Annotated in this window: 49 protein-coding genes, 1 pseudogene and 1 riboswitch (2 of these 51 only partly in view); of the genes and pseudogenes, 17 read left to right on the top strand and 33 right to left on the bottom strand. The window is 64.1% G+C overall.

Annotated features, from left to right (window positions below; all coding sequences use genetic code 11):
* The 13 genes from CUJ90_RS11910 to uvrA form a co-directional block, all read right to left on the bottom strand.
* On the bottom strand, nt 1-440 hold the 5' portion of the coding sequence (locus CUJ90_RS11910; RefSeq protein WP_114162817.1) for a GNAT family N-acetyltransferase. The gene continues 124 nt to the left of window position 1, outside the view; the window shows 440 of its 564 coding nt (coding positions 1-440); the start codon lies at nt 438-440; the stop codon falls past the left edge of the window.
* Between the two features lie 4 nt (nt 441-444).
* Entirely contained in the window at nt 445-1,035 is a 591-nt protein-coding gene (locus CUJ90_RS11915; RefSeq protein WP_073430095.1) for a GNAT family N-acetyltransferase, read from the bottom strand.
* Nucleotides 1,036-1,039: 4 nt separating this feature from the next.
* Nucleotides 1,040-2,401, bottom strand: coding sequence for a TldD/PmbA family protein (locus tag CUJ90_RS11920; protein WP_114162819.1), 1,362 nt, complete (start codon nt 2,399-2,401; stop codon nt 1,040-1,042).
* The gene (locus CUJ90_RS11925) at nt 2,401-3,837 is read right to left on the bottom strand and encodes a TldD/PmbA family protein (RefSeq protein WP_114162820.1); all 1,437 of its coding nucleotides are present in this window, start codon (nt 3,835-3,837) and stop codon (nt 2,401-2,403) included. The genes CUJ90_RS11920 and CUJ90_RS11925 overlap by 1 nt, the downstream gene beginning before the upstream one ends.
* Entirely contained in the window at nt 3,830-5,491 is a 1,662-nt protein-coding gene (locus CUJ90_RS11930) for an ABC transporter ATP-binding protein (RefSeq protein ID WP_114162821.1), read from the bottom strand. The genes CUJ90_RS11925 and CUJ90_RS11930 overlap by 8 nt, the downstream gene beginning before the upstream one ends.
* Nucleotides 5,488-6,603, bottom strand: coding sequence for an ABC transporter permease (locus CUJ90_RS11935; protein ID WP_083084057.1), 1,116 nt, complete (start codon nt 6,601-6,603; stop codon nt 5,488-5,490). The genes CUJ90_RS11930 and CUJ90_RS11935 overlap by 4 nt, the downstream gene beginning before the upstream one ends.
* Nucleotides 6,557-7,609, bottom strand: a complete 1,053-nt coding sequence (locus CUJ90_RS11940) for a microcin C ABC transporter permease YejB (RefSeq protein ID WP_073430100.1) — start codon at nt 7,607-7,609, stop codon at nt 6,557-6,559. Before CUJ90_RS11940 ends, CUJ90_RS11935 begins: the two co-directional genes overlap by 47 nt.
* A 16-nt stretch (nt 7,610-7,625) precedes the next feature.
* Nucleotides 7,626-9,545, bottom strand: a complete 1,920-nt coding sequence (locus tag CUJ90_RS11945) for an extracellular solute-binding protein (RefSeq protein WP_114162823.1) — start codon at nt 9,543-9,545, stop codon at nt 7,626-7,628.
* 170 nt (nt 9,546-9,715) lie between these two features.
* Nucleotides 9,716-10,393 carry an energy transducer TonB gene (locus CUJ90_RS11950; RefSeq protein WP_244219918.1) on the bottom strand — a complete coding sequence of 226 codons (678 nt, stop codon included), beginning with the start codon at nt 10,391-10,393 and terminating at the stop codon, nt 9,716-9,718.
* An 86-nt stretch (nt 10,394-10,479) separates the two neighbouring features.
* The gene (locus CUJ90_RS11955) at nt 10,480-10,899 is read right to left on the bottom strand and encodes an ExbD/TolR family protein (RefSeq protein ID WP_114162826.1); all 420 of its coding nucleotides are present in this window, start codon (nt 10,897-10,899) and stop codon (nt 10,480-10,482) included.
* A 22-nt stretch (nt 10,900-10,921) separates the two neighbouring features.
* On the bottom strand, nt 10,922-11,533 hold the full coding sequence (locus tag CUJ90_RS11960) for a MotA/TolQ/ExbB proton channel family protein (RefSeq protein ID WP_073430104.1): 612 nt from the start codon (nt 11,531-11,533) through the stop codon (nt 10,922-10,924).
* 95 nt (nt 11,534-11,628) lie between these two features.
* Nucleotides 11,629-14,331, bottom strand: coding sequence for a TonB-dependent receptor plug domain-containing protein (locus CUJ90_RS11965; protein ID WP_114162827.1), 2,703 nt, complete (start codon nt 14,329-14,331; stop codon nt 11,629-11,631).
* A 1,079-nt stretch (nt 14,332-15,410) separates the two neighbouring features.
* Entirely contained in the window at nt 15,411-21,323 is a 5,913-nt protein-coding gene (gene uvrA / locus CUJ90_RS11970; protein WP_422879688.1) for an excinuclease ABC subunit UvrA, read from the bottom strand.
* A 353-nt stretch (nt 21,324-21,676) separates the two neighbouring features.
* On the opposite strand from uvrA, the gene CUJ90_RS11975 reads away from it, so the two are divergent.
* Nucleotides 21,677-21,940 (top strand): PepSY domain-containing protein, encoded by a 264-nt coding sequence (locus CUJ90_RS11975; RefSeq protein WP_083084065.1) that lies wholly within the window; start codon nt 21,677-21,679, stop codon nt 21,938-21,940.
* Between the two features lie 19 nt (nt 21,941-21,959).
* Nucleotides 21,960-22,481: pseudogene (locus tag CUJ90_RS11980) on the top strand (cytochrome b/b6 domain-containing protein); the annotation flags it as partial.
* Here CUJ90_RS11980 and cuyB read toward each other — a convergent pair.
* From cuyB to CUJ90_RS11995, 3 genes are all read right to left on the bottom strand, one after another.
* Nucleotides 22,368-23,930 (bottom strand): cysteate racemase, encoded by a 1,563-nt coding sequence (gene cuyB / locus CUJ90_RS11985; RefSeq protein WP_114163539.1) that lies wholly within the window; start codon nt 23,928-23,930, stop codon nt 22,368-22,370. The pseudogene CUJ90_RS11980 and the gene cuyB overlap by 114 nt on opposite strands.
* A 158-nt stretch (nt 23,931-24,088) precedes the next feature.
* Nucleotides 24,089-24,406 (bottom strand): single-stranded DNA-binding protein, encoded by a 318-nt coding sequence (locus CUJ90_RS11990; protein ID WP_073430490.1) that lies wholly within the window; start codon nt 24,404-24,406, stop codon nt 24,089-24,091.
* 123 nt (nt 24,407-24,529) lie between these two features.
* Entirely contained in the window at nt 24,530-25,453 is a 924-nt protein-coding gene (locus CUJ90_RS11995) for a LysR family transcriptional regulator (protein WP_114162830.1), read from the bottom strand.
* 233 nt (nt 25,454-25,686) lie between these two features.
* Between CUJ90_RS11995 and CUJ90_RS12000 the strand changes: the two genes are divergently transcribed.
* On the top strand, nt 25,687-26,136 hold the full coding sequence (locus CUJ90_RS12000) for a VOC family protein (RefSeq protein ID WP_114162831.1): 450 nt from the start codon (nt 25,687-25,689) through the stop codon (nt 26,134-26,136).
* Nucleotides 26,137-26,145: 9 nt separating this feature from the next.
* Here the strand turns inward: CUJ90_RS12000 and CUJ90_RS12005 are convergent, their stop codons facing one another.
* Nucleotides 26,146-27,057: a LysR family transcriptional regulator gene (locus CUJ90_RS12005; protein WP_114162832.1), complete on the bottom strand. Its 912-nt coding sequence runs from the start codon at nt 27,055-27,057 to the stop codon at nt 26,146-26,148.
* 140 nt (nt 27,058-27,197) lie between these two features.
* Here CUJ90_RS12005 and CUJ90_RS12010 point away from each other — a divergent pair, with 140 nt between their 5' ends.
* The gene (locus CUJ90_RS12010) at nt 27,198-27,941 is read left to right on the top strand and encodes an SDR family oxidoreductase (RefSeq protein WP_114162833.1); all 744 of its coding nucleotides are present in this window, start codon (nt 27,198-27,200) and stop codon (nt 27,939-27,941) included.
* Between the two features lie 113 nt (nt 27,942-28,054).
* On the opposite strand, the gene CUJ90_RS12015 is transcribed toward CUJ90_RS12010, so the two are convergent.
* Complete coding sequence (locus tag CUJ90_RS12015) at nt 28,055-29,080, bottom strand: aldo/keto reductase (RefSeq protein ID WP_114162835.1); 1,026 nt, start codon at nt 29,078-29,080, stop codon at nt 28,055-28,057.
* 185 nt (nt 29,081-29,265) lie between these two features.
* The gene (locus CUJ90_RS12020) at nt 29,266-29,856 is read right to left on the bottom strand and encodes a DUF4142 domain-containing protein (RefSeq protein WP_114162837.1); all 591 of its coding nucleotides are present in this window, start codon (nt 29,854-29,856) and stop codon (nt 29,266-29,268) included.
* Between the two features lie 398 nt (nt 29,857-30,254).
* On the opposite strand from CUJ90_RS12020, the gene CUJ90_RS12025 reads away from it, so the two are divergent.
* Nucleotides 30,255-31,235, top strand: a complete 981-nt coding sequence (locus tag CUJ90_RS12025; protein ID WP_073430497.1) for a chemotaxis protein CheV — start codon at nt 30,255-30,257, stop codon at nt 31,233-31,235.
* Between the two features lie 63 nt (nt 31,236-31,298).
* On the opposite strand, the gene CUJ90_RS12030 is transcribed toward CUJ90_RS12025, so the two are convergent.
* From CUJ90_RS12030 to CUJ90_RS12050, 5 genes are all read right to left on the bottom strand, one after another.
* Nucleotides 31,299-31,724, bottom strand: coding sequence for a response regulator (locus CUJ90_RS12030; RefSeq protein ID WP_114162838.1), 426 nt, complete (start codon nt 31,722-31,724; stop codon nt 31,299-31,301).
* 20 nt (nt 31,725-31,744) lie between these two features.
* Nucleotides 31,745-32,377 (bottom strand): response regulator, encoded by a 633-nt coding sequence (locus tag CUJ90_RS12035; RefSeq protein ID WP_083084075.1) that lies wholly within the window; start codon nt 32,375-32,377, stop codon nt 31,745-31,747.
* A 153-nt stretch (nt 32,378-32,530) separates the two neighbouring features.
* Nucleotides 32,531-33,103: a ferritin-like domain-containing protein gene (locus CUJ90_RS12040; protein ID WP_073430500.1), complete on the bottom strand. Its 573-nt coding sequence runs from the start codon at nt 33,101-33,103 to the stop codon at nt 32,531-32,533.
* Between the two features lie 85 nt (nt 33,104-33,188).
* Nucleotides 33,189-33,350: a DUF1328 domain-containing protein gene (locus CUJ90_RS12045; protein WP_073430501.1), complete on the bottom strand. Its 162-nt coding sequence runs from the start codon at nt 33,348-33,350 to the stop codon at nt 33,189-33,191.
* 89 nt (nt 33,351-33,439) lie between these two features.
* Nucleotides 33,440-33,616, bottom strand: coding sequence for a DUF1328 domain-containing protein (locus CUJ90_RS12050; RefSeq protein ID WP_073430502.1), 177 nt, complete (start codon nt 33,614-33,616; stop codon nt 33,440-33,442).
* Nucleotides 33,617-33,808: 192 nt separating this feature from the next.
* Between CUJ90_RS12050 and CUJ90_RS12055 the strand changes: the two genes are divergently transcribed.
* Together CUJ90_RS12055 and CUJ90_RS12060 are read left to right on the top strand one after the other, a co-directional pair.
* Entirely contained in the window at nt 33,809-35,242 is a 1,434-nt protein-coding gene (locus tag CUJ90_RS12055) for a sensor histidine kinase (RefSeq protein ID WP_114162840.1), read from the top strand.
* Nucleotides 35,243-35,441: 199 nt separating this feature from the next.
* Nucleotides 35,442-35,576, top strand: a complete 135-nt coding sequence (locus tag CUJ90_RS12060; RefSeq protein WP_073430504.1) for an entericidin A/B family lipoprotein — start codon at nt 35,442-35,444, stop codon at nt 35,574-35,576.
* Between the two features lie 269 nt (nt 35,577-35,845).
* Here CUJ90_RS12060 and CUJ90_RS12065 read toward each other — a convergent pair whose 3' ends face one another.
* Nucleotides 35,846-36,640 carry a DUF4397 domain-containing protein gene (locus CUJ90_RS12065; RefSeq protein ID WP_083084078.1) on the bottom strand — a complete coding sequence of 265 codons (795 nt, stop codon included), beginning with the start codon at nt 36,638-36,640 and terminating at the stop codon, nt 35,846-35,848.
* A gap of 362 nt (nt 36,641-37,002) precedes the next feature.
* On the opposite strand from CUJ90_RS12065, the gene CUJ90_RS12070 reads away from it, so the two are divergent.
* Entirely contained in the window at nt 37,003-39,063 is a 2,061-nt protein-coding gene (locus CUJ90_RS12070) for an NADPH-dependent 2,4-dienoyl-CoA reductase (RefSeq protein ID WP_114162842.1), read from the top strand.
* 103 nt (nt 39,064-39,166) lie between these two features.
* Here CUJ90_RS12070 and CUJ90_RS12075 read toward each other — a convergent pair whose 3' ends face one another.
* The 4 genes from CUJ90_RS12075 to CUJ90_RS12090 all read right to left on the bottom strand — a co-directional run bounded on the left by CUJ90_RS12075 (nt 39,167) and on the right by CUJ90_RS12090 (nt 42,292).
* Nucleotides 39,167-40,108, bottom strand: a complete 942-nt coding sequence (locus CUJ90_RS12075; RefSeq protein WP_114162843.1) for an EamA family transporter — start codon at nt 40,106-40,108, stop codon at nt 39,167-39,169.
* Between the two features lie 365 nt (nt 40,109-40,473).
* On the bottom strand, nt 40,474-40,710 hold the full coding sequence (locus CUJ90_RS12080; protein WP_114162845.1) for a pentapeptide MXKDX repeat protein: 237 nt from the start codon (nt 40,708-40,710) through the stop codon (nt 40,474-40,476).
* 119 nt (nt 40,711-40,829) lie between these two features.
* Nucleotides 40,830-41,621: a molybdopterin-dependent oxidoreductase gene (locus CUJ90_RS12085; RefSeq protein ID WP_083084082.1), complete on the bottom strand. Its 792-nt coding sequence runs from the start codon at nt 41,619-41,621 to the stop codon at nt 40,830-40,832.
* A 32-nt stretch (nt 41,622-41,653) separates the two neighbouring features.
* On the bottom strand, nt 41,654-42,292 hold the full coding sequence (locus CUJ90_RS12090) for a cytochrome b/b6 domain-containing protein (RefSeq protein WP_073430561.1): 639 nt from the start codon (nt 42,290-42,292) through the stop codon (nt 41,654-41,656).
* A gap of 543 nt (nt 42,293-42,835) precedes the next feature.
* On the opposite strand from CUJ90_RS12090, the gene CUJ90_RS12095 reads away from it, so the two are divergent.
* The 5 genes from CUJ90_RS12095 (at nt 42,836) to CUJ90_RS12115 (ending at nt 47,965) form a co-directional block, all read left to right on the top strand.
* Nucleotides 42,836-43,246, top strand: a complete 411-nt coding sequence (locus CUJ90_RS12095) for a GreA/GreB family elongation factor (RefSeq protein ID WP_073430510.1) — start codon at nt 42,836-42,838, stop codon at nt 43,244-43,246.
* A gap of 153 nt (nt 43,247-43,399) precedes the next feature.
* A riboswitch (TPP riboswitch) is annotated at nt 43,400-43,518 on the top strand.
* A gap of 116 nt (nt 43,519-43,634) precedes the next feature.
* Entirely contained in the window at nt 43,635-45,566 is a 1,932-nt protein-coding gene (thiC, locus tag CUJ90_RS12100) for a phosphomethylpyrimidine synthase ThiC (protein ID WP_073430511.1), read from the top strand.
* A gap of 289 nt (nt 45,567-45,855) precedes the next feature.
* Nucleotides 45,856-46,068: a glycine zipper 2TM domain-containing protein gene (locus tag CUJ90_RS12105; RefSeq protein WP_073430512.1), complete on the top strand. Its 213-nt coding sequence runs from the start codon at nt 45,856-45,858 to the stop codon at nt 46,066-46,068.
* Nucleotides 46,069-46,317: 249 nt separating this feature from the next.
* Nucleotides 46,318-46,800, top strand: coding sequence for a hypothetical protein (locus tag CUJ90_RS12110; protein WP_073430513.1), 483 nt, complete (start codon nt 46,318-46,320; stop codon nt 46,798-46,800).
* A gap of 238 nt (nt 46,801-47,038) precedes the next feature.
* A complete protein-coding gene (locus tag CUJ90_RS12115) occupies nt 47,039-47,965 on the top strand; it encodes a DMT family transporter (protein WP_114162846.1) in 927 nt (308 codons plus the stop codon).
* Between the two features lie 463 nt (nt 47,966-48,428).
* Here the strand turns inward: CUJ90_RS12115 and bamC are convergent, their stop codons facing one another.
* Nucleotides 48,429-49,661 carry an outer membrane protein assembly factor BamC gene (gene bamC / locus CUJ90_RS12120; protein ID WP_073430515.1) on the bottom strand — a complete coding sequence of 411 codons (1,233 nt, stop codon included), beginning with the start codon at nt 49,659-49,661 and terminating at the stop codon, nt 48,429-48,431.
* Nucleotides 49,662-50,118: 457 nt separating this feature from the next.
* Here bamC and CUJ90_RS12125 point away from each other — a divergent pair, with 457 nt between their 5' ends.
* The 3 genes from CUJ90_RS12125 (at nt 50,119) to CUJ90_RS12135 (ending at nt 53,916) form a co-directional block, all read left to right on the top strand.
* Complete coding sequence (locus tag CUJ90_RS12125) at nt 50,119-50,583, top strand: DUF2844 domain-containing protein (RefSeq protein WP_114162848.1); 465 nt, start codon at nt 50,119-50,121, stop codon at nt 50,581-50,583.
* A 50-nt stretch (nt 50,584-50,633) separates the two neighbouring features.
* The gene (locus CUJ90_RS12130) at nt 50,634-51,896 is read left to right on the top strand and encodes a DUF3443 domain-containing protein (protein WP_114162849.1); all 1,263 of its coding nucleotides are present in this window, start codon (nt 50,634-50,636) and stop codon (nt 51,894-51,896) included.
* A gap of 139 nt (nt 51,897-52,035) precedes the next feature.
* Nucleotides 52,036-53,916 (top strand): glycosyl transferase family 1, encoded by a 1,881-nt coding sequence (locus CUJ90_RS12135; RefSeq protein ID WP_114162851.1) that lies wholly within the window; start codon nt 52,036-52,038, stop codon nt 53,914-53,916.
* A gap of 123 nt (nt 53,917-54,039) precedes the next feature.
* Here the strand turns inward: CUJ90_RS12135 and CUJ90_RS12140 are convergent, their stop codons facing one another.
* On the bottom strand, nt 54,040-54,510 hold the full coding sequence (locus CUJ90_RS12140) for a hypothetical protein (protein ID WP_114162852.1): 471 nt from the start codon (nt 54,508-54,510) through the stop codon (nt 54,040-54,042).
* Nucleotides 54,511-54,842: 332 nt separating this feature from the next.
* On the opposite strand from CUJ90_RS12140, the gene leuA reads away from it, so the two are divergent.
* Nucleotides 54,843-56,558 carry a 2-isopropylmalate synthase gene (gene leuA / locus CUJ90_RS12145; RefSeq protein ID WP_114163540.1) on the top strand — a complete coding sequence of 572 codons (1,716 nt, stop codon included), beginning with the start codon at nt 54,843-54,845 and terminating at the stop codon, nt 56,556-56,558.
* A gap of 107 nt (nt 56,559-56,665) precedes the next feature.
* Here the strand turns inward: leuA and CUJ90_RS12150 are convergent, their stop codons facing one another.
* Nucleotides 56,666-57,433: an amino acid ABC transporter ATP-binding protein gene (locus CUJ90_RS12150; protein ID WP_073430520.1), complete on the bottom strand. Its 768-nt coding sequence runs from the start codon at nt 57,431-57,433 to the stop codon at nt 56,666-56,668.
* On the bottom strand, nt 57,433-57,671 hold the final stretch of the coding sequence (locus tag CUJ90_RS12155; protein WP_083084094.1) for an amino acid ABC transporter permease. 439 nt of this gene lie beyond the right edge of the window; only the last 239 of its 678 coding nucleotides appear in the window; the start codon falls outside the window, past its right edge; its stop codon occupies nt 57,433-57,435. Before CUJ90_RS12155 ends, CUJ90_RS12150 begins: the two co-directional genes overlap by 1 nt.

Below are 57,671 nucleotides of genomic sequence, written 5' to 3' on the forward strand. Positions count from 1 at the left end.
AACTTGCGATACAGCGCGATCGCCGGTGCGTTGTCGACGAACACCCTCAGTTCGATGCGCCGCAATCCGAACGAGCCGTCGGCGGCTTCCGTCAGCGCCCGCAGCAGCGCGGTGCCGACGCCGCGCCCGTGGAACGCATCGTGCACGACGAGACCCAGTTCAGCGCTGTGCGCTCGGCTCGGCCTGTAAATGTGGAGTCCCGCTTGCCCGACCATGCGGCCGTCCAGCCACGCGCCGACATTCAGCGTGTCTTTCAGCCGGCGCTCGTGCCAGGCGCGCAGGTTTTCAGCGCTGCGATAGCCGATGGTCAAAGTGCCGCGCCGCACCTCGGGTTGACTCATGACCTCGGCAAATTCGTCGATATCGGACGGTTCGAGCGCTCGCACCGTGATGCGGTTCTCCACCGCTGCATGAGTGGCTTGCAACGTTTCTTCTTGCATGGCTTTATTCCGCTGCGATGGGGGTCGCCGATTGCGTCGCCCTGTGCATCGACATCAGCGGCGCGGCGTCGCGCAACCGCGCCATGAAATAGCAGTCGATCAGCACGCCGCGGCGCAACACCGCGCCGCGCTGCCGCGCCTCGATCTCGAAGCCGAACTTGCGGTACAGCGCGAGCGCCGCGTGGTTGTCGGCGAATACGTGCAACTCGACGCGGCGCAGGCCGAGCCAGTTGTCAGCCAGATCGAGCAGTTCAGTCATCAGCGCATTGCCGATGCCGCGCCGATGCCATGCGTCGTGCACGCCGATGCCGATCGAACCGGCATGCGAGCGGCGTCCCTTCAAAGGCGTCAATTCCGCTTCACCAACCAGCGTGTCGCCGATGATCGCCGCGATCGCGATCTCCGTGGGCTCCAGTTTTTCGAGGTACTCGCGGGTACTGGCGAGCGTTCGAAATGGCGCGTGCGGATTGCCGTTGACCACCGCCGGCAACTGCTGCATGGCGTGGAACTGCTCGGCGTCGGCGGGGCGCAGTGCGCGCAGCGTCAAGCCCTCGGGTGTGCTCTCGGGTTTTTCTGTTTCGAGGTGTTGATCCATACGCTCACAACGTCAATTCAAACGATCTCACCAGAATGCCGGGCAATTGCATGCCGCCCGTGGCGCGCTCGCCCCAGGTCGAATCGCTCAGCAGCAATTCCGCTTGCGCGCCGAGTTGTTCGAGTTCGCTGCCGAGCAAACGGTACAGGCTGTCGTCGAAGCGCATCGCCTCGAGCGGCGCGACGATCTCGCCGTCCTCCACCCAGAACGTCGCGAAGCGCGTCATGCCGGTGAGGCGGCAATTCATCCGGTCGGAGAAATTCACGTACCACAGGTTGCCGATATAAAGACCGGTGCCGAGTTTCGCCAGCACGTCGTCTTCCGGCAAATCGCCGCCTTGCATCGAGAGCGCCGCCGGCGACTCGCTCGCCAAGGCGCCGTTCGGCGTCAAACCGTATTCGCGCGCGCTGCGTGGGTTGGTCAGGCATTCGGCGCTGCGGCCGGCCTCGATCAACGGCACGGTGTCGCGCAGATAGCCGTCGTCGTTGAAGCCGGGTGTGATGCCGAGCGTCAGATCCTCGCTGATCGTCACGCGCGGGTCGAGCGCGATTTCTCCCACATGCAGCTTGTACAACTCGCTGCGCGAGCTTGCCTGGGCGCGCGCGGAAAAGCCGCTCCATGCAGCCGTGCCGAGCAATTCCGCGAGCGCCGCGGGTGCCAGATACGCGCGGTAACGTCCCGGCGGCAAGGCGCGCGGCGTGCGCGCGAGCACGCCGAGACGGCTTGCCGCCTGTTCGAGCTTGTGCGCGAACACGGCATCGCTCCAGTCGTCGCCGGCGTAAGCGGTCTTGATCGCGCGGCCGCTCGGATCGTAGAGCGACCAGCTGAAATTGAAGTTGTCCACTTCGTACCAGCCGCGGCTGCCGCTCGTGGACGCGAAGCCGCGCACGATGGTGCCGCCCGCGTAGAAGCCGACGAAATCGAGCCCCCGCGCGCATTCGGCAACCGTGCGCAACAAGCCGTCCGGGTCCGGCAGCTTGCCGGAGCGCTGCGTGCTTCGCTGCCATGCCGATGCGTCGAACAGCAGATGCGGATCGTCCGCCGCGCCGCGCAAGCCTTCACGCAAGGCGGCGAGCGCCGCGCTGATTTCGTCGAGGTCCTGTTGCGGATCGCCGCATACGGTCAGCGTCGAATAAGCCTGGCGCGCGCCGTCGATCAGGCGCAAGGTCAGCTTGCCTTGCGACACGCTGCCCGTCTGCCGCACCTTGCCGCCATTGAAGCGGATGAAGTCCGACTGTTCTCCCGCGAACGAACTGAGCGTGGTTTCCGCGCCTTGCCGCAGGCGCTCGATCGCATCGGCGAGCAAGGTGAAGTGCCGCTGCCAATCCACCGACGTGGCGGCGCGCGAGGACATGAACTGGCTCATCAGGCGCCTCCGAACACGTCGACGTTGCTGAACACGCAAGCCGGCGACGCATGGCCCACGCGAATGATCTGCGCGGGTTCGCCCTTGCCGCACATCGACGTGCCGTACACCTCGCGCGTGGCCGCATTGCCCACCGCGCTCAGGCTGCGCCAGAAATTCGCCGAGATGCCGCGATAGTTCGGCTGCTTCACCACTTGCGTGAGCTTGCCGTTCTCGATCAACTGGCCGAATTCGCAGCCGAACTGGAATTTGTTGCGATGGTCGTCGATCGACCAGGACGTGTTCGTGCGCATCAGAATGCCGTGCTCGATGTTGCCGATCATCTCGTCCAGCGAACTCGCGCCGGGCTCGATGTTCAGATTCGCCATCCGGTCGATCGGCGGCCGGTTCCAGTTCGACGCGCGCGAATTGGCGACGCCCGGCATGCGCGCGCGTTGTTGCGACAGCGCGCCGCCGAGCGGACGTTCGAGCACGCCGTTGCGGATCAGATACTGCTTGTGCGCTTCGCTGCCGTCGTCGTCGAATGCGTAGGACGCGGCTTCCTCGCGCAGTTCGGGATCGAACGTGACGTTCAGCAATTCCGAGCCATAGCGATACGAGCCGAACATCTCCTGCTTCACGAAGCTCCAGCCCGCGAAGTTGCGCTCGTCGCCGAGAATCCGGTCGAGTTCGAGCGGATGCCCGATCGACTCGTGAATCTGCAACATCATCTGATCGGGCATCAGCAGCAGATCGCGCTGGCCCGAAGGGCAATTCGGCGCGGCCAGCAATTGCAGCGCCTCGCTGGCGACGCGCACACCCGCGCCGTCGAAGCCGAAGCGCGCCAGCACTTCCACGCCGCCCTGCGCGAGCGTGCCGTAGTTGCCGCCGAGCGTGCGCACCTGGGTATCGCCGTTCGCGTGCGCGGCCACGCTCAGTTGCGGCATCAGGAAGCGGAACTGCTGGTCGATGCGTACGCCGTCACCGGTCATGTAAAGCTGGTCGGTATGGATGATCTGCACGGACGCTACGCGCTCGACGATCCGTGCATCGAGATTCGCGCTCGCGCATTCGGCGCCCAAACGGTCGAGCCATTCGGCGCGGCCCGGCAGCGCACGTTGCGCGTTCGGCGACAGGTAGTGCCCGCTCGCCGTGGGCCGCGCCACCTCGCGATGATCGATCAGCGACACCGCCGCGCTCGCCTCGGCGCGCGCGGTGGCGATGTCGAGCGCGGCCTGCAGGCCGGCTGCGGAAAGATTCGCGGTGGCCGCGTAGCCCGCTCCCGCGCCCACCCACGCGATCAGCATCGCGCCGCGGTCGCGCACCGAGCGCAGCGGCTGCGCGACGTCGTTGCGAATCTCGTGGTCGTCGATCTGTTCGTCGACAATGCGCAGCGACCAGAAGGCCGCGCGGCTCTTCAGCGTGCGGGCGGCGTGCGCCCAACGTTCGTCAATCATTGGCGGTTTCCGTATGAGTCGCCATCACGCCCGGCTGCGCGACGGTCAGCGAGGACGCCAGCAAAGACCGCGTATAAGGATGCGACGGCGCGTGCAGTACGTCGAGCGTGTCGCCGGCTTCGACAATGCGCCCCGACTTCATCACGATCACGCGATGCGCCATGGCTCGCATCACGGCGAGATCGTGCGTGATGAACAAAAAGCTTAGCTTGTACTTTTTCTGCAGATTTGTCAGCAGGTTCAGCACCTGTTTCTGGATCGATACGTCGAGCGCGCTGGTCGGTTCATCGAGCACGATGAGTTCGAGCTGCACCGCGAGCGCGCGCGCGATCGCAATGCGCTGACGCTGCCCGCCGGAGAATTCATGCGGATAGCGCAGCATCGCGTCGGCGGGCAGGCCCACTTCTTCCAGCAAGCTGCCCACGCGCGCGCGCCGCGCCTTCGGGTTCACTTCGGGACGATGCACGGCAAGCCCTTCGCCGATGATCTGCTCCACCGTCATGCGGGGCGACAGCGAGCCGAACGGGTCCTGAAACACGACCTGCATGCGCGCATAGAGCGCCCGGCGGGACGTCGCGCTCTTGAGCGTCGACAACGGCATGCCGTCGATATGAACGTGGCCTGCCGCCGGCTGCTGAAGGCCGAGCACCGCGGCGGCCAGCGTCGATTTGCCGGACCCCGATTCGCCGACGATGCCGAGCGTCTCGCCGCGCCGCACGCTCAGATCGACCTCATGCACCGCGCGAAACGTCGAGCGTCTGAACATCGAACGCCAGCCTTTCGCGGACGTGCTGTAGTCGACGGCAAGCCCCTGCACTTCGAGCAAACGCCGCGCGCCGGCTTCAACCGGTTCGAGCGCGCGTTGCGGCTCGCTGTCGAGCAGGCGTTTCGTGTACGGATGCCGCGGATCGGCGAATAGCGCTTCGGTCGTATTGGTTTCGACCAGCACGCCCTTCTCCATCACCGCGACGCGCTGCGCAAAACGCTTCACCAGATTCAGATCGTGCGTGATCAGCAGTACGGCCATGCCGCGGTCGGCGGCTTCCTGTTCCTGCAATGCGAGCAACAGATCGACGATTTGCTGGCGCACGGTGACGTCGAGCGCGGTGGTGGGCTCGTCGGCGAGCAGCAAACGCGGACGGCACGCGAGCGCCATCGCGATCATCGCGCGCTGCCGCTGGCCGCCCGACAGTTGATGCGGAAAACTGTCGATGCGCCGTTCCGGCTCGGGAATGCCCGTGCGCCTGAGCAACTCGATGCCGCGCTCGCGCGCCGCGTTCGGCCGCAAGCCTTCGTGCAGGCGCAGACTTTCGGCGATCTGCTTGCCGATCGTGAAGAGCGGATTGAGCGCCGTCATCGGCTCCTGAAACACCATCGCCACATCGGCGCCGCGAATGCCGCGCATCTGCTGCTCGGTTTTTTGCAGCAGATCGTCGCCGTCGAGCAAGATGCGGCCGCTCAATTCGGCTTGCTCCACGAGACGCAAGATGGATAACGCGGTCACGCTCTTGCCCGAACCCGATTCGCCGACCAGGGCCACGCGCTCGCCGCGCGCGATCGAGAGGCTCAATTCATGCACCGCGATCGTGTCGCCGAAACGCACGGAGAAGCGGTCGATTTCCAGCAAGGGGCGGCTCGGCACTGCATCGCTCATCGCGGACCTCCGCCGAACGCCGAACCGCGCGAGCGCGTGTCGAGCGCATTGCGCAACGCGTCGCCCATGAAGGTCAACAGCAGCAGCGTGATCACCAGCGCGGCGAACGCGGACATCGAGATCCACCACGCGTCCAGATTGTTCTTGCCTTCCTGCAGCAACTCGCCGAGGCTCGGCGTGGGCGGCGGCACGCCCAGGCCGAGAAAGTCGAGGCTCGTCAGCGAGAGAATCGCCGCGCTCATGCGAAACGGCAGAAAGGTGATCACCGGCGTAAGACTGTTCGGCAACACATGACGCCACATGATCTGCCAGTTGCCGAGGCCCATCGTGCGCGCCGCCTTCACGTAATCGAGCGAGCGGTTGCGCAGGAATTCGGCGCGCACGTAGTCCGACAGCACGAGCCAGCCGAACAACGAAAGCAGGATGAACAGCAGCCATAACGTCGGCTCGAAGATCGACGCGAAGATGATCAGCAGGTACAGGTCGGGCATCGAACTCCAGATTTCGATCAGACGCTGGCCGATCAGATCGGTGCGTCCGCCGTAAAAGCCCTGCACGGCGCCCGCCGTCACGCCGATCACCACGCCGGAGACGGTCAACGCCAGCGCCATCAATACCGACAAGCGGAAGCCATACAGCAAACGGGCGAGCACATCGCGGCCGTACTGATCGGTGCCGAGCCAGTTGCTCGACGTGGGCGGCGCCGGATACGGATGCGCGGCGAAATAGTCGATGGTGTCGTAGTGAAAATGATTCGGCGGATAGATCGCGAAGTTGCCGTTCGATTCGAGCCGCGAACGGATATACGGATCGAGGTAATTCGCACGCGCCGGAAAATCGCCGCCGAACAGGGTCTCCGAATAGTCCTTCACGATCGGAAAATAGTAGCGGCCGTCGTAGCGCACGACGAGCGGGCGATCGTTGGACAGCACCTCGCCAAGCAGGCTCACCACGAACAGCGACGCGAAGATCACGAGGCTCCAGTAGCCCAGACGCTGCCGCCTGAAGCGCAGCCACGTGCGCCGCCACGGCGACGGCGAGGCCGCGTGCGCCGCGCCGGAGGCGTCAGCGGTCCAGGCGGTTGAATTGGATGCGGGGGTCGACGAGGACATAGCAGACGTCAGCAATGAGTTTGGTGATGAGGGCGATCAGCGTGAACAGAAACAGCGAACCGAGCACCACGGGGTAATCGCGGCGAATCACCGAGTCGTAGGAGAGTTGGCCCATGCCGTCGAGCGAGAACAGTGTTTCGATCAGCAGATTGCCGTTCAGGAACGCGCCGACAAAGGCCGCCGGCAAGCCGGTCAGCAACGGAATCGCGGCGTTGCGCAGCACGTGTTTCCACAGCACGTCGCGCTGCGGCGCGCCCTTCGCGCGCGCGGTCAGCACATACTGCCGGCCGATCTCTTCCAGAAAAGTGTTCTTGGTCAGAATCGTGACGATCGCGAAGTTGCCGACCACCGAGGCCGTGACCGGCATCACGATGTGCCACAGATAATCCAGCGCCTTGCCCAACGCGCTCAACTCGCCGAAGTTATCCGACGTGAGGCCGCGCATCGGAAACACCTGCCAGAACGTGCCGCCGCCGAACAGCATCAACAGCAGGACGCCCAGCACGAAGCCCGGAATCGCGTAACCGGCCAGCACCAGCACGCTCGTCACGGTATCGAAGCGCGAGCCGTTGCGCACCGCCTTGGCGATCCCCAACGGCACCGAGATCAGATACGTGAGCAGCACGGTCCACAGGCCGAGCGTGACCGAGACCGGCAGCTTCGAGCGAATCACCTGCCATACGCTGTCGTGCTGATAGTAGGACTGGCCGAGGTCGAACGTCGCGTAGTGCCTGAGCATCAGCAGATAGCGTTCGAGCGGCGGCTTGTCGAAACCGAACTGTTTCTTGATCTGCTCGATCTGCTGCGGATCGACGCCCTGGCTGCCGTGATAACCGCCGCCGCCCGCCCCGGCCTCTCCGCCACGGCCAGTGCCGTGGCGGAGTTGCGTCATCACCTGTTCGACCGGCCCACCCGGCACGAACTGCGTGACGACGAAGGTCAGCGTGACCACGCCGAGCAGCGTCGGCACCATCAACAGCAATCGTCTGAGAATGTAGGCAAGCATGCTGTTCCTCTGTCGCTCAATGCGCCGTGGGCGGTTGGGTCTGCACCAGGCTCTGCGCCGCTCGCGGCTCCGCGTACCAGTAGCTGATGACCCAATCCTCGTATTGGTAGGTCGCCGGCACGATCTTCGGAAATCCCATCCTGGCCTTGTAGCCGATGCGCGCACCCGGCGCGTAGTACTCGGGCACGAGGTAATACGAGTTGATCAGCACGCGATCGAGCGCGCGAGTCGCCGCTTGCAGGTCTTCGATCGTGGTGGCGGCAAGCGCGGCGCGAATCAGCGCGTCGACCGCCTTCGAGCGGATGCCCGGATAGTTTTCCGAACCGATCTGCGAAGCCGCCGCGCTGCCGAAGCGGCGTTGCAGCTCCGCGCCCGGAATCGTCACCGGCGGATAGATGAAGGTGGTCATGTCGTACTGGAAATTGTCGAGGCGCTTCTGGTACAACGCGCTGTCGATCTCGCGCATGTGCGCCTCGATGCCGAGCACGCCGAGCGCCTGCATGTACGGCAGGATCAGGCGATCCATGCCGGGCTGATCGTCCATGATCTCGATGGTCATCGGCGTGCCCTTCGCATCGCGCAGCGCGCCGTCGCGGTAGTGCCAGCCCGCTTGAGCAAGCAGGTCGCGCGCGACACGCAGATTGCCGCGCAATGAATTCGGCGCGATGGTGTCGGGCTGCTTCGTCATCGGCCCGAATACCTCGGGCGGCACGCTGTCGCGATACGGTTCGAGCAGCGCGAGTTCCTTGGGTCCGGGCAGGCCGGTCGCGCCGAACGGGCTCGCGTCGAAATAGCTATGCGTGCGCCGGTATTGACCACGGAACATCATGCGGTTCATCCAGTCGTAATCGAAGGCCATGCTCAGCGCGCGGCGCACGCGCACGTCCTGGAACATCGGCTTGCGCAGATTGATCAGCAAGCCCTGCATCTGCGCGGGGCCGTCGGCGAATTCGCCCTTCTTCAGCATGCCGTTCGTGAAGTTCTTGCCGACGTACTTGCGCGCCCACTGCGTCGCGCTGTATTCGACGACCACGTCGGCGTCGCCGGCCTTGAAGGCTTCGAGTTGCGTGTAGTGATCGCGGTACAGCTTGAACGTGATGCTCGCGAAACGGTACATGCCGCGCCGCGACGGCAGATTCGCGGCCCAATAGTTCGGATTGCGGCGGTAGGTGACCTGCTTGTCGTTCTTGCGCGACTCGATCAGATACGGGCCGCTCGCGATCGGCGCCTCCGAGGCGATCTGATCGAACGGCGGGCGCGTGCCGTCGGCGCGCATGCCCCACTTGCGCGAGAAGATCGGCAGGTCGCCGGCAATCAGCGGCGCCGAGCGCTCCGCATGTTTGAAGTCGAAGCGGACGGTGGCGTTGTCCACCACGACGGCGCGTTTGATCACCGCGAACTCCGCGTTGAACATCGGCGAAGCCTGCGGACTCGTCAACGTATCGAACGAATATTTGATGTCCGCCGCGGTAATCGGGTCGCCGTTCGAAAAGCGCGCGGCCGGGTTGATGTGGAAGGTCGCCGAACCCAGGTCGGCGGCGACTTCCACGTCGTCCGCGATCAGCGGGTACTCGGAGGCCAGTTCGTCCCAACTGCGCTGCATCAGCGTGTCGAACATCAGGCGCCGGATATCGGGAGCGGGCGCGCCGCGCACCAGAAACGGATTCAGCGAATCGTAGGTTTGCAGCTCGTCGTAGTTCTGGAAGCTGAGCGTGCCGTCGGCGGGCGCACTGGGATCGGCGTAGTCGAAGTGCGTGAAATCGGCCGGGTATTTGGGCTCGTCGTATTGAGCGATCGACGGCCTCGCCTGCGCGGGCGCCGCGCTCAGCGTCAAAGTCGCGGCTAGCGCCATCGTCCATGCCGCGCTCAGGCTAAGCAGTGGCGCGCGCGTCAGCGGGGGCACGGCGCGCGGCCAGCGAAACTTCACAAGTCTCATCTTCGGAATGCGTGTGGATGGGTGTGATTGCGTGTGGATAGACGCCGGCTCGCGGGCCGGCCTGGTACGTCGCGCGATACGTGACGCACTACGTCGAACCGGCGCGAGGACGGCTTGCGGCCGTCGCTCGCGTTCCCTTCGCCGACGCGCGTTGCCGCCGCGCGCCGTGCTTACTCGTCGTCGCTCGCGGCGGTCTTGAACGAGAACGCCACTTCACCGACGTAAGCCTCCGCGTTCTTCTCGCATCGATACGACTTCGCCGCGCTGATGACCGCCTCGTTGAACACCGAGGTGGGCGGCGTGACGCGCATGATCTTCACGTCGTTCACGCTGCCGTCCGGGCTGATCGACAGATGCGCGATCACGGTCGCCGAGATGCCCTCCTGCAACGCGCGGCGCGGAATCTGCGGCTGCACGGCCTGACAGTGGCCGCGGCCGTCGACCACCCCATGCAGCGCGGGCGGCGCCGCGGGCACGGGCGGCGCGGCCGCGGCCGTGGCCGGTCCGGGCGTGGCGTTCGCCGTCGCGAGAGCGGGCGCATTCGCGTTCGGATTGGCAGCCGGCGCGATGTTGGCGGGCTTCGGCGTGGGCGACGGCATCGCCGGCGGCGGCTTGGGCGTCGGCAGCGGCTTGGGCTGCACCTGCTTCGGCACGGGCTTGACCGGCGTGGGCGCGGGCGGCGGCTCGAGCTTCTTCACTTCCGGCGGCGGTGGCGGCGGCGGCGCCATCTCCACCTGCATCACCTTGCGCGCGGGCGGCGGCTCCTGCTTGAAGCTCACCTGCGAAAGTCCGGCGACGATCAGCAGCTCGACCACCAGCGCCACTCCCACGGCCGTCTTCATGGACATGCGGCCATGCTGCGCCGGCGTGGACTCTGCCCAGAGTGCGCCGTTCAGGCGACTTCGCGGGTCTTTCATGTCGAGTACCGGAGAGCTCATGTCGTCGGATTGGTCGCCAGTGCTACCGAGCTGATGCCCGCCGCGCGCACCAGGTCCATGACCTTGACGATGTTCTTGTAGCTCGTGCCTTCGTCGCCGGCGATCGCCACGTCGATCTTCTTCGAATCGTGGACGAGCCCTTCGAGATGCGCGGTCAATTCGGTCGGCGTGACGGGCTTCGCGTCCAGATAAATCTCGTCGCTTTTGGTGACGCCGATCGACACCTTCACCGTCTGCTGCAACTGCTCGGCCGTGCTCGATTGCGGCAGATCGAGCTTGATGCCCGCGCCCTGAATCATCTTCAGCGTGGCGAGCATGAAGAACACCAGCAGGAACATCATGATGTCGATCATCGGAATGATCTCGATGCGCGCCTTCTCTTCCGCGCCCAGGTAATGGCTGCGATGGTTACGCATGATCCTTCTCCTTGACGGTTCTTCAGGCGGCGAAGCGCGACACGAGCAGCGACTTGATCAGGTCGAACTGATTGACCGTCATGCGGATGCGCTTGTTGAAGTAGTTCAGGAAGATCACGCAGATGATCGCAATGGTCAGCCCGCACGCGGTGGCCGTCAGCGCGTGGCCGATGCCGCCCGTCACGCCGTTCGGGTTCGAGGTGCCGCTCGCGCCCAGCACGTTGAACGACTCGACCATGCCGATGATCGTGCCGAGCAGGCCGAGCAGCGGGCCGAGCGTCACGGCCGTATCGAGAATCCACAGATTGCGGTCGAGGCGCGGCATCTGGAACATGATGGTTTCCTCCAGTTCGCGCTCCACCACCGCTTCCGGTTTGCCCTGCACCTTCAGCGCGCTCTTGACGAGTTCGCCCTGCACGGTTTGCTTATAGTGTTCGGCGACCTTGCGCGCGTCGCCCAGATTGGCCGGCTCGACCATCTTCAGATCATGTTCGAGCGTCTTGCCCGCCTTGACCGCTCGCGAGAAGAACATGAAGCGCTCGACGATGATCGAGATGCCCAGCAGGAAGATAAAGGCCAGCAGGGGAATCAGGCCCATCGATTGAACTGAATAGTTGATAAGGGTATTGAGCACGGGGAACTCCCTATTACGTGTCGAACAAAGGCAGGCCGCTCCGGTCTCGATGACGGAGCCGGAGCGGCCGACTGACTAAACGGACTGCTGATGCATCAGAAACGGTACGTCGCGCCGACCTGGAAGAAGCGGCCGATGTTGGTGTAAAGCGACTGGTCGTAGCCGGTGATATCCGGGGTGGCCTGCCACTCCACGTCGAACGGCGGCTTGCGGTCGAAAATGTTGTTGATGCCGCCGTAGATCGTCCAGTGCTTGAAGCCGCGATACGTCGCCATCAGGTTGAACTGGCTATACGAGGCGACCGACAACGTGCCGCCGTCGCCGAACTCGGCCGCCACCGCATTGGTGTACGGGCCGGTGTATTGCCAGGTCAGCGTGGTGGTGAACTTGCGGTAGTCCCAGCTCAGGCTCGTGTTGCCCTTCCAGCGCGGATTGCTGGCGCCGAACGGTTGCAGCAGCGCGAGGTTGTTGCCGGCGAAGTCCTGGGTCGGCGCGCCCGGGCTGTTCAGCTTGAAGTGCCACACGTACACCCAGTCGCCCGCCAGCGTGAAGGTGCCGTACTTCGTGCCGACCGACTTGCGGAAATTCATGTCGAAACCGTCGGTGTCGAGCGAGCCGAGGTTGACGAACTGTTGCTTGATGTAGGCCACCGTGCCGTCGGGATTGCGGATCACCGTGGCCGGGTTGTTCGCATCCATCACCGCGTTCGGATCGTTGGTGCCGATCACGCCGTCGATGTGAATCTTGTAGAACGCCGCGCCGATATCCGTGGACGAGTCCGGCGAGAGCTGGAAGCCGATGTTGTAGTTCTTCGTGTGCTCGGGCTGCAGATCCGGATTGCCGTTGGTCTGCTCGGTCGTGAAGTGCTTGGTCGGCACGCCGCTCGGATCGTTGGGATCGACCAGGTTCTGGTGGCCGAGGTACACCGCCTGCGAGTTTTCAACCAGCGTCGGTGCGCGGAAGCCGCGGCTGTACGACGCGTAGGTCGTGAGCGCCTGCACCGGCTGGAAACGCAGCGCGAAGCTCGGCGAGAACGCGCCGCCGAAATCGCTGTAGTGGTCGTAACGGCCCGCTTGCGTGAACGTCAGGTTGCGGATGATCGGAATATCGACCTGGTAGTAGACGGCGGCCACATTGCGCGAACCGTCGACCGTCTGAATGTTGGCCGGCGCGGTGATGCCCTGCGCGCTATAGGTGCGCGAGTTGATCAACGAACTCTCGTGACGGAACTCCGTGCCGAAGCCGACGCCGACCGGGCCGCCCGGCAGATTGAACAGGTTGCCGGTCGAGGTCTTGGCGGTCACGCTGTCGAGCTTGGAGATCGCCTGCTCGTAGTCGTTCTGGAACACGCCGTTCAAGCCATTCGGCGTGGCCGACGGATTCGAGAAATTGAAGCCGCCGTTCTGCAGGATGCTTTCCACGCCCGCCACGTTCAGCACGTTCCGGTAGGTGGTGTCGACCGTGCTTTGCGAATGGCCGTAATCCGCGGACCAGTCCCAGTCGCCGAACTTCTGCGTGGTGAACGAGCCCTTCACGCCGGTCGACGCACGCCAGAACGTCGATACCGTATCGGCCGAAACTGTATTCGGGAACGTGTAGCTGATCGGCGTCGCGACGCCGAAGGGGTTGTACGGGTTGCTCGCCGAGACGGTGCGCGAGAGCGGCAACGCCGAACCGGTCGCCGGGTTGAACGCATTGGTCGTGCTGGAGAGCGCGGCCGGACCTTCGTTCTGCACGGTTTCGTTGCGGCTCACCCACAAGTCGGCGTAGGCCTGCACGTCGTCGTTGATCTTGAAGGTGCCGCGCACTTTCGCGTTCAGGCGCGTGATGCCCGGAACCAGCGAGGTGGTGCTGGCGGGATTCGATTTACACGTCGAGCCGTCGTTCGCCGACACGCTGCCGGGCGGGCACGGGCTGAGCGCGACCTTGGTGCCGTCGGGCGCCGTCCAGTACGACTGCTGGTTCGGACCGAGCGGGCCGGCGAGGCCGCCGGGGAACTGGCTGAAGTCCTGATTGGCGGTGAGCGAGCGATCGGCGAGCGACGAGCCGCTGTCGCGGTAGTAGCTGGCCGCGGCTGTCACGTTGAAACGGTCCGAGTTCAGATCGCCGATGCCGCCGAGCACGCTGAAACTCCCTTGCGCGTCGCCGGGATGCTGCGCCTTGCCGAGCTGGCCGTCGATCTGCAAGCCCTGAAAGTTCTTCTTCGTGATGATGTTGACCACACCTGCGATCGCATCGGAGCCGTACACCGACACCGCGCCGGTCTTCACGATGTCGATGTGGTCGACCATGTTGAGCGGGATCGAGTTGACGTCGAAGAACGTGTCGGTGAAGTTCACCGCCTTGCCGTAGTTCGCCACCCGCTGACCGTCGACCAGCACCAGCGTGTACTTCTCGCTGAGCCCGCGCAACGCGATGCCGCCGCCGCCCTGCGCGGAGCTGTTCATCGTCGTTTGCCCCCAACTGCTGCCGGAGTTCGCGGACGTGCCGCGCAGAAAGTCCGCCACCGTCGTGTAGCCGCTCTGCTCGATTTCCTTCGGCGTGATGGTCTGCACTTCCGTGTTGCCGACCTTGTCCGACGTGCGGATCAGCGACCCGGTGACTTCCACGCGTTCCATTTTGGTCACGTTGCCCGTGTCCGTCGCGGCCGGTGCGGCTTCCGATGTCGTCGTTGCAGCGGTGCCACCGGTCGTGGCCGGCTGGCTTTGCGCGAACGCGGGAGCGGCGATAGCCGCCGACAACGCGAGTTCAGCCCAAAGTATTCTTTTGATGGCCAACGCCAATGCCCTTTGTTTCATTTTCCCCTTCTCACTCGTCAGTAAGACCACACCCTGTTGTGCAAAGAAAAGTCTTGTGAACTTCTCCGCTCGATTTACAGCGACGACGCACCACTTTTTGCAAAAGTTGCCCCGAATCTGTGCAATGCACTAAAACGAGCAAATGCATATAAATGATTCGGCAATACATGGGCACTTAAGCTTTCTTAAAATCGCAATCGTGATTTCTTACAGAACAGTAAACAAATTGCTTTCTAATTCATTTCGATCGCCGCAAATGCAGGCGCCCGGCGGAATAATGTTTTTTCCGCGAGCGATATCCTGCGTAATCACAAGACGCACCTTCTGAATACCTAAATATTTATTTCTTGATTGCTTTAGAACTTTTGCTGTGCTGGTTCGACGGGGACAACCTCGAGGTGCGAGCCAGGACAGTCGACATCTTCGGCGACTGTCTCGTCAGCTTCTCGGGAAACGCTCTGTCGTCCGCGTTGTCGCGGCGGCTTGTTCCTTGTTATCGGGTGGCGGAAACATAGCAAGACAGAATCGCTTCGTCAAAATTTGTTTGATATAAGCAAATAAGTTTTCATGTGCCGTGGCGTATGAAGCTCAAAAACGGAGGTCAAAGGGCGGCGCTCGCCGAGTGGCGGACCGCATCGAAAGCCGCTTAATCGTGCGACGGCGAGAAATCCAGCGCGAGCGAAAACCGCGGCCGCTAAATGCGGTCGCATGACTTCAAAATCGGCATGGAAAGCCTGAAGACAAATAGCAGCGCAATGCGTGCGGATGTCTCGCCGGCCAGGCGCTATTCGTGATGAAGGCGCTTGATGGAAGGGGACAATATCAAACCAAAAACGGCCGTCAAACTTTTTTTGATGAATGAAGACCTGATTGGTACACCGGCCTCATTAGATAGATGCCTCTAATTGTCGAGGCGCTCCCGGCGAATCCCACTATGTCGCGAATCGCGGCGACTAAACAACGCGCGCCGCGCACTAAACATTAATAGCGCGATAAAAACGCGCACGGCCCACATCGCTTCTCGCGATGCAGGCCGTGCGTGGATTCATGCATGAATGCCCGCGAGAGGACGGCTCGCGCTACCCGTTGGTGCCCTCGCCTGCTTCAACCGGCGCGACGACGCGTGCCGCTTCCGTGCGTTCGAGCACCGGCTTCAGCGCGGCACCCGTGTGGCTCTCGCGCACACGCACGAGTCCTTCAGGATCGGTTGCCGCAACGATGGCGCCGCCACCCACGCCGCCTTCAGGACCGAGATCGATGATCCAGTCGGCCTCGGCGATCACGTCGAGATCGTGCTCGATGACGACGACGCTATGGCCGCCATCCGCGAGACGATGCAGCACGCGGATCAGCTTGGCGACGTCGGCCATATGCAAGCCGACGGTGGGTTCGTCCAGCACGTACAGCGTATGCGGCGGCTTCTGCCCGCGCCGCGTGATGTCGTCGCGCACCTTGCTCAACTCGGTGACGAGTTTGATCCGCTGCGCCTCGCCGCCCGACAACGTAGGCGACGGCTGGCCGAGCGTGAGATAGCCGAGCCCGACGTCTTTCATCAATTGCAACGGATGCGCGATGTTCGAGATCGGCGCGAAGAATTCGACGGCCTCGTCGATTTCCATGGTCAGCACGTCGCCGATATTCTTGCCGCGCCAGGTGACCGCGAGCGTCTCGGGATTGAAGCGTTGCCCGTGGCACACATCGCAGGGCACCTTCACGTCCGGCAGAAAGCTCATGCCGATAGTGCGCACGCCCTGCCCCTCGCAAGCCGGGCAACGGCCTTCGCCGGTGTTGAACGAAAACCGCGAGGCCGTGTAGCCGCGCGCACGCGCTTCGAGCGTGCCCGCGAACAGCTTGCGGATCGCGTCCCACACGCCGATATACGTGGCCGGACACGAACGCGGCGTCTTGCCGATCGGCGTTTGATCGACTTCGAGCACGCGGTCGATGCTTTCCCAACCGGTGATCGAATCGCAGCCCTGCCACGCATGCGTGACGTTCAGCGGAGCGCGCGGCGCCGTGCGCGCCAGCACGCTCGAACGCCGGTTCGCGGCCGGCTGTTGCTCGGCCGCCGCGCGCGCGCGCCGCGTGGCCGGCGACGACAGCACCGAGCGCCCGACCGCATCCAGCAGATTCGCCATCAACACGTCGCGCGCCAATGTCGATTTGCCCGAGCCGCTCACGCCGGTCACCGCGACGAGGCGCGACAGCGGAATGCCGGCCGTGACGTTGCGCAAGTTATGCAGCCTCGCGCCATGCACCGTCAGCCAGTTTTCCGGCACCGCGGCCGCGCGCCTGGCAGGCGCGACCACCGCGCGGCGCGGCTGCAACGGATGCACGATCGGCCGCGCGAGAAACTGCCCGGTTAGCGAATCAGGCTGCGCCGACAGATCGGCCACGCTGCCCTGCGCGATCAGCGTGCCGCCGCGCTTGCCCGCGCCCGGCCCGATATCGATGATGTGATCGGCACGCCGGATCGTGTCTTCGTCATGCTCGACGACCACCAGCGTATTGCCCTTTTCGCCCAGTTTGCGCAAGGCGCTCAGCAGAATCTGGTTGTCGCGTGGATGCAGACCGATGGTGGGTTCGTCCAGCACGTAGCACACGCCTTGCAGATTGCTGCCCAGTTGCGCGGCGAGGCGGATACGCTGCGCTTCGCCGCCCGACAGACTCGGCGCGGCACGATCGAGACTCAGATAGCCGAGCCCGACTTCTTCCAGAAATTGCAGACGGCTGCCGATTTCGCTCACCACGTCACGCGCGATTTCCGCGTCGCGCCCGCTCATCTCCAGCGAATCGATCCACGCGCGCGTATCCGACACGGTCCATTGCGCGACATCGACAATGGACTGCGCGTTGAACGTCACCGCGCGCGCGGTGGGGTTCAGACGCGTGCCGGCGCAATCCGCGCAGGGTTCGTCGACGAGACCTTCCGGTTCCTGCTCTTCCGACGGCAAGCTCTGCTCACGCCCGCGATTGTCGTCGACGACGATCGTATCGTCGTAGGCGGCGCGTTGTTCGCGCGTGAGCGCGAGACCCGTGCCGACGCAAGTGGTGCACCAGCCATGCTTGCTGTTGTACGAGAACATGCGCGGATCGAGTTCGGGATAGCTCGTGCCGCATGTCGGGCACGCACGCTTGGTGGACAGCACCTTCACGTCGCCCACTTTCGCCGTGGGATGACCGCCGTTGATCGCGTCGTGCAAACCGTCGAGCGGCGCCAGCAGATGCATCACGCCCTTGCCGATTTCCAGCGTCTGGTCGAGCGCCTCGCGCAACCCGGTTTCATTGTCCGGCGACACGACGAGGTCGGCCACCGGCAGTTCGATCGTGTGTTCGCGGAAGCGGTCGAGCTTCGGCCAGGGGTCCACCGGCACGAACTCGCCATCCACGCGCAGATGCGTGTTGCCGCGCGCTTTCGCCCACTTCGCGAGATCCGTATAGACGCCCTTGCGGTTCACGACGAGCGGCGCGAGGAAGCCGACGTGCTGCCCCTTGTGATCGCGCAGCAACTGCGCGGCAATCGATTCGACGCTTTGCGACGTGACCGGCGTGCCGTCGTGAATGCAATGCTGCAAGCCGAGCTTCACATACAGCAGACGCAGGAAGTGCCACACTTCCGAGGTGGTCGCCACGGTACTCTTGCGACCGCCGCGCGACAGGCGCTGCTCGATCGCAACCGTGGGCGGAATGCCGTACACCGCGTCGACTTCAGGCCGCCCGGCCGGCTGCACGATGGAACGCGCGTAGGCGTTCAGCGATTCGAGGTAACGGCGCTGCCCCTCGTGAAACAGGATGTCGAACGCGAGCGTGGACTTGCCCGAACCGGAGACGCCGGTAATCACGTTGAACTTGCCGTGCGGAATATCGACGTCCAGCGATTTCAGATTGTGTTCGCGCGCATTGACGATGCGCACCACGTCCTCGCCCTCGATCGCCCGGCGCGCCCGCGCCGCGCTCAGCGCCTTTTGCAGCGGAATGCCTTGCGACGCCGGTTCGGCCGCCGCGTTCATCGCACGGTCGTATTGCAGCAGCGCCTCGCCGGTATGCGATTCCGCGCATTGCTTGACGTCTTCCGGCGTGCCCGCGCACAGCACGCGACCGCCGCCGTCGCCGCCTTCCGGGCCGAGGTCGATCAGCCAGTCGGCCGCGCGGATCACGTCGAGGTTGTGTTCGATCACGATGAGCGAATGACCGCTCGCGAGCAGTTTGCCGAACGCCTGCATCAGCTTGGCGATGTCATCGAAATGCAGGCCCGTGGTGGGCTCGTCGAACATGAAGAGGCGTTTCGCAACGGCCTGTTTCGCAGCGCGCGCGCTGCGCGCCTGGGTCGATTCGGCGAGGAAGCCCGCGAGCTTGAGCCGCTGCGCCTCGCCGCCGGACAGCGTGGGCACCGGCTGGCCGAGCTTCACGTATTCGAGGCCCACGTCGACGATCGGCTGCAACACGCGCAATACCTCCGCGTCATTCGCGAAGTAGGCGGTGGCTTCGCTCACGGTCAATTCGAGCACGTCCGCGATGCTCAACGCGCGCGCCGGTTGGCCGCGCTCGATCTTCACCTCCAGCAGTTCCGCGCGGTAACGGCGACCGTCGCAATCGGGGCAGCGCAGGTACACGTCGCTCAGGAACTGCATTTCAATGTGCTCGAAACCCGAGCCGCCGCAGGTCGGGCAGCGCCCGTCGCCGGAGTTGAAGCTGAACATGCCGGGACCGTAGCCGCGTTGTTGGGCGAGCGGCGCCCTGGCGAACAGCTTGCGGATTTCGTCGAATGCGCCGACGTAGCTGGCCGGGTTCGAGCGCGCGGTCTTGCCGATCGGCGACTGGTCGACGAACACCACGTCCGTGACCTGGTCGGCGCCGCTCAGGCTTTTGAATACGCCGGGCGATTCGGTGGCGATGCCGAAATGCCGCGCCATGGCCGGATATAAAACGTCTTGCAGCAAGGTGGATTTGCCGGAGCCCGACACGCCCGTCACGCAGACGAGCCGCTGCAACGGAATCTCGACCGTGACGTCGCGCAGATTGTGCTCGGTCGCGCCTTCCAGCACGATGCGCGGCGTGTCGTCATTCACCGGACGCTGTGACCAGTGCGCCGCATCCGCCACATGGCGGCGGCCGCCGAGGTACTCGCCGGTCAGCGTGCCGGACGAGCGGATCGCCTCGGGCGCGCCGTCGTAAATGATCGAGCCGCCGCGCTCGCCCGGCCCCGGACCCATGTCGATCAGACGGTCCGCCGCGAGCATTACCGAGGGATCGTGCTCGACCACCACCAGCGTATTGCCCGCATCGCGCAAGCGGTGCATGGCTTCGACGATGCGGTTCAGATCGCGCGGATGCAGGCCGATGCTCGGCTCGTCGAGCACGAACAGCGTCTTGGTGAGCGACGTGCCCAACGCCGTGGTCAGGTTGATGCGCTGCACCTCGCCGCCCGAGAGCGTGCGGCTTTGCCGGTCGAGCGTGAGATAACCGAGGCCGACGTCGCACAGATATTTGAGGCGCGTGCGCACCTCGGCGAGCAGCAGTTTGAGCGCGTCGTCGAGCAAAGCGCTCGGCAAGCTGATTTCGTCGAAGAAACGCCGGATGCGTTCGATCGGCATCAGCATCAGATCGTGTACGGTGAGGCCCGGCAAGGCCTCGAGTTGCGCGCGCGACCAGTCGACGCCGCGCGGCATGAAGCGCTGCGCGGCCGGAAGCACCTGGTCCGCGTTCGCCTTGCTGCCGAGGCGCCACAGCAGCGATTCCGTTTTCAGGCGCGCGCCGCCGCAGGTTTCGCACGGCGTATAGCTGCGGTACTTGGACAGCAGCACGCGGATATGCATCTTGTACGCCTTCGATTCCAGATACTCGAAGAAGCGCTTGACCCCGTACCAGTGGCTTTGCCACTTGCCGTTCCAGTCCGGCGAACCGTTGATGACCCAGTCGCGCTCGGCATCCGTCAGTTCGCCCCACGGCGTGCCGCGGCGGATGTCGGCTTTGGCCGCATAGCGCATCAGATCGTCCTGGCATTCCTTCCAGGCCGGCGTTTGCATCGGCTTGATCGCGCCTTCGCGCAGCGTCTTGCGCGCGTCGGGAATCACGAGGCCCAGGTCGACGCCGATCACGCGGCCGAAGCCGCGGCAGGCTTCGCACGCGCCGTATGCCGAGTTGAACGAGAACAGCGCCGGCTGCGGGTCGGCATAACGCAGGTCGCTTTCGGGGCTGTGCAAACCGGTGGAGAAACGCCAGATTTCCGGCTCGGCCGGGGTCGTTTCAGGCGCATTGGGCGCAGTGGATGCATCGGGCGCGGCGGGCAGCACGTAAATGTTGACGCGCCCGACACCGCGCTTGAGCGACGCCTCGATTGCCTCGACCACCCGTTGCTTGTCGACCGCGCGCAGCCGGAAGCGGTCGGCCACCACGTCGAGCAACTTCCGCTTGCCGGTGGGCGAATCGACTTCGCGTTGCGCCTGCACGCGCGTATAGCCGCTGGCCGAGAGCCACTGCTCCACTTCCTGCTCGGACGCCGACTCCGGCAACTCGACCGGGAACGTGACCACCAGCCGAGGATCATGCTGCGCGGTGCGCTCCAGCAACTCGGCGTAAATCGTCTCCGGCGTGTCGTGACGCACCTGGCGCGCCGTCTTGCAATCGAACAGTTCGGCCGCGCGCGCATAGAGCAGCTTCAAGTGGTCGTTGAGTTCCGTCATGGTGCCGACGGTGGAGCGCGAACTGCGCACCGGGTTGGTCTGGTCGATCGCGATGGCGGGCGGCACGCCGTCGACCCGGTCGACTTGCGGCCGGTCCATGCGGTCGAGAAACTGGCGCGCGTAGGCGCTGAAGGTCTCGACATAGCGCCGCTGCCCTTCCGCATACAGCGTATCGAACACGAGGCTCGACTTGCCGGAACCGGACGGGCCGGTGACGACCGTCATTTCGCCGGTTCTTACGTCGAGATCGACGTTCTTGAGGTTGTGCTGGCGTGCGCCGCGGATCTTGATAGTGCCGTTGGATGACAATTTTTTCGACCGTCTGAATGAGTGGGCCACCTCTCACGGACGCCTCGCGACCGCGCAAGTTCGATGCAGCCAGGCCGGCGGGAACACACGCCGAAGGCCTGGTTACGACGGGATACTATACTGTATATTCATACAGTTTTCCACGACGCCGCACGCTCGCAAAGTCGCTTCCCACAGGGTGCGACTTTCGCTCGCGCCTGCTTTCAAAACCCTTTCCGGCGCGGCGGGCACCGTTATACTGGCGGTCGCCGTGAACGGTCCCCGCGATTGCCGTTCATGCTTTTGCCGCCCGGCAAGCTCAGGAATCGATTTCCCGGCGTCATCGGTCATTTTCAATCAGGAGACGGATATTCATGTTCAAGCTTATGGTGTTGCTGGCGGCCGTAGCCGCGTCGAATGCGGCTTTCGCGAAGGCCGATTGCACGGCGCATCCGAAGAGCGAATGGATCAAGGAGTCGGACGCGCGCGCTCAACTGGAAGCGCAGGGCTACAAGATCAAGAAGTTCAAGGTCGACGGCAACTGCTACGAGATCTACGGCCACAATAAGGACGGCAAGAAGGTCGAGATCTATTACGACACCAAGACGCTGGCCGTCGTGAAATCGGAAATCGAGTAAGCGGCAGCGCTTGCGAACCATGCACCCATCGCACGGCGCGCGAGTCGCGACCTGGGACATCTGGGTTCGTCTCACGCATTGGACGGTGGCGGGCATCGTCCTGTGGAATCTGTTCGGCCCGACCGACCAGATACATCGGGTGCTGGGGTACTGTGCGGCCGGGCTCGTCGCATCACGTCTCGTCTGGGGCGTGATCGGCACACGGCCCGCACGGTTCTCGAGCTGGTGGCCCACACGCGCACAACTCGTCGCTTATCTGCGTTCGCTGGCTGCGGGACAGGCGCTACACCACGCGTCGCACAATCCGCTTGGCGCTTTGATGGCCGCCGTGCTGTGGTTCTTGATTGCCGCGCTCGCCCTGAGCGGGTTCGTCATGCGTCTCGATGCATTCTGGGGAGAAGAATGGCCCCAAACCGTCCACTATTGGTTATCGGTGGCATTGCAGGGTTGCGTTGTCGTTCATATCGTCGCGGCTGTCGCAATGAGCGTGTGGACTCGTGAGAACCTCATCGCCGCCATGATCACCGGCCGCAAGCGGCGCCGCGCTTAGCCTGGACCCGCTCGCCGCCAGCGCATCAGCCACGCAGCGTCGCGCGAGCACTTCGGTCGGATCGACGAGCCGCACCATCCGTCCACCCGGGCCCGCCAGCGTCGAGCCGCGCAGCAGCAGCGGCAATTCGGTACACCCCAGCACGATCACCTGCACGCCTCGGGCGACCAGATCATCGACCGCCGCGTCGACGTCGTCGCGACATTCGCCCGCGAGATGGCCCGCCTTCGCACCGTTCGCGCCATAGATCGCGTTCATCAGCCGCGCCTGGGCGGCCGCGGCCGGCGCGATCTGCACGAAGCCGCGCGCCTCGAGCGCTTTCTCATAGACGCGGCTCGCGAGCGTGCCCGAGGTCGCCAGCACGCCGACTTCGCGCAAGCCGGGAAACGACTCGCGCAGATAATCCGCGGTACAGGTCAGCATATTGACGATCGGAACGCCGAGCGAAGGCTGAATCCGTTCGACGAACGCATGCGCCGTATTGCACGGAATCGCGATCAGATCCGCGCCGCCCTCTTCGAGCGTTTTGCATGCGGCGTAGAGCGCGAGCGTCGGATCGTCGCCGCCGCCGAGCAGCGCCTCGGTACGGTCGGGAATCTGCGGGTCGTGTTCGACCATGACCTTGATGTGATCCTGGTCGCATGCGGCGGGCGTGTTGCGCACCAGCTTCCCCAGGAAATCGACGGTGGCGGCCGGCCCCACGCCGCCCAGCACGCCCAGCTTGAAGCGCCGCCTGGGCGGCGAGTATTGCCCCGCCGTGACGTAGCGCGCATACACCAGGTTCGCATCGACGAGCGGTACATCCAGCGTGCCGAGCGCGCGCGCGACCAGGGCGATCTCGGCGAGCCCCGGCAAAATGATTTCCGCGCCTTGCGCGACGAGATCCGCGCATGCCGCGCGCAGCAACTCCACGGGCCGGCCATGAAGATGTCCGCTTTTGATGCCGTTCTCGCCGTACACCGCGTTCGTCACGCAATCGACGCCCGCTTCGTTGCGCGGATGCAGCACCTCGTAGCGCCCGGCGTCGAAATAGCGTTCGAAGAGACCGTTATCGCGAATCGCGTCCGACGTCAGCACGCCGATGCGGCGCACCAACGGATAAGCTTGCCGCACATGCGCCGACAGCGCGCTCATGAGGTTGGCGATGGGCACGGCCACGTTCGCCGAGAGTTCGTCGATAAAGACATGGCTGAGAAAGCACGGCAGGACGATCGCATCGACGCCGCGCTTTTCGAACGCGCGCATCGTGTCGAATACGTGAATCTTGAACTGCGCGTTCGCCGTGCTCTGCGAAGCCGGTCCCGGCCAGGACCGCTGTTCGAGGACGAGATCGATGGGCCGCGCGCGGCGGCGGCAGATGGCGGCCATTCTGCTCAGGACGTCGGCGCTGGCAAGCTGCGCCGCCCCGGTGACGACGCCCAGCGAACGATAGCGATTCATGATGACTTCCCCCGACATTGTTCCGATCGTCCGCCTCGATGCCGGGCGGCTTTTTCGCGCTTGAGGATGACATTATGTCGAGGGAGTATGACGTGGGGTTAACCACGAAAATAACAATTTCTTCGCGTTCAGCGCGGCATGGAGGCCGCGAGGGCACTTCAATCGTCAGCTTCGCGGCGGCCCTCGTAAGCCGTCAGCATCTTGTGCGCGACCATGTCCACGGCCGGTTTCACGAGACCGTTCTTGTCGGTCCACACCTTGGGCGTCAAAGTCCCGCTGAGCGCGACGCTGTCCGCATCGCCCAACGCGAGCAGCGCCGTTTGCACGTCGTCGTCGAACGCGATCACGTTGACGAAAATCGTGTCGCCGTCATGGGTGGCGGCCCGCACCTTGCAGGTGACAAACCGCCTGCCGTTCTGCCCCGTGCGAATCTGCGCCTCGCCGTACAGCCGCCCGCCCACTAGTCCTTCGATCATCGCCCTACTCCTGTTGTCGCGTACCGTGCAAAAACCCGTGCAAAAAGCAGGATTGCCCAGCACGATGCGTATGATCCCACGAGAGACCGCGCGGCCCGCATGAAACAACGCATCGTTCGCGCGTCAAGCGGCGATCGTGAGATCGACGCCACGCACGAGGCGCTTCGCAAGGCGCGGTTGCCGCAACTGTTCGAGCCACCATTGCAACGCGCGCCCTTCATGATCGCCGCGCCACGCGACGTACAACACGTTCGGCTCGCGCGGATCGGCGGTCGCCTTCTCCACCAACTCGCCCTTCTTCAGCAACGAAGCCACCCGCTGACGCGGCAGCCATCCGACGCCCAACCCGTCCCGCTGCGCCAGAATCTTGGCGCGCATGCTCGGCACGGCGAGCGACGCCTGTCCGCCGATCACGCCGTATGCGCGCCCCGCCGTCGCGCGCGACGAATCGGCGACCACCACCGCGCGATGCTCCAGTATCCGTTCGCGTGCGAGCGGTCCCGCGACGCTCGCCAGCGGATGCCGCGGCGCGACCGCGAACACCCACTCCATCACGCCAAGCTCGAACCAGCGCAAGCCGGGGATCGCCGGCGGTTCATTGGTCGCGCCAACGATCAGATCGGCGCGGCCGTCGCGCAACGCTTCCCACGTGCCGCTCAACACTTCGTGCGTGAAGCGCAGCTTGACACCGGAGCCGAGCGCGTCGAAGGCGCGCACCACGGGCATCAGCAATTCGAATTCGAGAATCTCGTCCGTGACCACCCAGAGGCGGTCTTCCCAGCCGCTCGCGATCTGACGCACGCGCTGCGTCATGCGCGCCATGTCGAGCATCAAGCGGGCGGCTTCGTCGGCGAGCAGTTGGCCTGCCGGCGTGAGTTGCAGGCGGTAGCGGCGGCGGTCGAACAGCAGCGCGTCGAAACGCGTTTCCAGTTGCCGCGCGGCGTGCGAGATCGTGGACGGCGCCTTGCCGAGGCGCGCCGCCGCGCGCGACAGACTGCCGGTCTCGCGAATCGCGTCGAGCAAAGCCAGTTCGTCTTCCGACAACATGTTCCATTCCTTCGAACAATTTCGACGGGAAAATAGTACGGCAAAGGGGCGACGCGAGTCCACCATGGCGATCAGCCCCTGACGTCTCGCCAAAATGCCATGACGACGGGATTTCGAAAAATCCGCATGAGTGCTGCGTGCGCAACCCGAAGCGGCATGACGGCGAGCGCGCCGCATGATCGCGCGCACCTCGATACTTCGGCCATCATGGCCAGCGTGAAGGAGTCAATCTCGTGTCGACACATACCGTGACCACCCCGCCCGTCAGCGGACTGCGCATCAACAACGTGGCGCTCGCCACCGGCGATCTGAACAACGCGATCGCGTGGTATGAAAAAGTATTCGGCTTCGTCGTGACCGAACGCGGGCACTTCGATGCCGTCGGCGCGGACTACGCGATGATCGAGGCGGCGGGGGTGCGCATCGAACTGGTGTCGCGTCCGCATGCCGATCCGCAACGGGTCGATCGCACGCCGCCGCCGAATCATCTGGACGTGCTGGGCTACAAGGCCGTGGTGTTCGAAACCGACGACCTGGCCGCGGCCACCGCCACGCTGACGCAACACGGCGTCGAGTTTCTGTGGGCGAATCAGCCGCTCAACGAAGCGCGCAGTTCGACCCTGCTGCGCGATCCCGAAGGCAACCTGATCAACGTCTTCGGACCACGGCGCGCGCCCGGTTGACGCGTCCGTTCACAGTGAAGCCCGCGTCGCCGCGCCAGCCGCCTCGAAGATGTCGCGCAACCATTGCGCAAACACCCTCACGCGCGACGACAACTGGCGGTTCTGCGGATACAGCACCGAAACCGGCATCGACGGCGGCGGAAAGTCCGCGAGAATGATCTTCAGCCGCCCGGCGGCCAGTTCCCCCTCCACGCGATACCGCGGCACCTGCACGATGCCGAGCCCCGCCACCGCGGAACCGGTATAGAGATCGGCGCCTGTCACCGATACCGCCGACGGCAGGACCATCGCTGTCTGCCGGCCGTCGATGCTGAATTCGAGCGGCACCGGCTTGCCGGTCGCGCTCGATACGTAATTGACCGCCCTATGCGCGGAGAGCGCCGACGGATCGGCCGGCTCGCCATACGCATCCAGATACGCGGGACTCGCCACCGTCACTTGCGGCAGTTGCGCGACGCGCCGCCCGACCATCGACGAATCCTGCAAATGGCCCGCCCGCAGCACGCAATCGATCCCCTCCCGCACGAGGTCGATAAGGCGATCGTCCTCGCCGATCGTCAGTTCGATGCCCGGAAAGCGCGCGAGAAACGCCGGCAGCGCCGGCACCACGAAGTTCCGCGCCAGCGTGCCTTGCAGGTTCACCCGCAACAGCCCTTTCGGCGCGGCGTTCGAAAACGAGCCCTCCGCTTCCTCCATATCGGCGATCAGCCGCACGCAGCGGCGGTAGTACGCCTCGCCGTCGTGCGTGAGCCGCACCGTGCGCGTGGTGCGTTCGAGCAGCCGCGCGCCGAGCCGCTGCTCCATGCGCTTCATCAGATTGGTGACGGTGGCGCGCGGAATTTGCAGATCGTCCGAAGCGCGCGTGAAGCTTTGCCGCTCGGCGATCCGCACGAACACCCGCATTTCCTCGAAACGATCCATGTTCGACGGCCCTTGGCGCGGGCTAACCCGCCTACTGTTAAAGCAAATGGAATGATGATGCGCAGTCTAGCCCGATTATCTCAGCGACGAAAGCGTCCATGATTCGTTTCACCTACTCATTTCGATCGAGGAAACGAATCATGAACAGGCTCAAAAACGCACAAATTGCCATCGTGACCGGCGCATCCCGCGGTATCGGCGCGGCGGTCGCACGACGTCTCGCCAAGGACGGCTTCGCGGTCGCCGTCAACTACGCGTCGAGTTCGAACGAAGCCGACGCGCTCGTCGCCGAACTCACGGCGGCGGGAACCAGGGCGATCGCGATCCAGGCCGACGTGTCGAATGCGGACGACGTGCGCCGCATGTTCGAGGTCACCGAACAACAACTCGGCAAGATCGACGTGCTGGTCAACAACGCGGGCGTGCTCAAGCCCATGCCGCTCGCCGACACCAGCGACGCGCTGTACGACCATAACTTCGACATCAACGTGCGCGGCGCCTTCAATACCTTGCGCGAAGCCGCTGCGCGGATGAACGACGGCGGACGCGTCGTCAACTTCTCCAGCACCACGCTCGGGCTGAACATGCCGGGCTATGCGATCTACAACGCAACCAAGGCCGCCGTCGAAGCCTTCACGCACGTGTTCGCCAAGGAATTGCGCGGCCGCAAGATCACCGTGAACGCGGTGGCGCCTGGCCCGGTCGCCACGGCGCTGTTCCTCGACGGCAAGACCGACGAACAGATCCAGACCTTCGCCAACATGCCGCCGCTGCAACGCCTCGGCCAGCCGGACGATATCGCCTCGGTCGTGTCGTTCCTCACCGGTCCCGACGCGGGCTGGGTCAATGGACAGGTCTTGCGTGCGAACGGCGGCGTGGCCTAAAAACCGGTTGCCGGCGTTCGCGTATCCCGATGCAGTCCGCCGTCATGACAGCGGACCGTGCGCCGCTCCGGCCGAACTCGCGAAAGGAGACGCGGAGCCGGAGCGCGTGCCGCTTACACCGCCTTCGGATTGCGCTCCGCGAATCCTTCCTGATGCCAGTACGGATAAGCGGGACGCACGGCGCTGGCCGCGTCGAGTTTCGCCATCTGCTCGGGCGTCAGATTCCAGCCCACCGCGCCGAGGTTCTGCCGCAACTGTTCCTCGTTACGCGCGCCGATCAGCACCGTCGACACCGTAGGCCGCTGCAACAGCCAGTTCAGCGCGATCTGCGGCACCGTCTTGCCGGTTTCGGCGGCGACTTCGTCGACCGCATCGAGCACGCGGAACAGATACTCGTCCGGCACCGGCGGTCCCATGTCGGCGGTTTTATGCAAGCGGCTCGTATCCGGCAGCGGCTGGCCGTGTTTGATCTTGCCGGTCAGACGCCCCCAGCCGAGCGGACTCCACACCACCGCGCCCACGCCCTGATCGATGCCGAGCGGCATCAACTCCCATTCGTAATCGCGGCCCACCAGCGAGTAATACGCCTGATTCGCGACATAGCGCGGATAACCGTAGCGGTCCGCGATGTCCTGCGATTTCATCAGATGCCAGCCGGAAAAATTCGATACGCCGGTATAGCGGATCTTGCCGGCGCGCACGAGATCGTCGAGCGTGGACATCACTTCGGCGATCGGCGTTTTCGCATCGAAGCCGTGCAACTGGAACAGATCGATGTAATCGGTTTGCAAGCGTTTGAGCGCCGAATCCACCGCCTGAATCAGGTGAAAGCGCGACGAGCCGACGCTGTTCGGCGCGTCGTCGAAACGAAAGGTCGCCTTGGTCGAAATGAGCGCCTTGTCGCGCTTGCCCTTGAGCGCCTCACCGAGTACCGACTCGGAGGCGCCGTTCGAATAGATGTCCGCGGTGTCGAACAGGGTGACGCCCGCGTCGAAACAGATGTCGATCAGACGCCGCGCTTCGGCGACGTCGGTGGCGCCCCACGCCTCGAAAAATTCGCCCTTGCCGCCGAACGTGCCGGTGCCGAAACTCAGCACCGGCACCTTGAAGCCGGACGCACCCAGATGTCTGTATTCCATTGATGAACTCCTTGGCCTGGCCCGTCGATTAACGGGCATTCAGTCTACGCGCGCCGGCGCAATCGCGCCGGCAGGCTGACAAGGATTCTGGCGTTGAGGTGTTGCAAAGACGAGGCGTGACCGTGGATTTTTATCGCGGCTCGACGGTGCACATGCCGATGCCGCGTGGGGTGCCGCGTGTTGCTTTACTGCGCCGCGACGGACAGATGCTTCCGTTTGGCGAGTGCCTGAGCCATCGCGTAGTGCTCCTGGATGATCGGCAACGACTTCTTGGCGACGGCCTTCAACTGCTCGTCGCGGCCCGAAGCGATTTCCGCCTGGAACGCCGACAACGCCTTCTGCTGGCCGGCGAGTGCGACCTGCTCGATATAAGCCTTGTCGAATTCGGCGCCGCGCAGATTGTTGATGCTCGCGAGCACCGCCATGTCGGGATCGTTCTTCGGCACATCGACGCCACGCGGGCTGGCTGCGCGCAGCGCGTCCGAAATCTTCGCGTTGTCGGCCGAGATGCGTTCGGCGAATGCCTTGACGTCGCGGTCGGAGGAACGCGCGGTGGCGATGCGTGCCGCGTCGCGTTGGGTCGCGACGGCCTTGGTGCCGTCCGCGATGAAGGTCTGATCGGCGGCATGCAGACGGGTGGCGTCCGCCGCCGCTGTGGCCGGGGCGGCGGTGGTCGGAGCGGGGGCCGGCGCGGTTTGAGCATTGGCCGCGGTGGCGACGACGAGCAGGCTGGCGACGCAGGCACGGGTGAGGGTTGCGAGAGGCAAGCGGATCATATTTTCTCCTTGGAGTGAAGCGAAACAACAGCGATGCGTGCGCGCCCCGGATGCCGTGGGCTGCGCTCAACTTACGCAGGCGGCTTGCGAGCCGCTGGCGGCGCCACGCTTTTATCGCTGTGAATTCTAGGAGCCGCCCGGCGCACCATGTGAAACGACGCTGTCGCTTCTGTAACGGCAGGTAACGCTCAGATGAATGACCGCAAGCGGCCGCAGCGACGCTGCCGCTTTGGTCCCCAATCAAAGGCATGCGTGTTAACCATGGGAATTCGAGTAAACAAGCACGAATCGCTGAACTTTCCGGGCATCGCGCCGATAACAGGGATGTAAGGCGCGCGCCAGGGCCACACGCAACGTATGCATGGCGCACCACACGCACGCAATCCTGGAGAGATTCGATGGCAGTAGATCACCGCGCGAACGACGAACGCAGCAACTTGACCAGTTCCAACAAGTTCGAGTTATTGCTGTACCGGCTGGGCTCGGTGCCCGGCAGCGACGCACACGAGCTTTACGGCATCAACGTGTTCAAGGTGCGTGAAATCTCGACCATGCCGCCGGTCACGCCGATCGCCGGTTCATCGCCGTTCGTGATGGGCGCGGTGGACATTCGCGGGCAGATCATTCCCGTGATCGACCTGCCGCGGCTGATGGGCTGCGAGCCCACGCGCGGGCTGAATATCCTGCTCGTGACCGAATTCGCGCGTTCGACGCAGGCGTTCGCGGTCGAGGAAGTCGACGACATCGTGCGGCTCGAATGGAATCAGGTGCTGTCCGCCGAGGGCGCGGCCGGCGGCAATCTCGTCACGAGCATTGCCCGCATCGACGGCAACACGGGCGACTCGCGGCTCGCTCAGGTGATCGACGTGGAGCAGGTGTTGCGCGACGTGTTTCCGTCGCAGCATCCGAGCGTGGACCCGGCGTCCGTCGGCGAAGCGCTGGGCATTCGGCGCGGCGCGAAAATTCTTGCCGCCGACGATTCCGGTTTCGCCCGCAAGCTGATCGAGCAGGCGTTGACCGCGATCGGCGCCGACTTCGTGATGGCCAAGACCGGTGAAGAGGCCTGGCACACGTTGCAGGAAGTCGCGCGCGAAGCCGAGGCTAACGGGACGCGGGTCAAGGATAGTATTGCCCTCGTGCTGACGGACCTGGAGATGCCGGAGATGGACGGGTTCATGCTGACCCGGCAGATCAAGGCCGATGAGCGCACCCGCGATATTCCGGTGATCATTCATTCGTCGCTGACCGGGGCCGCGAACGAGGCGCACGTGAGGAATGCCGGGGCCAACGGGTATGTGGCGAAGTTTGCCGCTGGGGAGTTGGCGGATGCGATTCGGAATGCCTTGAGCGGGGTGCCCGCGGCGGACGTTGCCGCGTGAGGTTGCTATTTGCCGTGCGGCTGCGGCTGCTCGGCCGCGCGGTAGTCTGCCCTACCGCTGCCGCTACCGCTGCCGCGCGGACGCATACTCATTCAGCGCATCGATCACCCGATCGAATTCGAACGACTTGTCATAGAAATGCCGCACCCCGTACTGCTCACATCGTTCCCGATAAGCCGGCAACGCATGATTGGTCAGCACCGCAGCAAACACGGAATCGATCAGCCCTTCGCGCTGCAAGTACGCCAGCACGGGTACGCCTGAACCCCGCTTCAACTGCAAGTCGACGATCACCGCATCGAACGCCTCGCCGTTCAGCAGCGCGATAGCCTCGTCGGCGGAATCGGCGTAGGCGGCCACGCGCAGCAAGCCGGACGCGTCGATCGCTTCCACCAGGCTCCTGCGGATCAGCGGCGAATCCTCGATCAGCAACACCCGCAACGGCGCGCGGCGGGCCGGGTCGTCAACGAGGTTCGATTCGCTGTTCATCGGAGTATCTCGATCGTCCATTATTCGATCAAGCCGTTCTTGATCGCGTAATACGTCAGATCGGCATTGTTCGCCAACCGCATTTTCTCCAGCACGCGAGCGCGGTACGTGCTCACCGTCTTGACCGACAAATGCAGTTCCTCCGCGATCTCGGTCGGAATCCGGCCCGCCGCGAGCTTGCAGAAGATCTGGAATTCGCGCTCGGATAACGCTTCGTGAGGCCTGCCCGCGGCCGGCTTGTCGAGATTGTCGGCGAGCGTGTCGGCCACCGCCTCGGACAGATAGCGATGCCCGCGCGCCACCGCGCGAATCGCCCGCACGATTTCCTCGGGCTCGCAGTCCTTGTTCAGATAACCGTTCGCACCGGCGCGCAGCAGGTTGATCGCGTATTGGCTCTCGGGATAACCCGACAGAATCAGCACGCCCTGCTCGGGACGAATCTGCTTGATCACGCGCAAGGTGTCGATGCCGTTCTTGTCCGGCATCGCGATGTCGAGCAGCACCACGTCGAACGCCTGCTCGCGCACGAGACTGATGGTCTCGTCGCCGGTGGCGGCTTCCGCCGCGACGCACATGTCCGGCTCGTCCGCGACGAACTGCCTGAAACCGCCTCGGACGATCGCATGGTCGTCAGCTATCAGCACTCGAATCATCGTTTTGGTGTCCGTGCCAGGGAAAACGCTCCGAAGCAGACATTGTAATGATCTCCGGCATGCGTCGGCCGCCCTCGGGCGCTTTCGCACACCGGTTATGCGTTGGTTATGCGTTGGTTCTTCGTTGGTTCTTCGTCGAGTATTCGTTATTCGCTACTCGCGACCCTGAAGCAGGTCCGCCATGTCGTCGGCATGCTCTTCTTCAACAGCGAGGATTTCCTCGAAGAGACGCCGCGTGGTCACGTCCTTCTCGCCGAGATAGCGAACGATCTCGCGATACGTGTCGATCGCGATACGCTCGGCGACCAGATTCTCGCGGATCATATCCGTCAGATTCCCGCCTTCCTTGTATTCCGAATGCGCGCGCGTTCGCAAACCGTCCGGCGCGAAATCCGGCTCGCCGCCCAGTTGCACGATGCGCTCGGCGATGCGGTCGGCGTGTTCCTGCTCTTCTTTCGCATGCTGCGCGAATTCCGCGGCCACGGCCTCGGAGTTGATGCCCTTCGCCATGAAGTAATGCCGCTTGTAACGCAGCGTGCAGACGATCTCGGTCGCCAGTGCGTCGTTGAGCAGCTTGAGCACCGTCTCGCGGTCCGCGCCATAGCTTTGCGTGACCGGCCCGTCAGACATGTGCTTGCGCGCGTCCTCGCGGATCTTTCGGACGTCCATCACGAATGGATCGCGCGATTGGGATGCCGCGCCTTGGGCGCCAGGTGAGTTCGCCATTGAGTCTCTCCTTTATCCGGTACGGTGGGGATGGCGCATCGGGCACCAATCGCACCCGATGCTCCTTCGAGCAAGTGCATTTCGTCTACGTTCGGAATACGCCGAGCAGCAGCGTGACGACGAACACGACGAGGAAAATGTAGAACAGGATCTTCGCGATTTCGGCCGCGCCCGCCGCGATGCCCGTGAAGCCGAATACGGCGGCAATCAGCGCGATGACGAAAAAGACGATGGCATAGTGAAGCATGGCAACTCTCCTTCCTGTTGGTATTCGTATCGAACGAACCGCGCTTCAATTTCAAAAGACGCGGCGTGCAAAGCGTGCGTCGAGCGTCGCTAATCGATGATTTTTTTCGTCACCACGAAGCCCAGCACGAGGAACACCACACACAGAATCACGAACACCACGAACAGGACTTTCGCAATTGCCGCGGCGCCCGCCGCCACGCCGGTAAACCCGAGAAGGCCGGCGATCACCGCGACGACGGCGAAGAACAACGCCCATTTCAGCATGATGGCTTCCTCCTGCAAAACGGTTGAACGACCACGTTCATCCTATCGGTCGTCGACCGCGCGCGCATTCCGACGCGCTCCGGTTTTCGTGTGAGAATCCGCTGACATTCGATTACGGCAGCGTTACGCCGCCAGCCTCGAGCCGCGCGACGTTACACTGAAGCTCCGAGCCAGGAACCCGACGTGTCAGATATGCAGAACGTGTCGAACGGGCAGCACCCAGGCGCCGCGGCGCGGCTCAGCGCCTGGATGCGCAATCGCAGTTGGGCGATCGCGATGACGGTCGCGATCGTCATCACCGTGGGCGGCCTCGTGATTCTCGAGACGGCGCGCGAGCGCATCGCCGCCGAATACGAAACCGCGCTCGAGGCGCGCGACGTCACCGTGCAGTTGAGCATGCTCGCGAGCCAGGTGGCGCATCTGAGCGCGCAGCAAGACCGGTTTCTTCTGACGAAGCAGGACGCGCCCGCGCGGGATTTTTGCGCGACTGCCGCCCGGATTCGCCAGAGCGGGCGGCAGTTGACCGGCTTCTACCACGGCGGCAAGGCGGACACCGCCGAGTCGGCGAGCTTCGCGCAGGTCGCGACGCTGATCGAGGCGCGCATCGGCGCGGGCGCTGCCGCGATGCAACAGGCCGCGCCGCATCCCCTCGATCTCCGCGCTTGCAGCAGCACGAGCGAGGCCGGCGCCGTCGACGCCTCGCTGATCGACAGCACGCTCACGCTGCTGCGCGATAACGAGGAGCGCCGCGCGCAGCATGCGCTCGCCGCGAGCCGCGCCGATCAGCGCATCTCCACGCTGTGCGCGGCCGGCTTGTCGGCGCTGAACATCGTGCTGTTCATCCTGCTGTTTCGCAATCTCGGCATACAGATCGACCGTCAGGCGCGCGTGCAGCGTCAACTGATCACGCAGCAGGAAGAACTCGATCAGCTCGTCAATGAGCGCACCCGTCAGCTCGAAGCGCTGGGCTGGCACTTGCAGGCGGTCAGCGAAAACGAAAAGACCCAGCTCGCGCGCGAGTTGCACGACGAACTCGGCGCGATTCTTACCGCGAGCAAGATGGACGTGGCGTGGGCCAACCGCAAGCTGAAGAACAGCGAGCCGGATGTCTCCGAGAAGCTGAAGCGCGCGCTCGCCAATCTCGACCAGGGCATCGCGCTCAAGCGCCGCATCATCGAGGACATGCGACCCACGGTGCTGGCGAACTTCGGGCTCGTCACCGCGCTGCGCACGCTCGCCGACGAAGCCGCGCAGCGCAACAACTGGATGCTCGATCTGCACCTGCCCGCCGACGATATCCAGCTCGACGAGCAGACGGAGATCGCGCTCTTCCGGGTCGCGCAGGAGTCGCTCACGAACGCCGCCAAGTACGCGCGCGCCTCGAAGGTGTCGATCGCGTTGCAGGTCGGCGACGGTGAAGTGGCGCTGCACATTGCCGACAACGGCGTCGGCATCACGCCCGCCGATCTGAAACGCACGCACACGCACGGGCTGCTCGGCATGCGTCAGCGCGTCGCCGCGCATGGCGGACGCTTCGACATCCGGCGCGGCGTGCCGAACGGCACCGATATCCACGTGGTGATGCCCAACGCCGGCGCGGCGGCGCCGTCGAAAACCTCCGTGTAGCCAGGCGCTGCGGGACACGCGAGAACTTCTGTAGGAGTGCGCCGACGCAAACACCGGAGCACGCCTACAGCAAAATCGCAGCGCAACCGACAGCGCCGTCCCCGCTCATTTTTTAACATGCAATCAGACCGGGCCGACCGGCTCACGCCACCGTCGGACGACAACATCAACCGATGCATTCTCGACAAGGAGAACTTTCATGAATCGACTGATCGCTTTGCTTCTCATTGCAGGGACGGCCGCACTCGCCGGTTGCAACACCATTTCGGGAGCCGGCGAGGACATTTCGAAGGGCGGCAGCGCCATTACGAATTCGGCCGAAAAAGCCAAATAAGCAGCTTGCAATGGATCGAGCGCCAGGCGTCTAGCGGCGCCGGGTCATGCAGGATCTCCAGAGTCCGCCGCGGGAAACCGCGGCGGTTTTTTTATGGCAGCGCGCAGTACGCAGCACGCCGTTGCATTCGCTGGCGGCCTTGCAAACAAAACGGCGATCCACTCGCGTGGATCGCCGCCCCGTCCTCCCCTGGCGCTTGTCGCCTGTCGCATGCGTTCGCCGCGTGTGTTAGTTCACATCGGCCGCGGCCATGCGCAGGTTTGGCGCGCTCATTGCCCCGTCAGCGTGTTCGTCAACTCGACGCTCGGCGTGCTCGTGTTGCCGTTCTGCGCCACCAGCAGATGGATCTGCCCCGGCACGAGCTGACTCAGCGTGCCGGCGATCGGCACCGAGGTCACCAGCCAGTCGGCATTGTTCGACAGCGTGAACGACGTCGACTGGAAGATCGGCGTCTTGCTGCCGGCCACGGTCGCGATCAGCACGTAGGTGCCGCCGGACACGTAGATCGAATCCTGACCGGTCGGCGGCACCGCGTTCTTGAACGCCACGCCCGCCATCGTCGGCGACATGCCGGCGATGTTGGTGTTGGTGGACTGAACCAGATACAGGTCGAGGTTGGTCGCGTTCGCCGACGCGTTGAACGCGCGCAAACGCGCGCTATTGGACAGCAGGCCCTTGTCGAAAGGATCGTCGATCAGGCCGATATCCGGCGCGCTCGAGCCTGGCAAAGCCAGCACCGTGTATTCGTGACCCTTCGCGACATTGGGGAAGGTGCCGCTCGCGAGCGCGGTGGTCGTGCCCGTCGCCGCGTAGGCGACCGAGGTCGAACCCGTGTTGATGTTGGTGAAATTGGTCACGCCTTTATAGGCGACGTTGGTTTGTCCCGAGGGCGCCGTGCCGTTCACGATGAAGTCCAATGCCGGCCCGCTCGGAATCGCGTGGATGAAATGGATCTGCGGATTGGTCAGTCCGAGTTCCTTGCCGACGTCGTCGGAGCCGCCTCCGCATGCGCTCAGAACTGCTGCGACGGCAACCAGAGCCGTCATGGTTCGGATTAGTTTCATTTGTATTCACCTATATCGATGTTGGGCGCTGGACCCATTGATTTGCGGGCGTGCCACCTCGAATGTCACGCCGTGCGCAACCGTGCTCGTTGATCGTTGGAATGGTTCTCGCCGGCTCTGTCGAAACGAAGCTGCCCCTCCTATCCCTGTCTCACATCGCGCCTGTTTTTCGAACGGCGCGGTCCATGTCGATGGACGCTCGCAACGAGCAATGCGTGTGCCGCAGGGGACGCCATGGCTTACGGCGGCTTGGGAATGTCTTACGGGACAATGCATTGCGAGGATTAGAAAGTTTCCTCGGAAGGTTGGCCGAGCGAGCGGTGTATTGTTCGTGCGCATCCAATACTTACACGGCGCCCTGCATGTCTTACCAACACTTACTCGCCGAACTCGACCTGGGCTTCACCCGCTTGCGCAACCGCGTGGTGATGGGCTCGATGCACACCGGCATGGAGGACCGCTTCTGGCATTACCCGAAGCTGGCCGCCTATTTCCGCGAGCGCGCGAAAGGCGGCGTGGGGCTGATCGTCACGGGCGGCATCTCGCCGAATCGGCAAGGCTGGCTGCTGCCGTTCGGCGGCACGTTGAACAGCGTGTTCGATCTGCGCAATCATCGGCTGTTGACCGGGGCCGTGCATGCCGAAGGCGGCAAGATCGCGCTGCAGATCCTGCATGCGGGCCGCTATGGTTATCAGCCATTCGTCGTATCGGCATCCGCTATCAAATCGCCGATCTCGAGGTTCACGCCGCGCGCGCTGAGTCTCGCCGGCATCGCGAGCACCGTGCGCGACTATGCGCGCTGCGCCCGTCTCGCGCAGCGCGCCGGTTACGACGGCATCGAGATCATGGGCAGCGAAGGTTATCTGCTCAACCAGTTCCTCTGCCCGCGCACCAATCGTCGTGACGATCGCTATGGCGGCAGCATCGAGAACCGCATGCGCATCGCGCGCGAGATCGTCGAACAGGTGCGCGCGGTGTGCGGCGAGCGCTTCATCGTCGTGTACCGTCTTTCGTTGATCGATCTGGTCGAAGGCGGCAACACGTGGGACGAAACCGTGCAGGTTGCAAAGGCGCTCGAAGCGGCCGGCGTGACGATGTTCAACACGGGCATCGGCTGGCACGAGGCGCGCGTGCCGACCATCGTGACCTCGGTGCCGCGCGCGGCCTTCGCCGCGCTCAGCGCGCGCTTGAAGGCCGCCGTGAAGGTGCCGGTGATCGTGTCGAACCGCATCAATACGCCCGAGGTCGCCGAGGAACTGCTCGCGCAGGGAGCCGGCGATCTGGTCTCGATGGCGAGGCCGCTCTTGGCCGATCCCGAGTTCGTCGTGAAGACCGCCGAGGGACGCGCGCACGAAATCAACACCTGTATCGCCTGCAATCAGGCTTGCCTCGATCACACGTTCAGGAACGAGCGCGCGACGTGTCTCGTGAATCCGCGTGCCGGACGCGAGACCGAACTGGTCTATCGGACCGTTTCAGGACCGGCGGTGCGCTCGGTGGCGGTGGTCGGCGCGGGTCCGGCGGGACTCTCGGCGGCGACGGTGGCGGCCTCGCGCGGGCATCGCGTGACGCTGTTCGATGCGAGCCCAACCATCGGCGGCCAGTTCAACCTGGCGATGCGCGTGCCGGGCAAGGAGGAATTCGGCGAGACGATCCGCTATTTTCAGAGCCAGTTGCGGCGTCATCGCGTCGACGTGCGGCTCGATACGCGCGTCGATCCCGCGCTGCTCGCCACGGGCGCTTACGACGACGTGATCGTCGCCACCGGCATCGTGCCGCGGCGGCCGGCGATTCCCGGCATCGACGGGCCGAACGTGCTGTCCTACGTCGACGTGCTGCGCGGCGCGCCGGTCGGCGCACGCGTCGCGGTGATCGGCGCGGGCGGCATCGGCTTCGATGTCAGCGAGTACCTGCTACATCGTCCGGGCGAGCCGTTGCCGATGCCGCGCGACGCGTGGCTCGACGAATGGGGCGTCGATCTCGCGGTGCGCGAGCGCGGCGGTCTGAAAGCGCCGGCGCCGCCCAAGCCGGCGCGGCAAATCTGGCTGTTGCAGCGCAAGGCCGGCAAGCTCGGCATGGGGCTCGGCAAGACTTCCGGCTGGGTGCATCGCGCGACGCTCGCCAGGAACGGCGTGAAGACGCTCGGCGGCGTGTCGTATCTGGAGATCGGCGCGCGCGGTTTGAAGATCGCGCGTGAGGGCGTCGAGGCATGGCTGGATGTGGACACGATCGTGGTGTGCGCGGGGCAGGAATCGCTGCGCGATCTGCTGCCGCAGGCCGCGGCGGCGGGCGTGGTTGCGGCGGAGAGGTCGGTGGAGACACAGAGTCCGCGCTATCACGTGATTGGCGGAGCGAAAGTCGCGACGGAACTGGATGCCAAACGCGCGATTCGCGAAGGCGCGGAAGTAGCGGCGGCGCTTTGATGCTGAAGGGAGTGCGCCGCCGTGGTTTGTGCTGTCGTGCTGTCGTGCTGTCGTGCTGTCGTGTTCGCGCCGCCGCGCCACTGCGGCGGTGCCTCGCACACGCTCAGGCGAGCGCCTTCTTCCGGTAATCGAACCAGAAAGACAGGCCCACGCTCGCCAGAATCACGATGGTCGCGATCACCGTCGAGCGCGTGACCGGCTCGCCGAGCAGCAACGCGCCGAGCGCCACCGCCACCACCGGATTCACGTACATGCAACTGCTGGCGATGATCGGGCTCGTGTGCCGGATCAGGAAGCCGTACGCGACGTACGCGGTCATCGTGCCGATCAGCATCAGGTAGATGAACGCCAGCAGCGGCAGAAAGCGCACTTCCAGCATCCGTTCACCGGAAACCAGCGCGACCAGCGTCGACATCGCGCCGCCCAGGCCGATTTGCAGCGAGGTCGACAGGAACAGGTCCGATGGCAGCTTCAGCCGCCCGGCCAGATGCGCGCCGCCGGCCCAGAACAGCGCGCCGCACAGAATCGCGAGACTGCCGCCCGCCGAGCCCGGCGTTTCGTCGCCGTGGCTCAGGATCGCGATGCCGACCAACCCGAGGCCGACCGCGAACCACTCGCCCCGGCCGATCTTGCGCCCCGCCACCGCCGCGATCACCGTCGCGAACAGCGGCACGGTCGCGACCATCACCGCTGCGGTGCCGGTGCCGACCGTGCGCATCCCATAGGCCAGCATGCCGCTCGACAAACCCACCAGCATCGTGCCGACGAGTCCCGCATTGCCGATCTCGGCGGCGCTCGGCCAGACCGGATTGCGGCGCGCCGCGAAGATGAACAGCCCTACGCCGGCAAACAGGTTGCGCAGACCGGACAGCAGCAGCGGCGGAAACGAACCGAGCGCGACGTGCACGGCGAGATACGTCGAACCCCACACGAGGTAGACGACGGCGAGCGCGAGCGCGATCTGTCCGTTGCGCGACTGCGGCAAACGGATGGAAAAACCACCCGGGACAAGGCGCGAAAAAAGGCTGGGAAGTTGCGACGACATGCGTTCAACCCGCCCATGCCGCTCGAGGCGCCGCGCCCCCGCTGAAGACCCCGTGGCGGGATGGCGGACACCGCATCGGCGATGCGGTCTGACGGGCGAGGCTGGCGGACATGTTGGTGGAACGAGAAGACGATAGATGGCCAAAGGGGCCACAACGCCGCGGTGGTCGAAGGAAATCGCTCCACGGCTGACACGCGTCCAATGTTGGGCGCGCATCGCATTATGCAGTAAGCGCCCACCGCGCCGTGCGAAAGAATCGTAATTTTTTGCGTGCCCGCAACAAAAAAGCCGGGGACGTTTCCCCGGCTTTCAGCGCGCGCGCCCCAAGCCCTTTCGGGCTATGCGGCGGGCATCGAACAGCGCGCTCAGTTCGCCATTGCGCCGGACGCTTCGTGCTTCATGCCCATCGCGTCGCCGTCCTTTTTCATCTTGTCGTGCTTCTTCATGCCGTCCTTCTTCATGCCGTCCTTCGACATGGAATCCTTCGACATGGCGTCGTGCGACATCGAATCGTTGGACATCGCGCCGCTTGCCTGCGCGAATGCCGCGCCGCCGCTGGTCAGGAAAGCGACGGCGATTGCTGCGATTGCAAACTTCTTCATGGGATGACTCCGTTGTCGTGAATGAATAGAGCCGGCGCCTTGCTCATGCCGGCGTGTTTCCGAAGCTTCTGCCGCCTGGGGTCGCGCATTGGAATGCGGCATGCGGCGACCCGCGCGCGTCAGGAGCCTCCGAACCAGTTGTAGCCCTGGTCGACCCAATAGCCGCCAGGATACGTGTTGGTGACGAACATCTCGACGATGTGCTTCGGATTCTTGTAGCCGAGCTTGGTCGGCATGCGCAGCTTCATCGGGAAGCCGTATTTCGCGGGCAGACGCTCGCCGTCGTATTCGAACGTGAGGAGCGTTTGCGGATGCAGCGCGGTCGGCATGTCGATGCTTTCGTAATAGTCGTCGGCGCATTTGAAGCCGACGTATTTCGCGCTGGTGTCCGCGCCGATGCGCCGCAGAAAATCGGCGAACGGCGTGCCGCCCCAGCGGCCGATCGCGCTCCACCCTTCCACGCAAATGTGCCGCGTGATCTGCTCCGCATGCGGCAGCGCATACAGCTCGGGCAAGCTCCAGACGCGCTGACCGGTCACGAGTCCGCTGATCTTCAGCTTGTAGCCGGCGCCGTCGACCTCGGGCACTTCGTCGATGCCGTAGTACGCGTTGAACGGAAACGGCCGGGTGATCTGCGCTTCGGTGTAGGTCGGCGCAAGCTGCTTCGGATCGAACAGCGCGGCTTGCGCGCGATCGTTCAGGCGCGATACGGCCGTGAGGAACGTGTTGACCGATTCGTCGTCGGTCAGCGAGCAGCCGGTCAGCATCGACAAACCGCCGAGCGTCAGCAGCCGTTTGCCGAAGAGGCGCCGCGACGGCATCGCGAGTTCGCGCCGGGCGTCGATCAGGATCGACTCGCGGTCGAGCCGTTGGCCGGTCGGCCGAGCGGATTCTGGATTGGGCTTGTTCATGATTCGGTATCCTCGGGCTTGGCGTAAGCGGCTCAACGTCCGCGCAGCATGGCGACGAGCGAGCGCGGCACGAGCGCCACCATCGCCAGATGCACGACGATGAACGCCGCCATCAGCGACATCGCGAAGAAGTGGACGATGCGTGCGTTGTCGTAGCCGCCCATCAGTTCGCGCAGCAGCGGAAACTGCACCGACTTCCAGATCGCGAGGCCCGACAGCACCAGCACGATCAGGTCGCAAACGACGAACAGGTAGGCGAATTTCTGCACCGCGTTATAGACGCGCAGATCGGCGTGCGAGAGCTTGCCGGTCAGCGCGGCGATGAGGTCGTGCAGCACGGCGCGCGGCGAGATGGGCAGGAACTTGCGCACGAAGCGCCCGCTCGCGAGATTCAGCGCGAGATACAAGAGACCGTTGAAGACCAGCAGCCACATCGCCGCGAAATGCCATTGGAGCGCGCCGCCGAGCCAGCCGCCGAGCGTGATTTCCGGCGCGAAACGAAAGCCCGGAAAGATCGGCGAGGCGTTGTAGATGCGCCAGCCGGAGAGCATCATCACGATGGCCGCGAGTGCGTTGAGCCAATGCGTGACGCGCACCCACAGCGGATGAATCGCGCCGCTTTGCGGCTTGGCGGGCGGCGCGCTTTCGCGCAATGCATGAGAAGTTGCCATGAGATTCTCCGTGAACGAAGGCCGCGGCGCGATCAACGGCAAGCGGCGAATTCCGCGGCTTGCCGCGCGGCGGAAGGTTTGCATGACGTGCGCCAACAGGGTCTGCACGTTTGTCGAACGATGCGGTGGGTTATGACACCCCGTTTTGAATTTTTTGTCTGACGCCGCGCATCGCCCGACATCGAATTGAGAGACTGAGGGGCGCATGGCCCGTGCTAACATGGGTCTTCCATCGCGCCGGTTCCCTGTCTTGCGGCGCTTGTGCGAACCTCTTTCTTTCGACCTTGCCGGCTACTCTCATGCGCTTTCCGACTTACCGTGCCTTCACCCGTTTGCGCCGCCGCGGCGCGACCGGGTACGCGTGCGCGGACGTCGCACGGTGCCATGCCGGCGAGCCGTCCCGAACGCTCCCGCTTCCCGCCGCCCGGCGCCCGATCTAACGCTGCTCCCTCCTATACCGGAGCCGCATCGTCGGGCTCCGGGCCGATCTCATCCGCACGCTGTCCCCTCACCTGCAGATTGAATTGAATTGGAGCACCCGTCATGAAAAAGACGAAAACCTGTTACCTCACCGAACTCGACGTCGCCCGTCTCGAGAAGCATGCGGCCGCGCCGGGCGCCGACGCGAAAATGCAGGACATGCTCGACGACGTGCTGGAACGCGCGGTGATCGTCGACGCCCGCGAGATTCCCGCCAACGTGGTCACGATGAATTCGCAAGCCACGCTGATCGACGAAAGCACTGGCGAGCACATGACCTGGACCGTCGTCTATCCGCCCAATGCGGATTTCGCGCAGGGCCGCCTAAACGTGTTCTCGCCGGTCGGACTTGCCTTGCTCGGCGCCAAACGCGGCGAACGCATCAGCTTCACGCCGCCGAGCGGCACGCCGAAGGTGCTGAAGCTCGACAAAATCCTGTTTCAACCGGAAGCCGCCGACGATTTCACGTTGTGATTTCATGTTGTAAGCGGCACGCGTGCGAGGCGCCACTGTTGCGCCGCATCATGTCCGGCCGCGCCGCGGTCTTCATGGAATAGTACGCCGCCGACCGGCGTTCGAATTATCGAGACGGTTGCCAAGCAGCGCTCGCGCAGTGTATTGTGTGCGCTGCTAACGCGGGGGTCCTGCGTCGCACGGAGGTTGGAGGTCCGTGTTGCGTGGGTGAGAAATACCCTTTGAACCTGATCTGGATAATGCCAGCGCAGGGAAGCGTACGGATTTCGCAGCGGGTCTGGTTTCATTTCTCGCGATTTCCGACGACATTCATCTCATCTCCTGCTTAGCGGCCCCACATTGCCTTGCATGGGACCAGCGCCAACTCTGGTCGACACAGGAGATAAGCATGAACGCCAATCCGAAGTTCCTTTCCGCCGACGCCCACGTCGATGCCGCCGCTGTCGCCCCGCTGCCGAATTCGCGCAAGGTCTACGTGACCGGCTCGCGGCCCGACATCCGCGTGCCGATGCGTGAAATCTCCCAGGCCGATACGCCGGACAGTTTCGGCGGCGAGAAAAATCCGCCGGTCTATGTCTACGACACGTCGGGCCCCTACTCCGATCCTGAGGCGAAGATCGACATCCGCGCCGGTCTGCCCGCGCTGCGTCAAGCCTGGATCGAAGAGCGCGGCGACACCGAAGCGCTGACGGGTCTCACGAGCGACTACGGCCGCGAACGCGCCGCCGACCCCGCCACCGCAGAATTGCGCTTCCAGGGCCTGCACCGCACGCCGCGCCGCGCCAAGGCGGGCGCCAACGTGTCGCAGATGCACTACGCGCGTCGCGGCATCATCACGCCGGAAATGGAATACATCGCGATTCGCGAGAACCAGCAGCGCGCCGCCTATCTGGAAAGCCTGAAGACGAGCGGCCCGAACGGCGAAAAACTCGCCGCGATGATGGGCCGCCAGCATCCGGGCCAGGCGTTCGGCGCGAGCGCGTTCGGCCCCGACGGTCTGAAGGAGATCACGCCCGAATTCGTGCGCGAGGAAGTCGCCCGCGGCCGCGCGATCATTCCGAACAACATCAATCACCCGGAAAGCGAGCCGATGATCATCGGCCGCAACTTCCTCGTGAAGGTGAATGCGAACATCGGCAACTCGGCGGTGACGTCGTCGATCGGCGAGGAAGTCGACAAGATGACGTGGGCGATCCGCTGGGGCGGCGACACGGTGATGGATCTGTCCACCGGCAAGCACATTCACGAAACGCGCGAGTGGATCATCCGCAACTCGCCGGTGCCGATCGGCACGGTGCCGATCTATCAGGCGCTGGAAAAGGTCAACGGCAAGGCCGAGGATCTGACCTGGGAAATCTTCCGCGACACGCTGATCGAGCAGGCCGAGCAAGGCGTCGACTACTTCACGATCCATGCGGGCGTGCGTCTGCAATACGTGCCGCTCACGGCCAGGCGCATGACGGGCATCGTCTCGCGCGGCGGCTCGATCATGGCGAAGTGGTGCCTCGCGCATCACAAGGAAAGCTTCCTGTACGAACATTTCGAAGACATCTGCGAAATCATGAAGGCGTACGACGTGGCCTTCTCGCTTGGCGACGGCCTGCGTCCCGGCTCGATCTACGACGCGAACGACGAAGCGCAACTGGGCGAACTCAAGACGCTCGGCGAACTCACGCAGATCGCGTGGAAGCACGACGTGCAGACGATGATCGAAGGCCCCGGCCACGTGCCGATGCAGTTGATCAAGGAGAACATGGACCTGCAACTGGAATGGTGCGACGAAGCGCCGTTCTACACGCTCGGACCGTTGACCACCGACATCGCGCCCGGCTACGACCACATCACGTCGGGCATCGGCGCGGCGATGATCGGCTGGTTCGGCACCGCCATGCTTTGCTACGTCACCCCGAAGGAACACCTCGGGTTGCCGAACAAGGACGACGTGAAGACCGGCATCATCACGTACAAGCTCGCCGCGCACGCCGCCGATCTGGCGAAGGGCCATCCGGGCGCGCAGGTGCGTGACAACGCGTTGTCGAAGGCGCGCTTCGAATTCCGCTGGGAAGACCAGTTCAACCTCGGTCTCGATCCGGACAAAGCGCGCGAATTCCACGATGAAACGCTGCCGAAGGACTCGGCCAAGGTCGCGCACTTCTGTTCGATGTGCGGCCCGCACTTCTGTTCGATGAAGATCACGCAGGACGTGCGCGAATTCGCGGCGCAGCAAGGCGTGACCGACGACGAAGCGCTGAAGAAAGGCATGGAAGTGAAGTCGATCGAGTTCATGAAGAAAGGCGCTGAGATTTATCAGCGGCAGTAAGCGTCGAGGAACAGAGGGAGCGGCGCGCGCGTCGTTCCCTGCATCGACGCGCTGCATCGCAGCATCGAAGCCCGCCGCTGGCGGGCTTTTGCATTGGCGCGCGCAGCAGGCACGCGTCATGCTGGACATGGGGAAACATTTGATTACGAAACCGGCAGTCCGCTGACAAGCGCACACATCTGGATACGGGCTGCGGCGATAAGATCAAATGCAAGGACGGGGAGAACCGTTCATTTCCGAATAACGGCTTCGAAATTCGTTTCGGACCTCAGTCAGGGGAGTAGACATCATGAAAACGATTCGTCGGATGGGCACCTTCGCAACCATTGTCGCGGTCGTCGCGAGCCTCACCGCGTGTGAAGGCATGACCACGCGTCAACGGGATACGGCAATCGGCGCGGGCGTGGGCGGCGTCGCGGGCGCGGCGATCGGCGGCAACGCGCTGTCGACACTGGGCGGCGCGGCAGTCGGCGGCGTGATTGGCAACCAGGTTGGCAAGTGAGCGACGCTCGTGCGTCGAGTAAATGGCTTGGGTTGAACGCGGGCGGGGCTGAAGAATCCGCCCGCGTCTGATTTGCGAAGCGCTTTTGAGGAGACGAGCGTCTCCAGTCAAGCCGCTTCGTCACATCGCCTCGGAGCAACGAGGCGAAATACGCCGTTACGGTTTCGCAATCCGGTTATCGCGTGAGCAGCGTAAGCTCATGGCGTTACGCCCCGAACGGGGGCGTCGGATGCAAACCAGGAGCGCGTCATGAAGTCCCGCGTCACTAATCCTCTCGGTGCGATCGGCCAGCGGCCGCCGCGCAGCCTGTTCCGTCTTCCGCGAACGGGACTCGCGCTCGGCGCCGCCGCGTGTGCGCTGGCGTTATCCGGTTGCTATTACCCCTACGGCTATTATCCGGCGTACTACCCGTACTACGCGACAGTGCCGGCCACTATGGCGCAACGCGAAGTGCCGCTCGGCACCGTCGGCGACTCGGCCAGCCAGCCGCAACAGACCGAGCCGGCGCAACAAGGGCAAGCCGGACCGCCCAGTTCGCCGCCCGCCTATGTGGTCGCCCAGCCGCCCGTGTACGTCGCGCCGGCTTATCCCGCTTACTATCCGGCGCCTGTGTATCCTGCGTATCCCGCCTATTACGGATACGGCTACCCAGGCTGGTACGCGCCTTCGCTGTCGATCGGCTTCGGCTGGGGTTGGGGCGGGCATCGCGGCGGACGCGGCTACCATCACTGAACGAATGCGCAGTGCGAGGCGTCGGGTGCCTCCCTGTGCATGGTCGAAGTGGCAATTTTTCTCACATCAGCGTGAAAATTGCTCGCTTGGTGCGCGTCCGCCACGGCGCTTACGATGACGTCCGTCAGACGCCTTTATTCCCGAATCTTGCCGTTTCATTCCAGCATGAAACGTTTCGCGCGATTGCGCTGCTAGGATGCATTGACGTCTCGACTCAACCGCGCGCGGCGCCCTCCCGATGAATACTAAAAACCTGCTGCAGTTGCTTATCCTCGCCGCCCTCTGGGGCGCATCGTTTCTGTTCATTCGCGTCGGCGTGACCGACTTCGGCGTCGCGCCGTTGATGGCGCTGCGCGTCGGCATCGGCGCGGCCTTTCTAGCGGTCGTGCTGATCGCTCGGCGGCCGCTGGCTCAATCGGCGACGATCCTGCGCACCCGCGCCTTTCCGCTGCTGGTGGTCGGCATTCTGAATTCGGCGGCGCCGTTCTGCCTGTTCGCGTATGCCGAGTTGACGTTGTCGGCGGGCGTCACGTCGGTGATCAACGCGACCACGCCGCTGTGGGGCGCGCTGGTCGCCTTTCTCTGGCTGCGTGATCGCCTGAGCGCGCTGCGCACGCTCGGCCTCGTGATCGGCTTTCTCGGCGTATTGATGCTCGTCTGGGATCAGATCGCCACGCCGAACGGCTCGGCGGCCACGCCGCTCAGCACCGCGCTCGCGGCCGGCGCGGCGCTCGGCGCAACCTTGCTGTATGGCATTGCCGCCAACTACACGAAACGCCATCTGACCGGCGTCGACGCGCTGACCGTCGCCACCGGTACGATGACCGGCGCGACCATCGTATTGCTGCCCCTTGCCGTCATCTACTGGCCGGCCGCGCCGGTCTCGCTGCAGGCTTGGGGCGCGGTGCTTGCGCTCGGGATCGCGTGTACCGGCGTCGCCTATATGCTGTTCTTTCATTTGATTGCGGTGGCGGGACCGGCGCGCGCGATCACCGTGACCTTCGTGATTCCGATCTTCGGCATTTTGTGGGGGGCGCTGTTTCTCGGCGAAGGCGTGTCGCCGAGCATGCTGGAAGGCTGCGGGGTGATTCTGGTGGGCACCGCCCTCGCCACGGGCGTGATCAAACGCCTGCCGTGGATCGGGACACGACGCGCCGACACCTGAGCGGCGTTTGGCGCGATGCGTTCCGGGGGCGCTGCTTCCCCCTGATCCGTCTGGCCCCGCACGCCGGGGACCGAACCAAAGCATCAACAGTAGCCCGCACTCCACCGGAGTGCGGGCGAAACCGTCGCCCTACGAGGATAGACGACGGGGTCACCAAGGCCATGCACGCGCAGGCCGTCATCGGGCCGGCATCAACTCTGCAGGCGGTGCGGGGCGAACCCCCGCCACTCGGATCGGGTGGGTAACCCGGTCCCGTGGGTCCGGCAACGCGCTGCGCGCCATGACGCGCCGCCTCCGAACGATGCCCCGCGCGCTGGTCCCACCTCTAAACGCCGCGCCGCCGGCATGCCGACCGAATTCGCCGTTACCGCTCGAACGCGACAAAAAACGCGCATAAAAAAACCCGCCCGGAATGGTTCCGGGCGGGTTTTCATTCAGGCGCATTTGCCTGCCGCGGCTTCGCTCAGCGCAACTGATCGGCCATCAGACTCATGATCTGGTTGGCCTGCGGGCCGTCCTGGATATTGCCCTTGTCGTCGACCACGGCCACGCGGGTCTCGTTGGGCGTGATCGCGCGGACGTTCACGAGATACTGCTTGGCCACCTTCTCCTTCTTGCCGTGGAAGACCTGGCTCCAGAAGCCCTGCTCCGCCGACGTCATATCCTTCGGATCGACGTAGCGCACGAAGTACAGGCCACGCGTCAAATCGCGATCGTCGACGGTGAAGTTGCTGCGATCGAGCGCGAGACCCACGCGCAACCAGGCCCGGTCATACGGCTCGCCGAGCGTCAATTCGCTGGAGGCGAGCTGCGACGGCGCGTTCGCCGAATCCGGATCCCGCACCGGCTGCTGCGCCGACAGCGCGACGTTTTGCGCCGCCGTAGCCGCGGCCGCCGACTTCGCGCCCGCCGTGGCCGCGCCCGGCGCGGTTTGCGCGCCGGCCGGCGAAACCTCGGCGCTTTGCGTACCGCCGCCTTGCGCGCGCGAATCGGCCAGCGCGAGCGCCGCCATCAGCCGCTTCAGGTATTCCTGCTCGAGGCCCGGATCGTTCGGCTTGGGTTCCCACTTGCTCGAATCGTTATTCGTGCCGGTAAGCGCCTCGCGCATGCCCTTCTGGCTGACGAACACATAGGTGCCGCCGTTCGGCGCGGCTTCGAGACGCGTGCGGTACTTGTTGCGCTCCGACGTGACGTAGCTGTTGCCCATTGCCTTGGATAGCGTGCTGCGGATCAGGCCGTCGTTGATCTGCGCGTGCGTTTCGTTCCAGTCGGTCTCCATCACGCCCTTGTCGCGTTGGTCGACCACCAGCAGGAAGCCCTGCTCCTGCCAGAAGCGGCGGATCTGCGGCCACGCCTGTGCGGGCGCCTTGTTGTCGATCACGAGCCAGCTTTCGGTGCCGTCGCGCTGGATATGCATGCCCTTGACCGGCGGCACGACAGCCACGGCATTGTCCGCCGGCGCTTGCGCCCGGACCTGCTTGAGCGTGGACAACGAGGTTTCGCCGCCTTGCGGGGGCAAGGAACGCTGATCGGGCGTCTCGTCGATCATGTTCGGCGGTACGGCAAGTGACACTTGCCTGGACTTCGAGTCGCTCTTGTAGTCGATTTTGGTCGGCGACGAGGTGCCGCAGCCGGCGACCAGCCCGCCTGCCATCAGCATTACTGCAAACCGCTTGGTAAGACGAAGATCAGTCATGTTCGGGGAATCCTTCCGCTACGCCACGGCAAGTTTCCGTGGATCAACCCAACATTTTACCGATCCCGGCGAGCCGTGTGCAAAAACCGGGGTTGGCGCGTGAATCGGGCGACCCGCGACGCGCGCCGAAGCCATCGCGGCAAGCCATTTGACGTGCGCGGGATTGCGCCTCGCCGAAATCCCGCCGCGCAAGAAAAGCCGTCGCTCCACGGTCCCTGGAAGCGCTCGTGCGCGCCGCGTTTAACAGTTGACAACATTTCCCAATCGCTTGTAGGACGCGCTCCTGCTGTCTGTCAGATCATTGTTTTAAAAGACACTTCCCGCTCACATGGCTGACCATTTTGGGATTGCGTGAAGCGCGCAACGTCACGCCAGATAACGATCAGGAAACCTGAGTGTTATCTTGAAATGGAGATCTCAATAAAACTCCAACGCACCCATCGCGAGACGGACAGCCATGCGAAATCCCCATTTTTCCCCGACCTTCACCGCTTCGGCGATGGCGTTCATCGTGCTGTGCGCCAGTGCCGATGCGCAGGCCCAACTAGGCGGCGCGATGCCCCTCGCCGCGAATTCGACCGGAGCAGCGCCGAAAACATTGCTGAACGGCGCGCTACGCCTTCGCACATCGACCGACGCCGGCAATACCACCATCAACGAATACGCGACGAACACCGGCCAGATCATCGCCTACGCGTGGGAAGGCCCAACCATGCCGAATCTGCGCGCGCTGCTCGGCAAGTACGCCGACTCCTACCTGAACGGCGCCGCCGCGCTGCCGCCCGACGGCAATCTGCACGCCTCGCGGGTGGTGCGGGCGGACGTGGTCGTCGAATCGGGCGGCCCGATGCGCGGCTACGTGGGACGCGCATGGCTGCCGGCGGCCTTGCCGCCCGGCGTCGCCGCCGACGACATCCGCTGAAACACACAAACCATCCAAAAACCGCCTCGACGATCGATCGCCACCACGCCATGAAGACCTTCTCTCACGTCAGCGCCCTGCTCCTCTGCATCGCACTCGCCGGTTGCGGCGGCGGCGGGGACGGCGGCAGCCCGTCAGCCTCCGCCCCCCCGGCCAGCAGCCCCGGCGCCGCCAGCGCGCCGGGCGGCGCGGCGCCGTCTCCGGCTTCCGATGCGGGCACGTCCGTGCCGCAGTCGAACGTGCCGAATGTCCACCCGATCATGGTCACCACCGCGCCGCTTCTCACGCGCAACATGCTGACGACGAGCGTCACCGTCTGCCAGCCCGGCACCGGCAATTGCGCGACCATCGACAACATTCAGGTCGACACCGGCTCGCATGGCCTGCGGATTCTCGCCTCCGCGTTGCCGGCGACACTGTCGCTCCCGGTGGTGCCTTCGGGCAACGGGATCGCGGGCGAGTGCGCGGTGTTCGGCGGCGGGTACACGTGGGGTGCGGTGCGCAGCGCGGACGTGCGCATGGCCGGCCAACTGGCGGAGTCGATTCCGCTTCAGTTGATCGCCGATCCGGCGCTGCCCACCGTGCCGACCGACTGCACGGGCTCGGGCCGGGCGATGATGACCGTCGACGGCCTGCGCTCCAACGGCATTCTCGGCGTAGGCCTGTTCGCCACCGACTGCGGCGGCGGCTGCGTCAGTAGCGCGTTGCCCCGCTGGTATTACAGTTGCGACGCGAGCGGCGCGTGCCTCGCGAGCGCCCAGGCCCTCGTGCGGCAAGTGACCAATCCGGTCAGCCGCTTCGCGCTCGACAACAACGGCGTGGTGATCGATCTGCCGGCGATACCCGACGCAGGCGCGCCCACCGTATCGGGCTCGATGATCTTCGGCATCGGCACCCAGGCGAACAACACGCTCGGCAGCGCGAGCGTCGTCAAGGCGAATTCGCAGACGGGCTACGTGGTCACCACGAGCGGCGGCCAGAGTTACTCGCAAAGCTATATCGACAGCGGCTCCAACGGTCTCTTTTTTCGCAATACGCAGTTGCCGCAGTGCGGCTACTGGTACTGCCCAAGCTCGACGCAAACCGCGAGCGCCTCGATTATCGGCACGAATGGCGCCGCGACTCCCACGTCGTTCTCAATCGGCAACTCGAGCGCATTGTTCGCGTCGTCGAACAACGCCTTCAACAATCTCGCGGGCATCGCCAGCAGCGGCTTCGGCTGGGGCCTGCCGTTCTTTTTCGGACGGCGCGTGTACACCGCGATCGCGTCGCGCGCGACATCGGCCGGGCCGGGTCCGTACTACGCCTTCTAAAGCGGGCTTCTTTTTACGCGGAAAATTCCCTAATTCGGACATCGATCAAATGGGGCAATTATCGACCGGCATAATCCAAACCCGCGACCCGCCATCTTTCCAAGATGATTAGTCATACATATCCTAGAATAGTTAAACGATGGAAGAAGCCACTTTTTCGCTCGATCATTTCGAGCAGCTCGTCTACACACGGCAGCATGTGAAAGCCTCGCTGCAGCTACTTTCCGCGCTCGCGCTCCTTCAGCACAAGCGCGGCAAGCTGGACGAAAGTTTTCTCGCCTCGGGCATCGCCGACCTCTCTCCCGCCGAGCAGCGCGTGCGCTTCTGCACCCGCCTGGCGAGCGCGACGTCGACGTTGTTCGCGGACCCCGGCTTCAAACTGCCGAACGACTGCTTCAGATTGTTTCTCACGCTTCATGAATGGGTCGGCGTCGTGTTCTCGGCCACGGCGTTCGGCACCGCCGACCACGTGACCTGTCACCTGAATCCGCGCGGCCCGGACAACACGGAATTTTTCGCCGGCGACACGTTCATCGAAAAGCTATGCGTGCTTTATTCGACCGACTCCGAACTGGAACTGAACTTCGGCGCGCTATGGGCGTACGACAAAAAGCTCGCCGCGAGTCTCGCCCTTGTCCTGCTGGCGCCAAACTTCAAGGGCTCGTCGAGCGCGCACATCAAGCGTGAAGCATTGATCGAATGGCTGCCCGGCAAGCTGCGGCAGATCGACGACCTCGACGACCTGCCCACGGCCTTGCTGCACAACGCATACATGTTCTGCAGCTACGCGAATACGCCGCGTCGTCATGAACTCAAGCGCGACATCAACGTGCTGGTGCGCCGCAAGCTCGACCAGTTGGGTCTGACCGATCTTCAGGCGCCGAAGCCGTCGCCCGCGAAGAGCGGCGCGCGGCGCGGCAAGAAACCGCTGATGATCGTCGTGCTGGAATGGTTCGGCGGCGCTCATTCGATCTACCGCACGCACTCACGCACGATCGAGGCCGCGCGCGAGCATTTCGAGGTGGTGGGCTTCGGCTTGGGCTACGCTGTCGACGACATCGGGCGGGCCGTCTTCGACCGCTTCATCGAACTCGAGGATCCGGACTACATCGGCGAATGCCTGCGCACGATCCGCGACTTCGCCGAGGCCGAAAAGCCGGACGTGCTGTACATGCCGAGCGTGGGCATGTTCGTGCTGACCGTGTTCATGTCGAACCTGCGGGTTGCGCCGTTGCAGATCGCCGGGCTCGGCCATCCGGCCACCACGCATTCCGACAAGATCGACTACGTCAGCGTCGAGGAAGACTACGTCGGCGACCCGGCCTGCTTCAGCGAACGCCTGATGATGCTGCCGAAAGACGGCCAGCCGTACCGTCCGTCGGTGTCGCTGCCGGACATCGTCGCGCAAATTCCGCCGCCCCGCGAGACGGTCGAGGTGATCATCACGGCAAGCGCGATGAAGCTCAACCCCGTCTTTCTCGATACGTGCCGTGAGATCGGCGAACGCGCCGCCACGCCGGTCGAGTTTCATTTCATGAGCGGCGTGCCGTCCGGCCTGCAGCTCGACCGGATGCGCGACGTGATCGGCCGCGTGCTGCCGCGCGCCGTCGTGCACGGCTTTCATGATTACGCGGACTATCTGACACGCGTCAACCAATCCGATCTGTTTCTCAGCCCCTTTCCGTTCGGCAATACCAACGGCATTGTCGACGCGCTCACGCTCGGTTTACCCGGCGTGTGCAAACGTGGTCCGGAAGTGTTCGAACGAATCGACGGCGCGCTCTTCGAGCGCACCGGCATGCCGTCGTGGGCCACGACCGACAGCGTCGAGGATTACATCACCGCGGCGCTGCGGATGATCGACCGGCATGATGAACGCATCGCACTGCGCCAGCGGTTGCTCGACACGCACGCCGTGGAGCGTTGCTTCGAAGGACGGCCGCAGGCATTCGGCGAAAGCGTGCTGAAGCTGATGCGCGAAACCAAAAGCAAAAGCCACCGCGCGGAGGCGATGGCTTGAGGTTCGGTTCAGGCTAGTCGAGATCATGCCGTGCAAGCGGGCGCGGCACGATGTGCTCGATGCACTTCCCGGCAGAGCGCTCGCTCGCTTGCGCGGCGAGCGCGACGAGCGCGGCGAAAAACGTTACTGCGCGGCTTCGCCGTGGTTTTCATCGGCCGGCGCGGCCAGCCTGGCCGGCGCGAGCCAGTTGAACGCATTCAACGTCGAACCGTGGAACGTGCATTCCGCAGCCGCCGGCTGCACGACCTTTTTCGGCTTGGCGGGTTTGAGCGACAACGCGTCAGCACCTGATACGCCGGATGCGCCGCCAGCGGACACCGCCGATGCCGCGGAAACCGCACCCGCGGATGAAGCAGCCACGGCGGCCACTTCCGAAGCCGTCGGAACATGCTCGATCGAGCCTTCCACCACCACCCGTGAGCCGTCGATGCCAACGCCCCGATTGGCGATTTTCAGCGTATCCGACGACTTCTCGGCCAGCTTGCTTCGCATCAACTGCTCGCATGCGTCCGAGTTCTTGTAGACGGCAGTGCAGGCCGCCAGCAGCGCGGCAGCGGTCATGACGCAAGCGAGGGAGAGAATCCGAATCTTCATTGATGTTCCGGTTTTTCAAACCGTCGGCAATTGTAGCTTACAGATCGGCTGCAAACCGGCGGCTTGATCGAGCAGACGGCGAGCACACGGCGCTTGACGTCGTCCCAATAATATGTTCCCATTGCGCCCTATGTACCGCGCCCAGACCACCTCCTCGCTACTACTAGCCCGCTCTACCGGGCTAGGTCTGCTGCTGCGCGCTTCCATCTGATACACCGAAGCACCGCTTGATTCCCCAGTAACTGACCCAACCCCGGTTTCCGACCGGCGGCATGCTTTGTCTTTTCGTCGTCCGGTCGACCACCCGCTTGTCGAACCCACGGATGATGAAAATGTTGAAAAAACCCGCTAGCAAATACCACGCGTTCAAGCCGATCGATTTGACGGACCGTCAGTGGCCGTCGCGCAGCATCACGCGTGCGCCGATCTGGATGAGCACCGATCTGCGCGACGGCAATCAGGCCTTGTTCGAGCCGATGAACGCCGAGCGCAAGATGCGCATGTTCAAGACGCTGGTACAGATCGGCTTCAAGGAAATCGAAGTCGCGTTTCCATCCGCTTCGCAAACCGATTTCAATTTCGTGCGCGAGCTGATCGAAGGCGGCCACATTCCCGACGACGTCACCATTGAAGTGTTGACGCAAGCCCGCGACGATCTCATCGAGCGCACCTTCGAATCCTTGCGCGGCGCGCCGCGCGCGATCGTCCATCTGTACAACGCCACGGCGCCGGAATTCCGCCGCATCGTATTCGGCCTCGACCAGAGCGGCGTGAAGGAACTCGCGCAAAACGCCGCGCGCACCATGAAGCGTCTCGCCGACGCCGCGCCGGAAACGCACTTCACGCTGCAATACAGCCCGGAAGTGTTCAGCGGCACCGAACTCGAATTCGCGAAGGAAGTATGCGACGCCGTGTTCGACATCTGGCAACCGACGCCGGAACACAAGGCGATCGTCAATCTCCCCGCCACCGTCGAAATGTCGACGCCGAACGTCTACGCCGATCAGATCGAGTGGATGCATCGCAATCTCGCGCGCCGCGATGCGTTGATCGTATCGGTGCATCCGCACAACGACCGCGGCACCGCGGTGGCGGCCGCCGAACTCGCCGTCATGGCGGGCGCGGATCGAATCGAAGGCTGCTTGTTCGGCAACGGCGAACGCACCGGCAACGTCGACCTCGTCACGCTCGCGTTGAATCTGTACACGCAAGGCGTCGATCCGGGGCTCGACTTCTCGAACATCAACGAAGTCGCGCGCACGGCCGAGGAATGCACGCAGTTGCCGGTGCATCCGCGGCATCCGTATGTCGGCGATCTGGTGTTCACCGCTTTCTCGGGCTCGCATCAGGACGCGATCAAGAAGGGCCTTGCCGTGCAGAAACCGGCCGCGGTCTGGGAAGTGCCCTATATGCCGATCGATCCCAGCGATCTCGGCCGCACTTACGATTCGGTGATTCGAGTCAATAGCCAGTCCGGCAAGGGCGGCATTGCGTACCTGCTCGAACAGGGTTACGGCGTGGTGTTGCCGCGCCGCTTGCAGGTGGATTTCAGCTCGGCGGTGCAGCGGTTTTCCGACGACAGCGGGCAAGAAGTCACGCCTTCGCAAATCTGGGCCTTGTTCCAGCAGGAATACGTCGAGAGCCATGCGCCCGTGCGCTATGTCGGACATAGCCTGTCCGAACAGGGCAATGGCGCGCGAATCACGCTGACCGTCGACGTGAACGGCCAGCGGCGCGTACTGAACGGCGCGGGCAACGGTCCGCTCGACGCATTGATGCACGCGATGGGCGTGCCGGTGCGAATCCAGCATTACGAAGAGCGCGCGCTGACTCAAGGCGCCGACGCCAGGGCGATTGCGATTGCCGAAATGGCCGGCAACGACATTGCGGGCAGCGCGTTCGGCGTCGGCATCGATGCGAATCTGGTGACCGCGTCCATTCGAGCCGTGATCAGCGGTGTGAATCGTGCCTATGCGCGAGCGAACGGCGCCGCGCAAGCGCAGTTCTTTGAAGCCGCGATGAACGACGAAACCGCAACGGCTGATTGACGCCCTTTCCTCGACGCTAAAAAAATTCGCCCGGCAAGCTTCACGGCTTGCCGGGCGAATTTTTTCTCTCACAGTTTTCTCTCAGGTCTATCGCTTCACGTCCACTCTTATTCGGTCCACGCGTCCGGCAAGCTGTGCGTCAGCGTCGATACGAAACGCGCGGTTTCCGGCTCGCGCGGTTGCATGAAAATATCGCGCGACGGGCCGGCCTCCACCACTACGCCGTTATTCAGAAACACCACGTCGCGCGCGATCGTCGCGGCGAGCCGCAAGTCGTGCGTCGCCATCAACATCGTCATGCCCTCGGCGGCGAGTTGCTTGAGCACTTCGACGACCTCGGCCGCGAGACCCGGATCGAGCGCCGACGTGGGCTCGTCGCACAACAGCACTTCCGGCGACGGCGCCAACGCCCGCGCAATCGCCACACGCTGCTGCTGCCCGCCCGACAGCGTCGCCGGCCAGACATCCGCCTTGTGCGCGATGCCGACTTTTTCCAGCAACTCGTCCGCGCGTGCACGCGCTTTTTCCTTGTCCCACTTGAGCACGGTCAAGAGCCCTTCCATCACGTTCTGGCGCACCGTCAGATGCGGAAACAGTTGGAAGTTCTGAAACACCATGCCCGTGCGGCGGCGAATCGTCAGCACCGTTTCGCGCGAGGGTTTGCGCTCACGGCTGAATTCGAGCCGTTGATCGCCGAGTTCGAGCGAACCGGCCTCGGGAATTTCGAGCAGGTTCACGCAGCGCAGCAAGGTACTCTTGCCGCTGCCCGACGGGCCGATCAACGCGGTGACGTTACCCGACGCGAGTTGAAGATCCACCGAACTGAGCACGCGATGTTCGGCGAAGTACTTGTCGATTTTCTCCAGTCGGATCATCAGTTGCCCGCCTGAAAAAGTGCATGGCGGCCGAACTTGCGCTCGAGTTTGACTTGCGCCGACGACAGCACCGAACTGAAGACCAGATAAACCAGCGCGGCCTCGGTATAAAGAATCAGCGGCTCGTAAGTCACCGAAGCAATCCGCTGCGCGGCCTGAAACACCTCGGGCACGGTCAGCACCGCGGCCAATGACGTGTCCTTCACCAGCGCGATAAACGAGTTGGACAGCGGCGGCA

Source organism: Paraburkholderia terricola (assembly GCF_003330825.1).
Lineage (GTDB): Bacteria > Pseudomonadota > Gammaproteobacteria > Burkholderiales > Burkholderiaceae > Paraburkholderia > Paraburkholderia terricola.

Bases quoted from the DNA above. Each gene is read 5' to 3' on its own strand.
- CUJ90_RS11915 (WP_073430095.1), bottom strand. From the start codon at position 1,035: ATGGATCAACACCTCGAAACAGAAAAACCCGAGAGCACACCCGAGGGC.
- CUJ90_RS11920 (WP_114162819.1), bottom strand. From the start codon at position 2,401: ATGAGCCAGTTCATGTCCTCGCGCGCCGCCACGTCGGTGGATTGGCAG.
- CUJ90_RS11925 (WP_114162820.1), bottom strand. From the start codon at position 3,837: ATGATTGACGAACGTTGGGCGCACGCCGCCCGCACGCTGAAGAGCCGC.
- CUJ90_RS11930 (WP_114162821.1), bottom strand. From the start codon at position 5,491: ATGAGCGATGCAGTGCCGAGCCGCCCCTTGCTGGAAATCGACCGCTTC.
- CUJ90_RS11935 (WP_083084057.1), bottom strand. From the start codon at position 6,603: ATGTCCTCGTCGACCCCCGCATCCAATTCAACCGCCTGGACCGCTGAC.
- CUJ90_RS11940 (WP_073430100.1), bottom strand. From the start codon at position 7,609: ATGCTTGCCTACATTCTCAGACGATTGCTGTTGATGGTGCCGACGCTG.
- CUJ90_RS11945 (WP_114162823.1), bottom strand. From the start codon at position 9,545: ATGAGACTTGTGAAGTTTCGCTGGCCGCGCGCCGTGCCCCCGCTGACG.
- CUJ90_RS11950 (WP_244219918.1), bottom strand. From the start codon at position 10,393: ATGTCCATGAAGACGGCCGTGGGAGTGGCGCTGGTGGTCGAGCTGCTG.
- CUJ90_RS11955 (WP_114162826.1), bottom strand. From the start codon at position 10,899: ATGCGTAACCATCGCAGCCATTACCTGGGCGCGGAAGAGAAGGCGCGC.
- CUJ90_RS11965 (WP_114162827.1), bottom strand. From the start codon at position 14,331: ATGAAACAAAGGGCATTGGCGTTGGCCATCAAAAGAATACTTTGGGCT.
- CUJ90_RS11975 (WP_083084065.1), top strand. From the start codon at position 21,677: ATGTTCAAGCTTATGGTGTTGCTGGCGGCCGTAGCCGCGTCGAATGCG.
- cuyB (WP_114163539.1), bottom strand. From the start codon at position 23,930: ATGAATCGCTATCGTTCGCTGGGCGTCGTCACCGGGGCGGCGCAGCTT.
- CUJ90_RS11990 (WP_073430490.1), bottom strand. From the start codon at position 24,406: ATGATCGAAGGACTAGTGGGCGGGCGGCTGTACGGCGAGGCGCAGATT.
- CUJ90_RS11995 (WP_114162830.1), bottom strand. From the start codon at position 25,453: ATGTTGTCGGAAGACGAACTGGCTTTGCTCGACGCGATTCGCGAGACC.
- CUJ90_RS12005 (WP_114162832.1), bottom strand. From the start codon at position 27,057: ATGGATCGTTTCGAGGAAATGCGGGTGTTCGTGCGGATCGCCGAGCGG.
- CUJ90_RS12010 (WP_114162833.1), top strand. From the start codon at position 27,198: ATGAACAGGCTCAAAAACGCACAAATTGCCATCGTGACCGGCGCATCC.
- CUJ90_RS12015 (WP_114162835.1), bottom strand. From the start codon at position 29,080: ATGGAATACAGACATCTGGGTGCGTCCGGCTTCAAGGTGCCGGTGCTG.
- CUJ90_RS12020 (WP_114162837.1), bottom strand. From the start codon at position 29,856: ATGATCCGCTTGCCTCTCGCAACCCTCACCCGTGCCTGCGTCGCCAGC.
- CUJ90_RS12025 (WP_073430497.1), top strand. From the start codon at position 30,255: ATGGCAGTAGATCACCGCGCGAACGACGAACGCAGCAACTTGACCAGT.
- CUJ90_RS12030 (WP_114162838.1), bottom strand. From the start codon at position 31,724: ATGAACAGCGAATCGAACCTCGTTGACGACCCGGCCCGCCGCGCGCCG.
- CUJ90_RS12035 (WP_083084075.1), bottom strand. From the start codon at position 32,377: ATGATTCGAGTGCTGATAGCTGACGACCATGCGATCGTCCGAGGCGGT.
- CUJ90_RS12040 (WP_073430500.1), bottom strand. From the start codon at position 33,103: ATGGCGAACTCACCTGGCGCCCAAGGCGCGGCATCCCAATCGCGCGAT.
- CUJ90_RS12045 (WP_073430501.1), bottom strand. From the start codon at position 33,350: ATGCTTCACTATGCCATCGTCTTTTTCGTCATCGCGCTGATTGCCGCC.
- CUJ90_RS12050 (WP_073430502.1), bottom strand. From the start codon at position 33,616: ATGCTGAAATGGGCGTTGTTCTTCGCCGTCGTCGCGGTGATCGCCGGC.
- CUJ90_RS12055 (WP_114162840.1), top strand. From the start codon at position 33,809: ATGCAGAACGTGTCGAACGGGCAGCACCCAGGCGCCGCGGCGCGGCTC.
- CUJ90_RS12060 (WP_073430504.1), top strand. From the start codon at position 35,442: ATGAATCGACTGATCGCTTTGCTTCTCATTGCAGGGACGGCCGCACTC.
- CUJ90_RS12065 (WP_083084078.1), bottom strand. From the start codon at position 36,640: ATGAAACTAATCCGAACCATGACGGCTCTGGTTGCCGTCGCAGCAGTT.
- CUJ90_RS12070 (WP_114162842.1), top strand. From the start codon at position 37,003: ATGTCTTACCAACACTTACTCGCCGAACTCGACCTGGGCTTCACCCGC.
- CUJ90_RS12075 (WP_114162843.1), bottom strand. From the start codon at position 40,108: ATGTCGTCGCAACTTCCCAGCCTTTTTTCGCGCCTTGTCCCGGGTGGT.
- CUJ90_RS12080 (WP_114162845.1), bottom strand. From the start codon at position 40,710: ATGAAGAAGTTTGCAATCGCAGCAATCGCCGTCGCTTTCCTGACCAGC.
- CUJ90_RS12085 (WP_083084082.1), bottom strand. From the start codon at position 41,621: ATGAACAAGCCCAATCCAGAATCCGCTCGGCCGACCGGCCAACGGCTC.
- CUJ90_RS12090 (WP_073430561.1), bottom strand. From the start codon at position 42,292: ATGGCAACTTCTCATGCATTGCGCGAAAGCGCGCCGCCCGCCAAGCCG.
- CUJ90_RS12095 (WP_073430510.1), top strand. From the start codon at position 42,836: ATGAAAAAGACGAAAACCTGTTACCTCACCGAACTCGACGTCGCCCGT.
- thiC (WP_073430511.1), top strand. From the start codon at position 43,635: ATGAACGCCAATCCGAAGTTCCTTTCCGCCGACGCCCACGTCGATGCC.
- CUJ90_RS12105 (WP_073430512.1), top strand. From the start codon at position 45,856: ATGAAAACGATTCGTCGGATGGGCACCTTCGCAACCATTGTCGCGGTC.
- CUJ90_RS12110 (WP_073430513.1), top strand. From the start codon at position 46,318: ATGAAGTCCCGCGTCACTAATCCTCTCGGTGCGATCGGCCAGCGGCCG.
- CUJ90_RS12115 (WP_114162846.1), top strand. From the start codon at position 47,039: ATGAATACTAAAAACCTGCTGCAGTTGCTTATCCTCGCCGCCCTCTGG.
- bamC (WP_073430515.1), bottom strand. From the start codon at position 49,661: ATGACTGATCTTCGTCTTACCAAGCGGTTTGCAGTAATGCTGATGGCA.
- CUJ90_RS12125 (WP_114162848.1), top strand. From the start codon at position 50,119: ATGCGAAATCCCCATTTTTCCCCGACCTTCACCGCTTCGGCGATGGCG.
- CUJ90_RS12130 (WP_114162849.1), top strand. From the start codon at position 50,634: ATGAAGACCTTCTCTCACGTCAGCGCCCTGCTCCTCTGCATCGCACTC.
- CUJ90_RS12135 (WP_114162851.1), top strand. From the start codon at position 52,036: ATGGAAGAAGCCACTTTTTCGCTCGATCATTTCGAGCAGCTCGTCTAC.
- CUJ90_RS12140 (WP_114162852.1), bottom strand. From the start codon at position 54,510: ATGAAGATTCGGATTCTCTCCCTCGCTTGCGTCATGACCGCTGCCGCG.
- leuA (WP_114163540.1), top strand. From the start codon at position 54,843: ATGTTGAAAAAACCCGCTAGCAAATACCACGCGTTCAAGCCGATCGAT.
- CUJ90_RS12150 (WP_073430520.1), bottom strand. From the start codon at position 57,433: ATGATCCGACTGGAGAAAATCGACAAGTACTTCGCCGAACATCGCGTG.